This is a genomic window from Hyphomonas sp. NPDC076881, from assembly GCF_050269995.1.
Taxonomy (GTDB): domain Bacteria; phylum Pseudomonadota; class Alphaproteobacteria; order Caulobacterales; family Hyphomonadaceae; genus Hyphomonas.
This window is the reverse complement of sequence record NZ_JBNNJJ010000003.1, coordinates 55,001-109,807: the sequence shown is the minus strand read 5'-3', so window position 1 is coordinate 109,807 and position 54,807 is coordinate 55,001. Positions and strand designations below refer to the sequence as shown.

The 54,807-nt window shown below is 63.5% G+C and carries 57 protein-coding genes, 1 other RNA gene and 2 pseudogenes (1 of these 60 running past the window's edge); 23 read left to right on the top strand and 37 right to left on the bottom strand.

Annotation, left to right across the window (positions count from 1 at the left end):
* Positions 1-60 precede the first annotated feature (60 nt).
* Positions 61-684, top strand: coding sequence for a 5-formyltetrahydrofolate cyclo-ligase (locus ACQKI2_RS04225; protein ID WP_035598578.1), 624 nt, complete (start codon positions 61-63; stop codon positions 682-684).
* Positions 685-772: 88 nt separating this feature from the next.
* Positions 773-1,780: a family 16 glycosylhydrolase gene (locus ACQKI2_RS04220; RefSeq protein WP_427378461.1), complete on the top strand. Its 1,008-nt coding sequence runs from the start codon at positions 773-775 to the stop codon at positions 1,778-1,780.
* Here ACQKI2_RS04220 and ACQKI2_RS04215 read toward each other — a convergent pair.
* Positions 1,770-2,099 carry a DUF1476 domain-containing protein gene (locus ACQKI2_RS04215; protein WP_427378460.1) on the bottom strand — a complete coding sequence of 110 codons (330 nt, stop codon included), beginning with the start codon at positions 2,097-2,099 and terminating at the stop codon, positions 1,770-1,772. The genes ACQKI2_RS04220 and ACQKI2_RS04215 overlap by 11 nt on opposite strands.
* Positions 2,100-2,281: 182 nt before the next feature.
* On the opposite strand from ACQKI2_RS04215, the gene purC reads away from it, so the two are divergent.
* From purC to ACQKI2_RS04190, 5 genes are all read left to right on the top strand, one after another.
* Positions 2,282-3,061: a phosphoribosylaminoimidazolesuccinocarboxamide synthase gene (gene purC, locus ACQKI2_RS04210; protein WP_035598583.1), complete on the top strand. Its 780-nt coding sequence runs from the start codon at positions 2,282-2,284 to the stop codon at positions 3,059-3,061.
* Positions 3,061-3,303: a phosphoribosylformylglycinamidine synthase subunit PurS gene (gene purS / locus ACQKI2_RS04205; RefSeq protein ID WP_035598585.1), complete on the top strand. Its 243-nt coding sequence runs from the start codon at positions 3,061-3,063 to the stop codon at positions 3,301-3,303. Before purC ends, purS begins: the two co-directional genes overlap by 1 nt.
* A gap of 149 nt (positions 3,304-3,452) precedes the next feature.
* A complete protein-coding gene (locus tag ACQKI2_RS04200; protein WP_427378459.1) occupies positions 3,453-4,142 on the top strand; it encodes a TetR/AcrR family transcriptional regulator in 690 nt (229 codons plus the stop codon).
* A 24-nt stretch (positions 4,143-4,166) separates the two neighbouring features.
* Positions 4,167-4,973: a lysophospholipid acyltransferase family protein gene (locus tag ACQKI2_RS04195; RefSeq protein WP_035598587.1), complete on the top strand. Its 807-nt coding sequence runs from the start codon at positions 4,167-4,169 to the stop codon at positions 4,971-4,973.
* 99 nt (positions 4,974-5,072) lie between these two features.
* Positions 5,073-5,387 carry a DMT family transporter gene (locus tag ACQKI2_RS04190; RefSeq protein ID WP_427378458.1) on the top strand — a complete coding sequence of 105 codons (315 nt, stop codon included), beginning with the start codon at positions 5,073-5,075 and terminating at the stop codon, positions 5,385-5,387.
* A gap of 15 nt (positions 5,388-5,402) precedes the next feature.
* On the opposite strand, the gene ACQKI2_RS04185 is transcribed toward ACQKI2_RS04190, so the two are convergent.
* From ACQKI2_RS04185 to ACQKI2_RS04140, 10 genes are all read right to left on the bottom strand, one after another.
* On the bottom strand, positions 5,403-5,897 hold the full coding sequence (locus tag ACQKI2_RS04185; protein WP_427378457.1) for a DNA-deoxyinosine glycosylase: 495 nt from the start codon (positions 5,895-5,897) through the stop codon (positions 5,403-5,405).
* A gap of 16 nt (positions 5,898-5,913) precedes the next feature.
* A complete protein-coding gene (locus tag ACQKI2_RS04180) occupies positions 5,914-6,273 on the bottom strand; it encodes a HesB/IscA family protein (RefSeq protein WP_427378456.1) in 360 nt (119 codons plus the stop codon).
* Positions 6,274-6,308: 35 nt separating this feature from the next.
* Positions 6,309-6,692, bottom strand: a complete 384-nt coding sequence (locus ACQKI2_RS04175) for an SUF system Fe-S cluster assembly protein (protein ID WP_114105104.1) — start codon at positions 6,690-6,692, stop codon at positions 6,309-6,311.
* Positions 6,693-6,700: 8 nt separating this feature from the next.
* Positions 6,701-7,924: a cysteine desulfurase gene (locus tag ACQKI2_RS04170; RefSeq protein WP_427378455.1), complete on the bottom strand. Its 1,224-nt coding sequence runs from the start codon at positions 7,922-7,924 to the stop codon at positions 6,701-6,703.
* Positions 7,925-8,098: 174 nt separating this feature from the next.
* On the bottom strand, positions 8,099-9,322 hold the full coding sequence (locus ACQKI2_RS04165) for a SufD family Fe-S cluster assembly protein (RefSeq protein WP_427378454.1): 1,224 nt from the start codon (positions 9,320-9,322) through the stop codon (positions 8,099-8,101).
* Positions 9,319-10,080: a Fe-S cluster assembly ATPase SufC gene (gene sufC / locus ACQKI2_RS04160; protein WP_427378453.1), complete on the bottom strand. Its 762-nt coding sequence runs from the start codon at positions 10,078-10,080 to the stop codon at positions 9,319-9,321. Before sufC ends, ACQKI2_RS04165 begins: the two co-directional genes overlap by 4 nt.
* A 233-nt stretch (positions 10,081-10,313) precedes the next feature.
* Complete coding sequence (locus ACQKI2_RS04155; protein WP_427378452.1) at positions 10,314-11,027, bottom strand: hypothetical protein; 714 nt, start codon at positions 11,025-11,027, stop codon at positions 10,314-10,316.
* A gap of 65 nt (positions 11,028-11,092) precedes the next feature.
* Positions 11,093-11,809 carry a hypothetical protein gene (locus ACQKI2_RS04150; protein WP_427378451.1) on the bottom strand — a complete coding sequence of 239 codons (717 nt, stop codon included), beginning with the start codon at positions 11,807-11,809 and terminating at the stop codon, positions 11,093-11,095.
* A 52-nt stretch (positions 11,810-11,861) separates the two neighbouring features.
* Positions 11,862-13,424 carry a Fe-S cluster assembly protein SufB gene (gene sufB, locus ACQKI2_RS04145; RefSeq protein WP_427378450.1) on the bottom strand — a complete coding sequence of 521 codons (1,563 nt, stop codon included), beginning with the start codon at positions 13,422-13,424 and terminating at the stop codon, positions 11,862-11,864.
* A gap of 169 nt (positions 13,425-13,593) precedes the next feature.
* On the bottom strand, positions 13,594-14,742 hold the full coding sequence (locus ACQKI2_RS04140) for a cysteine desulfurase family protein (RefSeq protein ID WP_427378449.1): 1,149 nt from the start codon (positions 14,740-14,742) through the stop codon (positions 13,594-13,596).
* Positions 14,743-14,856: 114 nt separating this feature from the next.
* Here ACQKI2_RS04140 and ACQKI2_RS04135 point away from each other — a divergent pair, with 114 nt between their 5' ends.
* From ACQKI2_RS04135 to ACQKI2_RS04115, 5 genes are all read left to right on the top strand, one after another.
* Positions 14,857-15,576, top strand: a complete 720-nt coding sequence (locus tag ACQKI2_RS04135; protein WP_427378448.1) for an alpha/beta hydrolase — start codon at positions 14,857-14,859, stop codon at positions 15,574-15,576.
* A 63-nt stretch (positions 15,577-15,639) separates the two neighbouring features.
* Positions 15,640-16,122, top strand: coding sequence for an N-acetyltransferase family protein (locus ACQKI2_RS04130; RefSeq protein ID WP_427378447.1), 483 nt, complete (start codon positions 15,640-15,642; stop codon positions 16,120-16,122).
* 70 nt (positions 16,123-16,192) lie between these two features.
* A complete protein-coding gene (locus ACQKI2_RS04125; RefSeq protein ID WP_427378446.1) occupies positions 16,193-17,605 on the top strand; it encodes an FAD-binding oxidoreductase in 1,413 nt (470 codons plus the stop codon).
* 95 nt (positions 17,606-17,700) lie between these two features.
* Positions 17,701-19,068, top strand: a complete 1,368-nt coding sequence (locus tag ACQKI2_RS04120; protein ID WP_427378445.1) for an endonuclease/exonuclease/phosphatase family protein — start codon at positions 17,701-17,703, stop codon at positions 19,066-19,068.
* A 66-nt stretch (positions 19,069-19,134) separates the two neighbouring features.
* Positions 19,135-19,470, top strand: a complete 336-nt coding sequence (locus ACQKI2_RS04115) for a hypothetical protein (protein ID WP_427378444.1) — start codon at positions 19,135-19,137, stop codon at positions 19,468-19,470.
* Here ACQKI2_RS04115 and ACQKI2_RS04110 read toward each other — a convergent pair.
* From ACQKI2_RS04110 to mutL, 3 genes are read right to left on the bottom strand one after another with little or no spacing between them, the layout of a single operon-like run.
* Positions 19,453-20,151, bottom strand: a complete 699-nt coding sequence (locus ACQKI2_RS04110) for a hypothetical protein (RefSeq protein ID WP_427378443.1) — start codon at positions 20,149-20,151, stop codon at positions 19,453-19,455. The two genes, ACQKI2_RS04115 and ACQKI2_RS04110, sit on opposite strands and share 18 nt — an antisense overlap.
* A gap of 10 nt (positions 20,152-20,161) precedes the next feature.
* Positions 20,162-20,830, bottom strand: coding sequence for an HAD family hydrolase (locus ACQKI2_RS04105; protein ID WP_427378442.1), 669 nt, complete (start codon positions 20,828-20,830; stop codon positions 20,162-20,164).
* A gap of 7 nt (positions 20,831-20,837) precedes the next feature.
* Positions 20,838-22,742: a DNA mismatch repair endonuclease MutL gene (gene mutL / locus ACQKI2_RS04100; protein ID WP_427378441.1), complete on the bottom strand. Its 1,905-nt coding sequence runs from the start codon at positions 22,740-22,742 to the stop codon at positions 20,838-20,840.
* A 197-nt stretch (positions 22,743-22,939) separates the two neighbouring features.
* Here mutL and ACQKI2_RS04095 point away from each other — a divergent pair, with 197 nt between their 5' ends.
* On the top strand, positions 22,940-23,482 hold the full coding sequence (locus tag ACQKI2_RS04095; RefSeq protein WP_427378440.1) for a c-type cytochrome: 543 nt from the start codon (positions 22,940-22,942) through the stop codon (positions 23,480-23,482).
* Positions 23,483-23,492: 10 nt separating this feature from the next.
* Here the strand turns inward: ACQKI2_RS04095 and ACQKI2_RS04090 are convergent, their stop codons facing one another.
* The 4 genes from ACQKI2_RS04090 to ACQKI2_RS04075 all read right to left on the bottom strand — a co-directional run bounded on the left by ACQKI2_RS04090 (position 23,493) and on the right by ACQKI2_RS04075 (position 26,816).
* The gene (locus tag ACQKI2_RS04090; protein WP_427378439.1) at positions 23,493-24,197 is read right to left on the bottom strand and encodes a hypothetical protein; all 705 of its coding nucleotides are present in this window, start codon (positions 24,195-24,197) and stop codon (positions 23,493-23,495) included.
* Between the two features lie 84 nt (positions 24,198-24,281).
* Positions 24,282-24,791 carry a DUF1543 domain-containing protein gene (locus tag ACQKI2_RS04085; protein ID WP_427378438.1) on the bottom strand — a complete coding sequence of 170 codons (510 nt, stop codon included), beginning with the start codon at positions 24,789-24,791 and terminating at the stop codon, positions 24,282-24,284.
* Between the two features lie 201 nt (positions 24,792-24,992).
* Positions 24,993-25,472, bottom strand: coding sequence for a winged helix DNA-binding protein (locus ACQKI2_RS04080; RefSeq protein ID WP_035598854.1), 480 nt, complete (start codon positions 25,470-25,472; stop codon positions 24,993-24,995).
* A gap of 279 nt (positions 25,473-25,751) precedes the next feature.
* Positions 25,752-26,816: an enoyl-CoA hydratase/isomerase family protein gene (locus ACQKI2_RS04075; RefSeq protein ID WP_427378437.1), complete on the bottom strand. Its 1,065-nt coding sequence runs from the start codon at positions 26,814-26,816 to the stop codon at positions 25,752-25,754.
* Positions 26,817-26,928: 112 nt separating this feature from the next.
* Here ACQKI2_RS04075 and ACQKI2_RS04070 point away from each other — a divergent pair, with 112 nt between their 5' ends.
* Entirely contained in the window at positions 26,929-27,255 is a 327-nt protein-coding gene (locus ACQKI2_RS04070) for a PilZ domain-containing protein (protein ID WP_427378436.1), read from the top strand.
* Positions 27,256-27,265: 10 nt separating this feature from the next.
* Here ACQKI2_RS04070 and ACQKI2_RS04065 read toward each other — a convergent pair whose 3' ends face one another.
* The 4 genes from ACQKI2_RS04065 to ACQKI2_RS04050 form a co-directional block, all read right to left on the bottom strand.
* Positions 27,266-28,105, bottom strand: coding sequence for a TauD/TfdA dioxygenase family protein (locus tag ACQKI2_RS04065; protein WP_427378435.1), 840 nt, complete (start codon positions 28,103-28,105; stop codon positions 27,266-27,268).
* A gap of 125 nt (positions 28,106-28,230) precedes the next feature.
* A complete protein-coding gene (locus ACQKI2_RS04060) occupies positions 28,231-28,620 on the bottom strand; it encodes a globin domain-containing protein (RefSeq protein WP_427378434.1) in 390 nt (129 codons plus the stop codon).
* A gap of 70 nt (positions 28,621-28,690) precedes the next feature.
* Positions 28,691-29,656, bottom strand: coding sequence for a glycerophosphodiester phosphodiesterase family protein (locus ACQKI2_RS04055; RefSeq protein WP_427378659.1), 966 nt, complete (start codon positions 29,654-29,656; stop codon positions 28,691-28,693).
* 307 nt (positions 29,657-29,963) lie between these two features.
* Complete coding sequence (locus ACQKI2_RS04050; RefSeq protein WP_427378433.1) at positions 29,964-31,103, bottom strand: isobutyryl-CoA dehydrogenase; 1,140 nt, start codon at positions 31,101-31,103, stop codon at positions 29,964-29,966.
* A gap of 59 nt (positions 31,104-31,162) precedes the next feature.
* Between ACQKI2_RS04050 and ACQKI2_RS04045 the strand changes: the two genes are divergently transcribed.
* Positions 31,163-31,708, top strand: coding sequence for a GNAT family N-acetyltransferase (locus ACQKI2_RS04045; protein WP_427378432.1), 546 nt, complete (start codon positions 31,163-31,165; stop codon positions 31,706-31,708).
* A 29-nt stretch (positions 31,709-31,737) separates the two neighbouring features.
* A complete protein-coding gene (gene hemB, locus ACQKI2_RS04040; RefSeq protein WP_427378431.1) occupies positions 31,738-32,736 on the top strand; it encodes a porphobilinogen synthase in 999 nt (332 codons plus the stop codon).
* A gap of 72 nt (positions 32,737-32,808) precedes the next feature.
* On the opposite strand, the gene parC is transcribed toward hemB, so the two are convergent.
* Entirely contained in the window at positions 32,809-35,043 is a 2,235-nt protein-coding gene (gene parC / locus ACQKI2_RS04035; RefSeq protein WP_427378430.1) for a DNA topoisomerase IV subunit A, read from the bottom strand.
* Between the two features lie 133 nt (positions 35,044-35,176).
* Here parC and ACQKI2_RS04030 point away from each other — a divergent pair, with 133 nt between their 5' ends.
* Positions 35,177-35,860 (top strand): extensin family protein, encoded by a 684-nt coding sequence (locus tag ACQKI2_RS04030; protein WP_427378429.1) that lies wholly within the window; start codon positions 35,177-35,179, stop codon positions 35,858-35,860.
* A gap of 67 nt (positions 35,861-35,927) precedes the next feature.
* Here the strand turns inward: ACQKI2_RS04030 and ACQKI2_RS04025 are convergent, their stop codons facing one another.
* The 9 genes from ACQKI2_RS04025 to rpoZ form a co-directional block, all read right to left on the bottom strand.
* Positions 35,928-36,116: a hypothetical protein gene (locus tag ACQKI2_RS04025; protein ID WP_114105080.1), complete on the bottom strand. Its 189-nt coding sequence runs from the start codon at positions 36,114-36,116 to the stop codon at positions 35,928-35,930.
* 82 nt (positions 36,117-36,198) lie between these two features.
* Positions 36,199-36,930 carry a DNA repair protein RecO gene (gene recO, locus ACQKI2_RS04020; protein WP_427378428.1) on the bottom strand — a complete coding sequence of 244 codons (732 nt, stop codon included), beginning with the start codon at positions 36,928-36,930 and terminating at the stop codon, positions 36,199-36,201.
* A 150-nt stretch (positions 36,931-37,080) separates the two neighbouring features.
* Positions 37,081-38,028 carry a GTPase Era gene (era, locus tag ACQKI2_RS04015; protein WP_427378427.1) on the bottom strand — a complete coding sequence of 316 codons (948 nt, stop codon included), beginning with the start codon at positions 38,026-38,028 and terminating at the stop codon, positions 37,081-37,083.
* Positions 38,025-38,780 carry a ribonuclease III gene (rnc, locus tag ACQKI2_RS04010; RefSeq protein WP_427378426.1) on the bottom strand — a complete coding sequence of 252 codons (756 nt, stop codon included), beginning with the start codon at positions 38,778-38,780 and terminating at the stop codon, positions 38,025-38,027. The genes era and rnc overlap by 4 nt, the downstream gene beginning before the upstream one ends.
* On the bottom strand, positions 38,777-39,190 hold the full coding sequence (gene acpS / locus ACQKI2_RS04005) for a holo-ACP synthase (protein WP_427378425.1): 414 nt from the start codon (positions 39,188-39,190) through the stop codon (positions 38,777-38,779). The genes rnc and acpS overlap by 4 nt, the downstream gene beginning before the upstream one ends.
* Positions 39,187-39,930 (bottom strand): pyridoxine 5'-phosphate synthase, encoded by a 744-nt coding sequence (locus ACQKI2_RS04000; protein ID WP_427378424.1) that lies wholly within the window; start codon positions 39,928-39,930, stop codon positions 39,187-39,189. Before ACQKI2_RS04000 ends, acpS begins: the two co-directional genes overlap by 4 nt.
* The gene (gene pyrE / locus ACQKI2_RS03995; protein WP_291050988.1) at positions 39,930-40,511 is read right to left on the bottom strand and encodes an orotate phosphoribosyltransferase; all 582 of its coding nucleotides are present in this window, start codon (positions 40,509-40,511) and stop codon (positions 39,930-39,932) included. The genes ACQKI2_RS04000 and pyrE overlap by 1 nt, the downstream gene beginning before the upstream one ends.
* Positions 40,501-42,768, bottom strand: coding sequence for a RelA/SpoT family protein (locus ACQKI2_RS03990; protein WP_427378423.1), 2,268 nt, complete (start codon positions 42,766-42,768; stop codon positions 40,501-40,503). Before ACQKI2_RS03990 ends, pyrE begins: the two co-directional genes overlap by 11 nt.
* Positions 42,769-42,776: 8 nt before the next feature.
* The gene (gene rpoZ / locus ACQKI2_RS03985) at positions 42,777-43,127 is read right to left on the bottom strand and encodes a DNA-directed RNA polymerase subunit omega (RefSeq protein ID WP_427378422.1); all 351 of its coding nucleotides are present in this window, start codon (positions 43,125-43,127) and stop codon (positions 42,777-42,779) included.
* A 155-nt stretch (positions 43,128-43,282) separates the two neighbouring features.
* Between rpoZ and ACQKI2_RS03980 the strand changes: the two genes are divergently transcribed.
* Positions 43,283-43,852 (top strand): NYN domain-containing protein, encoded by a 570-nt coding sequence (locus tag ACQKI2_RS03980; protein WP_427378421.1) that lies wholly within the window; start codon positions 43,283-43,285, stop codon positions 43,850-43,852.
* A 48-nt stretch (positions 43,853-43,900) separates the two neighbouring features.
* Here ACQKI2_RS03980 and ACQKI2_RS03975 read toward each other — a convergent pair whose 3' ends face one another.
* Positions 43,901-45,616 (bottom strand): phosphatidylglycerol lysyltransferase domain-containing protein, encoded by a 1,716-nt coding sequence (locus tag ACQKI2_RS03975; protein ID WP_427378420.1) that lies wholly within the window; start codon positions 45,614-45,616, stop codon positions 43,901-43,903.
* 109 nt (positions 45,617-45,725) lie between these two features.
* On the opposite strand from ACQKI2_RS03975, the gene ACQKI2_RS03970 reads away from it, so the two are divergent.
* Positions 45,726-46,175 (top strand): DUF2267 domain-containing protein, encoded by a 450-nt coding sequence (locus ACQKI2_RS03970; protein ID WP_427378419.1) that lies wholly within the window; start codon positions 45,726-45,728, stop codon positions 46,173-46,175.
* Positions 46,176-46,317: 142 nt separating this feature from the next.
* Here ACQKI2_RS03970 and ACQKI2_RS03965 read toward each other — a convergent pair whose 3' ends face one another.
* Complete coding sequence (locus tag ACQKI2_RS03965) at positions 46,318-47,175, bottom strand: lipid A-modifier LpxR family protein (protein WP_427378418.1); 858 nt, start codon at positions 47,173-47,175, stop codon at positions 46,318-46,320.
* A gap of 344 nt (positions 47,176-47,519) precedes the next feature.
* Positions 47,520-49,388, bottom strand: a complete 1,869-nt coding sequence (locus tag ACQKI2_RS03960; protein ID WP_427378417.1) for a ribonucleoside-diphosphate reductase subunit alpha — start codon at positions 49,386-49,388, stop codon at positions 47,520-47,522.
* Positions 49,389-49,632: 244 nt separating this feature from the next.
* Here ACQKI2_RS03960 and ACQKI2_RS03955 point away from each other — a divergent pair.
* From ACQKI2_RS03955 to ACQKI2_RS03945, 3 genes and pseudogenes are all read left to right on the top strand, one after another.
* Positions 49,633-50,829 (top strand): annotated as a pseudogene (locus ACQKI2_RS03955) (acyltransferase family protein).
* A 33-nt stretch (positions 50,830-50,862) separates the two neighbouring features.
* Complete coding sequence (locus ACQKI2_RS03950) at positions 50,863-51,246, top strand: hypothetical protein (RefSeq protein WP_427378416.1); 384 nt, start codon at positions 50,863-50,865, stop codon at positions 51,244-51,246.
* Positions 51,231-51,644: pseudogene (locus ACQKI2_RS03945) on the top strand (hypothetical protein); the annotation flags it as partial. The gene ACQKI2_RS03950 and the pseudogene ACQKI2_RS03945, both read left to right, overlap by 16 nt.
* 191 nt (positions 51,645-51,835) lie before the next feature.
* On the opposite strand, the gene ffs reads toward ACQKI2_RS03945, so the two are convergent.
* An RNA gene (gene ffs, locus ACQKI2_RS03940) (signal recognition particle sRNA small type) lies at positions 51,836-51,928 on the bottom strand.
* Between the two features lie 115 nt (positions 51,929-52,043).
* On the opposite strand from ffs, the gene ACQKI2_RS03935 reads away from it, so the two are divergent.
* Positions 52,044-54,131, top strand: a complete 2,088-nt coding sequence (locus tag ACQKI2_RS03935) for a prolyl oligopeptidase family serine peptidase (protein WP_427378415.1) — start codon at positions 52,044-52,046, stop codon at positions 54,129-54,131.
* 78 nt (positions 54,132-54,209) lie between these two features.
* Here ACQKI2_RS03935 and ACQKI2_RS03930 read toward each other — a convergent pair whose 3' ends face one another.
* Positions 54,210-54,807, bottom strand: partial view of an acetolactate synthase large subunit gene (locus ACQKI2_RS03930; RefSeq protein ID WP_427378658.1) — the 3' end only. Its footprint extends 950 nt past the window's final position; only the last 598 of its 1,548 coding nucleotides appear in the window; its start codon lies off the right edge, out of view — the gene reads right to left on this strand; it ends in the stop codon at positions 54,210-54,212.

Here is a 54,807-nt window from a genome sequence, read left to right as displayed (position 1 = left end):
CGTGGTTCTTGTGCGCTATTGCCCTTTCTGCTGCGCCCATCGAGCACTAGGAGGGCTTTCATGAGTATTGAAGCCGACAAGACCGCCCTGCGCCACCGGATGCGCACCATCCGCGCCGAAGCCGCTGCGCGCGATCCGGATGCGGCTGAAAAGCTGGCCGATATTTTTCCGATGAAATTGCTGGAGCGGTATGGCCCCGTGGTCTCCGGCTATGTCGCGATCAATGAAGAGCTCGATCCCTTCCCGCTGATGGAAAGGCTCGCCCGCGCCGGCGCAGAGCTGTGCCTGCCCCGCATGGAGGAAACCGGCATCAGCTGGCGGCTCTGGTCGCCGGGTGAGCCGCTGGACCGGCGCCCTTTCGGCCTGTCGGAGCCCCCGGCAGATGCACCGGAAGTCACCCCCACCCTCGTTCTGACGCCCCTGCTGGCCTATGACACGATGGGAAACCGCCTCGGCTATGGCCGGGGCCATTATGATGGGGCCCTGGAAAAGCTGCGCGCCAAGGGCCGGGCCTTTGCCTGCGCGGTGGCCTATGCCGCCCAGCAGATCGACAAGGTGCCCGCCGAGCCGCATGATCAGCCTCTCGACTGGGCCATCACGCCGATCGGGTCAGTTCCCCTGTTCATGATGCGAAACCGCAGCGCCCTGACGGCCCCGGCCAATGGCGGCGAAGACGCCTCCTGATACTCCCGGAGTGGGCGAAGGGGGTTTGCTTAACAAATAGTTGGCGCATAACTTGCTCTTCACGAAGGGTTAACCTTCGGAGGCAGTCATGGCCCACATCGGCAACGCTCAGTCCGCAATCTGGACCCGGTTTTCCAGAAGCATTGATCTGGTCGTGGTGGCGTGCATGGCGATTGTTGCGGCCACCGGCGCGATTGCGCTGTCGCCCCCGGCGCCCGTCACAGAACAGACTGTAATGGTTGCAGAAATTTCTGCGCTCCCTGCCCCGAAAGCCGCTTCCGTCCGCCAGCGCGCCGCGCAGCTTCAGCCTCAATTCTTCCCCTGGAAGGGTCCGGAAACCTATACGCCGGTGCTGCCTGAAGCGCCCAAATCCGTGATCCCGAACCGCCAGCAGGACGCTTTCCTGACGCGCATGCGCGGCCAGACACCGTTCCGCGCGTCCACTCATGACAACCACGCGACCCATTATGGCGGCAACTGGCGCGAGGATAACGTCACCGAGACTTCCAGCGGCACGCTGCTCTCGATCCACCGCGTAAAGGGCGAGAGCATGCCCTACACGATCGCCGAGCTGCAGAGCCCCGGAAAATACGGCTATGGCCGCTATGAAGTGATCATGCGCCCGGCCCGCGGCTCAGGCACCGTCTCGGCCTTCTTCACCTTCACCGGCCCATACTTTGGTGATCCCCATGACGAAGTGGACATCGAATTCCTCGGCCAGGACACGACCAAGGTTCACTTCAACTATTTCCGGAAGGGCAAACGCGGCGCCTTCGAGGGCTTTGACCTGCCCTTCGACGCGGCGGACGCAGATCGCCTCTATGCCTTCGAATGGACCCCGGACGGGATTACCTGGTTCATCGAGGGACAGCCGATCTACACCACCCCCACCGGAGACACTGGCCTTCCGGCCGCCCCCGGCAAGATCATGATGAGCGCCTGGGTGGGCAAGCCCTTCATCGAGGGCTGGACCGGAAAGCCGGCCTTCACCTCCGGAACCGGCGCCCACTATAGCTGCGTGTCATTTGTGCCGATGGGTGGCACGGGCCCCAGCTGCGGCGACAATTACACGCCGCCGGTGGTTCTTAGCCCTTGATATCGTTGATGATCTGCTCGCGCGCGACGGGCAGAAGACGGGCCATTTCCTCGCGGATTTGGACATCCGTGCGGACAATGCCAGCCTTTTCGAGGTCGCCGCGCACCTTGCGCACGACATCATCATCGCCGGCCTCTTCCAGATCCGCGATCACAACCGATTTGGCATAAGCCTCAGCATCCGCGTCCTTCAGGCCCAGCAGATCAGCGGTCCAGAGGCCCAGCAGCTTGTTGCGGCGGGCGTTGATCTTGAACTGCGTTTCCTGATCCAGGGCGTAACGGGCTTCCTCTGCGCGTTCACGATCATCGAATGTGCTCATGGAGGTGGCCCTTTCACATCTGCCGGTGTCTATCGGCGCTGATATAGGGTGGATGCTCAGGTGTTCGCAATAATTGTTTCTGTCGCGGGTTTGGCGTAACAGTCCGCGCTTCAGGGGAGCGGGGTGAATGATTCCCGTTGGCAACGCTATCCCCGCAGAACGCGCAGGAAAGGCCGGTTGAGATGAACAAGCGCCGCGTCATCTACGAAGGAAAAGCAAAAATCCTCTATGAGGGCCCCGAACCGGGCACGCTGATCCAGTATTTCAAGGACGACACAACTGCGTTCGACGCGACCAAGAAGGCCGTGCTGGATGGCAAGGGGGTTCTGAACAATCGCATCAGCGAGTTCGTGATGACCCATCTGACCAGCGTTGGCGTACCCAACCACTTCATCCGCCGCCTCAACATGCGTGAGCAGCTGGTGCGGAAGGTGGATATCATTCCGCTGGAAGTGGTCGTGCGCAACATCGCCGCAGGCTCGCTCTCCACGCGCCTGGGCATTCCGGAGGGCCAGTCCCTGCCCCGCCCGCTGGTCGAGTTCTACTTCAAGAACGACGCCCTGCATGATCCGATGGTTTCCGAGGAACACATCGCCGCCTTCGGCTGGGCCACCGCCCAGGAGTATGACGACATCATCGCCCTCGCCCTGCGCGTGAACGATTTCATGTCCGGCCTCTTCGCGGGCGCCGGCATCCGGCTTGTCGATTTCAAGATCGAATTCGGCCGCTGGTTCGAAAACGATCACGACATGCCGCGCATCCTGCTGGCCGACGAGATCAGCCCGGACAGCTGCCGCCTGTGGGACGCCAAGACCGGCGAGAAGATGGACAAGGACCGTTTCCGCCGGGACATGGGCGGCGTGACCGAGGCCTATGCCGAAGTCGCACGCCGTCTCGGCATCATCCGGGAATCAGGCGAAGAGACCGACAACGTCATCCACTTCACCGGGGGCAGCAAATAATGAAAGCGGTCGTACACGTATCCCTCAAATCCGGCGTGCTGGACCCTCAGGGCAAGGCCGTAGCCGATACCCTGGCCCGGATGGGCTATAAGGAAGTCGGCGGCGCGCGCGTTGGCAAGGTCATCGAGCTGGATCTGACGGGCCAGACGGACAAGTCGGCAGCCGAAGCCCGCGTCAAGGAAATGTGCGAGAAGCTGCTGGCGAACACCGTGATCGAAAGCTATCGCATCGAACTGGTCTGATCCTTGCCGGCAGAATGTTTCAGGGGGCCTTCCGGCCCCCTTTTTCGTTCCGGCATCCGCCTGAAATCATTTAGTAAGCGATTGATCACTTGCAATCTTTGCAGACCTGTGTAATACACGGGGCACGAAGATCAAAGGAGCTGCCGCCCATGGCCCGCAAAGCCACCCCCGCTGCCCCGTCGGGCAAACCGTCAAGGCGCGCCCCTGCCAAGGACGCGCGCACCAAAACAACTGCCAAACCGGTCGTCACGAAAACGGACGCTGCCGGCCGGCGCCCCCGCGTGCGCGATGCCCGGCCGAAAATTGAGCGCGCGGCGCTTGAACTGTTCGTGAATGTCGGCGTCGATGCTGCCACCACGCGGGAGATTGCCGAAAGCGCCCAGGTTTCGGAAGGCGCCCTCTACCGCCACTATAAAGGCAAGGACGAACTTGCCCTCGCCCTGTTCATGGAAACCCACAACCGCCTTTCGGTCATGCTGGCCGAAGCCCTGGGCGGGGCCGGCACTCTGGATGAAAAGGTGCATGCTGCCGTTGCAGCCTATTGCGCCCTGGCTGATGAAGATTTCCTGCTCTTCTCCTTCCACCTCGTCTCGCTGCACAAATACCTGCCCTATGACCGGCGGCGCGAAGATGATCCGGTATCCGTCACGGAACAGATCATTTCCGGCCTGATGGATGCCGGCGCGATTCCGAAGGGGGATCCTGCCCTGAAGGCCGCCATGGCGCTGGGCGTGGTGATGCAGGCGGGTCAGAACAAGATCTACAACCGCCTGCCCGGCCCGCTTTCCCGGCATGCGCCCGCCCTGGCACGCGCCGTTCTTGCCGTTCTGAAGTCCTGATCGTTCCCCCTACGGAGCATTTCCATGCGTGGCACTCTCTTCCAGCTGGCCTATTGGGTTCTCTCGATTGGCTATGTGCTTGTCTCGCTGCCCTTCCTTGCATGGCCTGGCCATGGCCCGGTGCGCGCCATCATCCGCAGCTATACGCGGGCCATGAATTTCGCTCTGCGCCACATCGCCGGCATCCGCAAGGAAGTCCGCGGCCGTGAGCGCCTGCCCGAAGGCGCCTTCGTGATCGGCGCCAAGCATCAGAGCTGGGGCGACGGCTTCCTGATCTATCCGGAAATCAAGGATCTGGCTTTCGTCACCGGCGATCATCTTGAACGCTTCCCGCTGGTCGGCGGCATCCTCAAGAAGCTCGGCGCCATCGTCATCGACACGTGCGGCGGCGGCGAGAAGAAAGCGTCTTCGCTGGCCAATGGCATGCACAAGGCCAAGGCCGATGGCCGCCGTGTGCTGATCTATCCGGAAGGCCACCTGGCCCCGGTTGGCTATCATTTCCGCTACAAATCCGGCGTCTGGCACATGGCTGAGGCGATGGGTGTGCCCGTCGTGCCGGTGGCCACCAATATCGGTGTGTTCTGGCAGCAGCAGGAAAGCCCGCGCCGCCAGGGCACTGCCGTCATCGAATTTCTCGAGCCGATCCCGCCCGGCCTGCCCCGGGACGAGTTCATCGCCCGGCTGACCGAAGCGGTTGAAACACGCACGGCCGAATTGGTGGCTGAAGCCACGGGCGAGCCCGCCGCCCGCGCCCGCCTCATTCCGGACCCGCCCAATGGCTTTGAAGCTGCCCCGACCCTGGAAGACCTTGCCGCCTACAAGAAGGCTTGAGCCTCGCTCCAGAATGACTATCTAGGCAACACAGGCAGGAGGACGGCCTCCCCCATATCGGGAACGCTTCGGGACGGCCCGTTTCTGCGGGAGCTTCCCATGCCTTGGGGCCTTCTTGTCGTCGCCGGTCTACTGGAAATCGTCTGGGCCGCCGCGATGAAACAATCGGCTGGTTTCACCCGGCCCATCCCCACCCTCATCATGATCGCGGCCATGCCGGCCAGCTTTGCGCTGCTGGCAATGGCGATGAAATCCCTGCCGCTGGGTACGGCGTATATGGTCTGGACCGGCATCGGCGCGGCGGGTGCGTTCATCTTCGGCGTCATCTGGCTCGGCGAAGCGGCCACCCCGATGCGCCTCCTCGCGGCCGCCATGATCGCGAGCGGCATCGTGCTGATGAAGCTGGCCAGCTGAGGCGCGGGGATATCCCTAAAGATTGCCCAGAAGGCCCGCTCGCCAGAGCGCCAACTTGTCCTCGAATTGGCGCGCGGCATGGGCGGGGCTGGTTGAAGGCAGTATCACGGTCTCTGCGCCCGGCGGCATATGGGCCGCCGCATATTTCCGGAAACTTGTGGCGGCCTTGCCGCCATTGAGGCCGATCCGGCGAATATGCGGATGGGCGGCAAAGAAAGCGCCAAAATCATTGGGCACCTCCTGGCGGATGTCTGCGTCGAGGCTGCCCTGCCGCAGGCATAGCTGCAATACGTCCCAGACCGCCACCTTCTGTTGGTAGAGGCGCTGGGCACGGACGGGATAGGCAAGCTGGGGGCCGGCGCCGAAAAGATGGCCCATGATCGGCCAGAAGGCGTTGCGGGCATGGGCATAATATTGCCCCGCTTCCAGTGAGGCGATGCCGGGCATACTGCCGAGAATCAGGAGTTCAGCGTCTGGCGCCGAAAGAGGGGGAAATCCGCGAACCTGCATCAGCCCGCCGGACGGATTACTCCGCCGCGGCCGGCACGATGGTCACGCTCTCGCCACAGCCGCAGGCATCGGTCTGGTTGGGATTGCGGAACACGAATTTCTCGTGAAGCAGCGTGGTTTCATAATCGACTTCGCTGCCCAGCAGGAACAGCACCGCCTTGGCATCAATCAGGATCGTGACACCATTATCCTCAACCACCTCGTCCAGCGGCTGAGGCGCCTCGGCATAGTCCATCACATATTCCATGCCCGCGCAGCCGCCATTCTTGACGCCGACACGCAGGAAACCCAGGCCGCGCTCGGCCATGATTTCCTTCACGCGCGCAGCAGCAGCAGCACTGAGGCGGACGGGTTGGGGGCGGGGTCTGCGGGCCATGGTCTATAGATAGGGACGCGCGCCCCCTCCTTCAATCAAAGCATATTGAGCGCGAGGCGGGCCTCATCCGACATTCGGGAAGGGTCCCAGGGCGGATCGAAAGTCAGGGAGACTTCGACAGCCTCGATTCCCTCAACGCTCTTTGCGGCGTTTTCGACCCATCCGGGCATCTCGCCCGCCACGGGGCAGCCGGGCGCGGTTAGTGTCATTTCGATGTCCACCTTGCGGTCGTCATCGATGTCCACCTTGTAGATCAGGCCCAGCTCATAGATGTCGACTGGGATTTCCGGGTCGAAAACAGTCTTGAACGCAGCGATCAGCTCATCGGTCAGCCGGTCGAGTTCCTCCTGCGGAATCGCAGAGACAGCCGCAGGATCGCGGACACCGAGCAGGTCTTGGGAGGTCATATCATCGGCCATATACGTATTTATACCAGCATTTTGCGCGCTTTGGCGAGCGCTTCACCCAGCGCGTCCACTTCAACCTCGGTATTATATAGGGCAAAGCTGGCCCGGGCCGTAGCCGGAACGCCTAAATGCTGCATTAAGGGCTGCGCACAATGGTGGCCGGCGCGGATCGCGACGCCATAGCGGTCGAGGATCTGGGCAAGGTCGTGCGGGTGGGCGCCCTCCAGGCTGAAGGCCAGCACAGCGCCCTTGCCGGGGGCCTCGCCATGGATGCGGATGCCGTTGACCTGGCGCAGAATACCCGCCGCGCGTTCATAGAGGGCGTGTTCATGGGCGGCGATCTCCGCCTTGTCGAACTGCGCGAGCCAGCGCAGGGCCGCGCCAAAACCGATGGCTTCCAGGATCGGCGGCGTGCCCGCCTCGAACTTGTGCGGCGCGGTATTGTAGGTGATCCGGTCCAGCTCGACGATCTCGATCATCTCGCCGCCGCCCTGATAGGGCCGGGCGCGGTCCAGCGCAGCGGACGTCCCATAAAGGGCGCCGATACCCGTCGGGCCATAAATCTTGTGGCCGGTGATGACATACCAGTCACACCCGATGGCCTGCACATCGACGGGCAGGTGAACCGCCGCCTGGCTGCCATCGATCAGGATTTCGGCGCCAGCGGCATGGGCAAGCTGCGTGATCGCGGCCACATCCGTCACCGTGCCGAGCACATTGCTCATCTGGGTGATAGCCACCATCTTCGTCTTCGGGCCAATGGCATCCGCCATCGCGTCCATATCAAGCGAGCCATCTTCCTTGAGGCCGACCCAGCGCAGCACCGCGCCATGACGCTCGCGCAGGAAATGCCAGGGCACGATATTGGAATGATGCTCCATGATGGAGAGCACGATTTCGTCGCCCGGCTGAATGCGCGCGGCAAGCGCGGAGGCAACAAGGTTGATGCCTTCGGTGGAGCCCTTGGTGAAGATCACGTTGTCTGTAGACGGCGCATTCAGGAAAGCGCGAACGGTTTCCCGCGCAGCCTCGAAGGCTTCGGTCGTCTCATTTGCCAGTGTGTGCAGGCCGCGGTGCACATTGGCATAGGCCGTGCGCATCTGGCCGGCGAGCGCATCAATCACGGCGTTCGGCTTCTGCGCGCTGGCCGCGTTATCCAGATAGACCAGCGGGTGGCCATTCACCTCACGCGAGAGGATCGGAAATTCAGCGCGGATGGCGGGGATGTCGAGCTTGCGGGACATTTTATTCTCCACACGCAGCGCCCAGAGCCCCCTCGCCCTCTCTGAGGGAGAGGGGGTTGGGGGTGAGGGTGGCGGCGACGCGGTAAAATGGCAGGGGCAGGGCTGGGGCTGCCCCCTCACCCCTGCCCCTCTCCCCCTGAGGAAGAGAGGGGTTCAAGGATGCATACTGATGTTTCATATCGCCAGCCATTGGCTTGCCTCTGCCCGCAACGCCTCTGCGTGATCGCCGGCATCTTCCAGCGCTTCGGCAATGAAAGCTTCAGTCAGCAGCGCGCGGGCCTTCTCCAGAGGAATGCCGCGCTGGCGCAGATAGAACAGTTGGTTCTGGTCCAGCGCGCCGGAGGTATTTCCGTGCGCACACTGAACATCATCCGCCAGGATTTCCAGTTCCGGCTTGGCGAACACTTCCGCGCCGTCTTCCAGCAGCAGTGCATTGTGCTGCATCGAGGCGTCGGTCTGCTGGCCGGCATTGCGAGGCACATGGAACTTGCCCTGGAACACGCCGCGCCCGCCATCCAGCACCGCGCCCTTGGTCACCTGCCTTGTCACGCAGGCACGCGCGCCATGGCGCACATGGCTGGTGAGATCGATGTGATAGCCGTCGCCCGCCAGATAGGCCGCGTTCAGCGTGGCGTGAGAGCCCGTTTCCTGGTGCACAAGGCGGGTTTCAATCCGCGCCACCTTGGCGCCAAAGGCGAGCACAGTCTGTTTCGTTTCAGCGTCCGCATCCTGATGGATCATCGCTGTAATCGCCTGCGCTTCGCCCTTCCCGCCGCGTTGATAGACAACGCGGGAGAGCTTTGCGCCTTCCTGCAGGGTGTATTCGACCAGCGCCGTGGAGAAGGCCGCGCCGCCCAGATGGCTTTCGGAAACCTCAAGCCGCGCGCCGGGGCGCAACAGAAACACCACACGCGCCGCATTGATGGCGCCGGGGCCGGAGAACACCATGTGCAGCCGCACCGGCGCCTCGTCCGTGACTTCGGCAAGCAGGGTTGCCGGCGCGTTCTTCGCTCCGGAGAGTGCAGCGGCCAGCGCGCCGAGGGGCGCGTCTTCGGCGCCGCTCATCGCCTGAGCCTCATCCTTCGCCAGAAGGCGCAGGCCGGGTGGCAGAGTGGCGGGCGCGGTATAGCCCTGCGGGGTAAATTTCAGCGTGGCCACACCGTCCGCAGCGAGAGGATCTGCTGCGGGGGGTGTGGCGGGTGCGTCCAGCGCGCCGACACCGGCCTTGAAGTCGCTCCAGCGCCAGTCTTCGATACGGCGATGCGGCAGGCCGGTCTGCGCGAAGGCTTCAAACAGGCGTTCGCGGCGCGGGTCTGCCTTCAGGGCGCCATAGCGCGCGACCAGTTCGAGTTCCGCAACCGTCGGATTACGGATCATATCTTTCAGGGCGGCGCTCACACGGCCTCCGCCAGCACGCCGTCATAGCCTTCTTCTTCAAGGCGCAGGGCGAGTTCCGGGCCGCCGGTCTTGATGATGCGGCCTTTGGCGAGAACGTGCACCTTGTCCGGTTTGATATGGTCGAGCAGGCGCTGATAGTGGGTGATGACCAGCATGCCGCGCTCCGGCGCGCGCAGGGCGTTGACGCCCTCGGCCACGGTGCGCAGGGCGTCGATATCGAGGCCGGAATCGGTCTCGTCCAGCACCATGAAGCGCGGCTCCAGCATCAGCATCTGATAGATTTCCAGACGCTTCTTCTCGCCGCCGGAGAAGCCGACATTCACCGGACGCTTCAGCATATCCGCGTCAAGGTTCAGCATCTTGGCCACGTCACGGGACTTCTTGAGATAATCGGGCGCCGAGATTTCCGCCTCGCCGCGCGCCTTGCGCTGGGCGTTCATCGCGGTGCGCACGAAGGTCATCACCGGCACGCCGGGGATCTCCACCGGATACTGGAAGGAGAGAAAAAGACCGGCTGCCGCGCGCGCTTCCGGCTCCATGGCCAGGATGTCCTGCCCGTCCAGCGTGGCGGCTCCGCCGGTAACTTCATAGCCGTCCCGGCCGGTCAGCACATAGGACAGGGTAGACTTGCCCGCCCCGTTCGGCCCCATGATGGCATGAACTTCGCCCGCAGGCACTTCCAGCGACAGACCATTGATGATGGTCTTGGCCGCTTCGCCTTCGCCAACTGTGGCGCTCAGATTCTGGATCTTCAACATGGCGGGGATTTAGGGCGCCCTGCGATGATTTGAAAGCGCAAAGCGCGGAAAAGCCGCTGCCGCTGCCCTAACCGATGACAGCAGCCAGGAGCGGGGCGGCGAAAATGGCCAGCGCCAGCAGCACATAGCCGCCAATTTCTTTGAGAAGTCCTGACATGGATGATGTTCCCTTAAGGGACCCCACCGGCCCCCAACGGGCTTCCATCAGCAAGAATTGTGCCCGATTGGCGCGCTCAGCGGGCCGCGCAGAAGCGGCCAGGCTCCAGGCCCGGCGCAAGCCGGAGGATGTCGCAACGCCCCCCGCGCCGGGGCGGCTGGCTGCCTTCGGCCCGGACCAAAGCGAGTTCCTGAAGCGCGGCGCCGGTCACGCGGTAGTAGGCGGTTTCCCAGTCTGACGCGCCCGTGCGGCTGGCCGCAGCGATCATGCCGCCGGCTGTCCAGGCGATCTCGGCGCCGGCCACCTGCCCGGCATGGGCGAAATCGCCGTTCTCCTGCTGTATCCACAGGGCATAGCTGACGTTTACCGCGTTTGTGGACCGGGGGATAATGAGGTCCGCGCGGCGATCGCCGTTCACGTCCAGCACCTGCGGATAGACGTAAAGCCCGTGGATGACTTCGGAAAAATCGGCGATGGGGCGGCCCTGGTGATCCATGACCGAAATGCTCAGAAAGCCCGAAGGACCGATCATTTCCCAATCCAGAGGGTCGGTTTTAAGGATCAGGTGAAGGCCTTTCGCCCCGCTGAGGCGGCAATCGGGGAGCCGCTCTGCGCGGCCGCCGGTCAGGGTTTCCGCTGCGGCACAATCCGGCAGCAGCGACACAGCCGCCAGCCGGGCGCGGCGCTCGGCCGTTTCTTCGGGCGAAATGTCCGGATTTGTGGCGCAGGCAGCCGTCAGCATCAGGGCGGTGAGGCCCAGACCAGCAGCGATTTTAACCAGGTTTGTCATGCCAGAGTCCCTGCGAGCCGGCGGTTTCCTGCCGCCCGCCCAGCAAGTTCCGTGCCTGCCCGGCTTTAGTCGGAGGGCGCTTCAGCAGCTGGCTGGCAGAAGGGTGCGATATCCACCCCGTCCGCCGAGCGGATGACTTCGCATGCGGGCTGATCGGAAGCAGGCTCGCCCTCCTCAAATTCAGCGCGGGTGACGACAACGGCAATCTCCTTCAGCGCGCCATTCTCGACCGAGTAATAGCCGGTTTCCCATTCGGCCGCAGAGGAGCGCCCGGAAGCGGCGATCAGGCCGTCGCTGCCCAGCGTAATGTCAAAGCCCCCAAGCTCGCCTGCCCGGCTGAACAGGCCATCGGCGCTCTGAACCCAGAGGGCATAGCTGGTGTTCACCATGCCGGAGAATTGCGGCAGCATCAGATCCGCTGCGCCGTCGCCGGTCAGGTCTTCCAGATAGGGGTAGTTGTAAAAGCCCGTTGCGGGTTCCTCGATCACCTGAAGGGAGGCTCCATCGGCACCGGTGATTTCGGCGCGCAGGAGGCCCTCGCCGTCGGTCATGTCTGTGGAACTGATGACGGCATTCCTGCCCTCGCCCAGTTCCAGCCGGCAACCGGTAAGCATCGGCAGCTGGCCGCCGCTGGCGGTTTCAGCTTCCGCGCAGGTTGGCAGGCTGGCGGGCGCAGCGGCAACCTCTTCGGCAGCGGCAGGCGCTTCAGCCGGCGTCTCGGTTTTCGGCGTGCAGGCGATCAGCGCGGCGAGCGGCAAAGCCGCGAGCAGTTGCAATTTCATGGGTCTCTCCTCCGGCACTGATCCTATCGCGCGCCGGGGGGAAAAACGCAATCTAGCCGACGCTGCCCTCAAGGCTGACTTCCAGAAGTTTCTGCGCCTCGACGGCAAACTCCATTGGCAGTTCCTGCAGCACTTCGCGGACGAAGCCGTTGACGAGCAGGGCAACGGCCTGCTCCTCGCCAATGCCGCGCTGGCGGACATAGAAAAGCTGGTCTTCGGAAAGCTTGGTCGTCGTCGCCTCATGCTCGAGCTGCGCGTCGGCGCGGCGGTTTTCGATATAGGGCACGGTATGGGCCCCGCACCGGTCACCGATCAGCAGGCTGTCGCACTGGGTGAAATTGCGCGCACCTTCAGCCTTCTTGTGGATGGAAACAAGGCCGCGATAGGTGTTGTCAGACTTGCCGGCAGAGATGCCCTTGGAGATGATCCGGCTTTTCGTGCGCTTGCCCAGATGGATCATCTTGGTGCCAGTGTCGGCCTGCTGGCGGCCATTGGTAACGGCAATGGAATAGAACTCGCCCACGGAGTCGTCGCCCCGCAGCACGCAGGAAGGATATTTCCAGGTGACGGCAGAGCCTGTTTCCACCTGCGTCCAGGAAATCTTGGAGCGCGCGCCGCGGCAATCGCCGCGCTTGGTGACGAAGTTGTAGATGCCGCCCTTGCCGTCCTCATCGCCCGGCCACCAGTTCTGGACGGTGGAGTATTTGATTTCGGCGTCATCAAGCGCGACGAGTTCGACCACGGCGGCGTGGAGCTGGTTCTCGTCCCGCATCGGCGCGGTGCAGCCTTCCAGATAGGAAACGTACGCCGCCTCATCCGCAATAATCAGTGTACGCTCGAACTGCCCGGTATTCTCCGCATTCATGCGGAAATAGGTGGAGAGCTCCATCGGGCAGCGCACGCCCTTGGGAATGTAAACGAACGACCCATCGGAGAAGACGGCCGAATTGAGCGTCGCATAGAAATTGTCGGAGGCCGGCACGACAGAGCCGAGATATTTCTTCACCAGTTCCGGATGTTCCTGCACGGCTTCGGAGATCGACATGAAGATCACGCCGGCTTTCTTCAGCTCCTCGCGGAAAGTAGTGGCCACAGACACGGAATCGAACACCGCATCGACGGCAACCTTGGGCCGCTCGCGCGCCGTCGCGGCCGTTTCCGCTGCGCCTTCGACGCCGAGCAGCACTTCGGCCTCGCGCAGAGGGATGCCGAGCTTCTCATAGGTCTCGAGAATCTCTTTGGGAACTTCGTCCAGCGACTTGTATTTCGCGCCGGCCTTGGGCGCCGCGTAGTAATAATAGGCCTGGAAGTCGATCTTGGGATAATGGACGCGGGCCCAAGCGGGCTCTTCCATCGTCAGCCAGCGGCGATAGGCCTCCAGGCGCCATTCCAGCAGCCATTCGGGCTCGCCCTTCTTGGCGGAGATGAAGCGGACGGTATCCTCGGAAAGACCCTTCGGGGCCATGTCCATTTCAATGTCCGTCACGAAACCGGCAGAATAATTCTCCGACTCCAGACGCTTTGCCGCCTCGACCGTCTTCGCATCAATGCCTTCCTTCACCTTCACCTCGGCGCCCTCGTCATCATGCTCTTCAATTCCGCCGCAGCATTCCATCAGAGTCCACTTTTCCCACGCTTTACATGAAGATATCGCAAAATGCCGACGCCGATCCCGGCCAGACAACCACCTAGCACCCAGGCAAGGTTGGGCCCGCCGATGAGCGCCACGCCCCCGCCAATAATGCAGAAGAGAAGGCATTCACTGAAAAGTTGGTTCCACTTTATCAAGTGACGGTGTCCTTCAACACAGTTCGTTTGGCCGCTTCGAGCCACGCATTCGAGACGCGGTCGAAATCTTCCGGTTGGCTGTTCCAGCCAAAGCTGGTGCGGATGGCCGATTCCGCAAGGGCGTCATCTGCGCCCATCGCCATAAGCACAAGCGATCTTTTCACCTTGCCCGACGAGCAGGCAGAGCCTGCCGAAACACAAACTCCTGCCAGATCAAGGGCCATGACCTGGGTTTCAGCCCGAAAGCCAGCGCGGGCGAAGCAGGAAACGCCGGCGAGGCGCGGGCTGCCTTCGCCGATCACGGTGACACCGCCTTCGGCCTTCAGGCGCGCTTCCATCGCGTCACGATGGAGCCCAAGCGCCGCATAGCGCGGCAAATCCTGGACACTTTTGGACACAGCCGCCCCAAAACCGGCAATCCCGGCGACATTCTCGGTGCCTGAGCGCAGGCCGCGCTCCTGCCCGCCGCCATACTGAACGGCTTTCAGCGGCGCGCCCGCCCGGTGCCAAAGTGCGCCCACCCCCTGCGGCCCGCCAATCTTGTGGGCCGAAAGGGCAAGGTAATCCACGCCCAGCAGGGCCACATTGACGGGCACCTTACCCAGCGCCTGGACCGCATCACACACTGTCAGCCCGCCCGCTGCACGCATCAGGGCAGCGGCCTCCTGAACGGGTTGGAGGATACCGGTTTCGTTATTGGCCAGCATCAGGACGAGGATAGGCGTGCCCTTCAGGCCCTTGTCCCAGGCGGAGAGGCGCGTGCGCAGGTCTTCCAGGTCCACCTGGCCTGACGGGAGAACATAGGCCGTCTCCACCGGCACGCCGGCATGAGCGGCGGCCTTGGTCGCGGCGTCATGCTCGATGGCCGAGACGATCAGGGTGGCGGCCCCGTCCAGCGCGGCAACCGCGCCCTGGATGGCGAGCGCGAGGGATTCGGTGCCCCCGCTGGTAAACACGATGTCTTCAGCCCGGCTGCCGATGGCAGCGCCGGCCACGGCGCGGGCCTTCTCCACCACGGCGCGCGCTGCCCGCCCGGCCTTGTGGACGGAGGAGGGGTTTGTGGCGCCCAGATCAAGCACAGCCAGCATGGCTGCGCGGGCCTCTGGCCGCAGGGGGGCGGTGGCGTTGTAATCGGCGTAGATCATGGTTCCTTTTATATAGTCTTTTCCGGGTAATCCCGCACCCTGCAGAAAAATTTGCATTTTGGCAGCGACTTGGCCTATCTACGCGCCCTTCTGTGGAAATAAGCCGAGGTTGCGATGGCCGAGATCATCATTCCGGGGCCCCAGGGCCGAATTGAAGCGCGCTATACCGAGCCGCCATATCCGGGCGCGCCCATCGCCCTGATCCTGCACCCCCACCCGAAAGCGGGCGGAACGATGCAGGACCCGATCACGATCATGCTCTACCAGCTGTTCGAGAAGCATGGCTTCGGCGTGCTGCGCTACAATTCCCGCGGCGTCGGCCGCAGCCAGGGCGCCTATGACCAGGGCATCGGGGAGCTGGAAGACGCCGCCTATGTGCTCGACTATCTGGAGAACCTGTCAGAATCGCCGCGCTTTGTCTGGTGCGCAGGCTATTCCTTCGGCGCGTGGATCACGCTGCAGCTGCTGATGCGCCGCCCGGAGATTGACGGCTTCCTCGCCATCTCGCCGCCGGCCAACCATTACGACCTCTCTTTCCTCGCGCCTTGCCCGGCCTCCGGCCTGATCGTGGCGGGTGACAAGGATTCCATTGCGTCTCCCGAAGACGTGGAACGCGCGCTGACGAAAGTGCGTGTACAGAAGGGCCAGAAGGTGGACCGCGCCAAGGTGTCCGGCGCCAACCACTTCTATCAAGACCGCCGTGACGAGCTGATCGCCGTTTGCGAGGAATACCTGCTGCGCCGCCTGGCCGAAGCCGAACAGGAACTGCGCAACGAAGCCGAAGAAGACCCCGGCGCGGATGTCGTCGTCGAAGACGAAGACTTCGAGGATTGATCCTGACCGCAAAGGCCCGCCCCCAAGGCGGGCCTTTTTGGATCTGACATGAGGTTTCAAAACATGCACCGCATCCGTTTTGCGCAGGCGGCTGATACGCCTGTGATCCTGGGGTTCATCCGCGCGCTGGCCGTGTATGAGAAGTTGGAGGCTGATTGTGTGGCTACGGAGGAAAGCCTGCGGGCGAGCCTGTTCGGGCCGCGCCCCTATGCCGAAGTGCTGCTGATCGAGGAAGACGGGAAGCCGCATGGCTTTGCCCTGTTCTTCCACAACTACTCCACTTTCCTGGCCAAGCCCGGTATCTATCTGGAAGACCTGTTCGTAAACCCCGCCGCGCGCGGCAAGGGCTATGGCAAGGCACTGCTGGCAAAGCTGGCGGAGATTGCCATGGCGCGCGGCTGCGGGCGGCTGGAATGGTCCGTGCTGGACTGGAACCAGCCATCGATCGACTTCTATCTCGCGCTCGGCGCGCGGCCGATGGATGAGTGGACGGTTTACCGGGTAGATGGCGCCGCGCTGGGCGCGCTGGCGGCGCAGGCGGGGTAAGCGGACATCCACGGCCGGATACGGAACCCTCCGAGATGACAGGGGCGCGCGAGACGCGCTAGAATGAGCCATGACCCAGACCTTGCCACCTGTATTTCTCACCGCTGTCAAAGACCTGCTCGGCCCCAGGGGCTGGACGCAGGAGCCAGAAAAGCTCGATGCTGCCGCAACGCCCTGGCGGGGCACCTATCAGGGCGAAACGCCGCTGATCGTGCGGCCTGCCTCCACCGCCGAGGCCGCCGCGCTGGTGAAGCTCTGCGCGCAGCATGGCGTGGCGATGACGCCCCAGGGGGGCAATACCGGCCTGATCGATGGCGGCACGCCGCATGGCGAAGTCTGTGTGTCGATGACGCGGATGACCGCCCTGCGCGAGACCGACCCGTTCAACAATTCCCTGACCATCGAGGCCGGCGCAACGCTGGTTTCCGCGCAGGCAGCGGCCGATGCGGCGGGCCGGCTGTTTCCGCTCTCGCTCGGTTCGGAGGGCACTGCGACGATTGGCGGCCTCATCTCCACCAATGCCGGGGGCGTGGCGGTGCTGCGCTATGGCATGATGCGCGACCTGATCCTGGGGCTGGAAGTGGTGCTGCCCTCCGGCGAGGTGTGGGACGGGCTTTCCGGCCTGCGCAAGAACAATACCGGCTATGATCTCAAACATCTTTTCGCGGGCGCCGAAGGCACGCTGGGGCTGATCACGGCGGCAACGCTGAAGCTTTTCCCAAAGGTGCAACGGGCAAGCGCCTGGGTGATCTGTGCGTCTGCGGAAGATGTGGTGAAGCTGCTGGCCCTGGTGCGCGGGCGGGTGGGGGATTCGGTAACAAGTTTCGAGATCATCCCCGGCAATGCGGTGGATATGGTGGTCGCCGATATCCCCACCGCGCGGGATCCCATGCCCTCGAACGCGCCCTGGCGGGTGCTGATGGATATTTCGCAGACCGATGGGGCCTATGCCCGCAGCCTGCTGGAAAGCGCGCTGGAGGCGGCGATGGAAGACGGCCTGATCCAGGACGCCGTGATTGCGGAAAGCGAAACCCATGCGAAAAGCTTCTGGCATATCCGCGAGACAATCCCGCTGTCCAAGCGCGCCTACGGGGCCGCGCTGAACCAGGACATTTCCGTGCCGGTGAGCCGCATTCCGGTGTTCATCGAGGCATGCAACGCGGCCGTGCGCGATGTTCTGCCCACGGCAGATTTCGTCATCTTCGGGCATGTGGGCGACGGGAATTTGCACTATTCGGTGGTCGAGGCCCTGGACACGGCCAGCCCGCAGCTGAAAGCAAAGGAAGCGGCCATCACGCGGGTGATATATGATACGGTGATGGCCCATGGCGGCTCCATCTCGGCCGAGCATGGCGTGGGACGCCTGAAACGGGACGAGTTGGCCCGCCTGCGCCCGCCCGCGGCCACAGACGCCATGCGCGCGATCAAGCGGGCGCTGGACCCGCAAGGCATCATGAACCCTGGCCGCGTTGTGACTGTGTAAACCCCTGCCCCGCCCGGCGAATCGGCGGCATATTAACCCCTCGTTAACCACGGCCTCCGCAAAGCAGGCCAGCCGCAGAACGCGATGGGGACATTATGGTCTGGTATACCGACCTTCGGAATCGCAAGCTTTTCTCAGACGCCGAGAGCGACTGGACCTCGCGCCGCCTGCTGGAGCTGCGTGCGCAACTCGCCTCGCCGCCTCCGCGCGGCGTGCCCCGGCGCACCAAGGATGCCAGCCTCGTCATCGGCACCTGGAACATCCGCGATTTCGACAATAACAAATTCCGCCACGGCCCCCGGCGCCGCGAGAGCCTGCACTACATTGCCGAAGTGCTCTCCTCGTTCGATGTCTGCGCGCTGCAGGAAGTGAACGAGGATCTCGGCCCGCTGAAGGATGTGATCCGCCTGATGGGGCCGGGCTGGGACTTCATTGCGACGGATGTGACGACCGGCGCCAGCGGCAATCGTGAACGCATGTGCTTCGTGTTTGATGCCCGCAAGGTCCGCTTCCGGAATATCGTTGGCGAGATCGTGCTGCCCAAACATGCCCTCTTGCCCGGCGAGCAACAGTTTGCGCGCACGCCGTTCATGGTGAGCTTTCAGGCGGGATGGTTCAAATTTTCGCTGTGTACGGTGCATATCTATTTCGGGGAAACCGCGAAGGGGAGCGATGGCTATGCCCGGCGCGTATCGGAGATCGACTACATCGCCCGCGAAATGGCCAGCCGGGCTGACCGGGAGAACGAGAATTACATTCTGCTGGGCGACTTCAACATCAAGAACCCGGTTGATGAAACGATGGGCGCGCTGACCAAGGCAGGCTTCCAATTGCCGCCCGAGCAGTACCCGTCAAACCTTCTGGGAACCCATTATTATGACCAGATCGCCTTCCGCACGCAGAAGGATGAGCTGACCTTCCTGTCGTCCGGGGTGTTCGACTGGAGTCAGACCGTGTTCCGGCCGGATCATTACGAACACTACGCGCCCATTCTGCCCACGCGCCACCGCGACCTCAAGCCCGATGGCAGTCCGCGCGACGCCGGCAAGGACAAGGACTATTACGCCAAACGCTGGCTGACCTGGCAGATGTCCGATCACCTGCCGCTCTGGGTAGAGTTGGCGATCGATTTCTCCGATGCCCACCTGCTGAATAATCTGCAGGCGGAGTTTGAGGGTGGGGACGTGCCCGCGCAGGTGGAGTTTACAGAGGACGAGGCGCCCCTGGAGAGCCCGCCCAAACCCGCCGAGCCTGCCCGCCCGCTGAAGAAGAAGCGCAAACCCCCGAAGGTAGCCCCGCCCGAAAAGCAGGGCACGCTGGCGCCGGCGCCGAAGATGACCTTCGCGGAAGGGTGGCGCATCTTCTGGTGGGTGGCCAGTGGCGGGGCCGACCGGGCCCGCAAGGCGAAGGAAGAGGAAAAGAAAGCCGCCAAACCGCGTAAGGCGAAAAAGAAATCCGGCTGAGACCGGCTTGCGCGCCGCCGGGGCGCAGATAAGGATGCGGCAGGTTTTCCGGGGGAGACGCCTGCCATGAAATTCGCCGCCACATCTGCATTGCTGGCTTTTGCCGCGAGCTTTTCAGCCTGCGCGGCGCCGCCGGATCCCCCGATGGTGGGCGGGCCGTGCAGCTATGAGACCAAGGTGATCGGCGCGGCCGTTACCGCCGTTGACGGCGCCGAGATTGACCTTGTCGATGAGGACGGCGTGACTTTCTACCAGCGGGCCGAGGCGTTCCGGGAGACCGTGGAAGTGGGGCAATACTATCTTTTCGAAAAACGCTACATCGTTCAGGGAACCTGCACGCCCTATAGCTTCCTGCTGATCGGCCCGCCGCCAAAGGCCGCCGTTCTAGAAAGCGGCGAGTAAGCTTTCGGCAGCGGCCCAGAGCGGCTCGGTCGCCTTGATCATCACAGGATGGTGGACTGACCTTCCTCTACCGGACACGGACGTTCCGGTGACAGCAAAGGCGATTTCAACCTCCAGATCGGGCGCGTGGAAGGCACCGGAATATGATCCGTAAGCTTCGCCCTGATGGCCGATGAGCTTCACGCCAAGGACCGGCGAGGTGTCTGCCTCATAGGTCTGGACGCCCGGAAAGTCCGGGGTCTGCCCCGCCGCCCGGGCGAGGCTGGCAAGGCCCCGCAAGCTGGCGCCGGTGCATTCCCCAGCCTCTGTCTGTACCTGCCACAAGCCCTCATCTTCGCGGGTATAGAGCGTGGCGGCAGCGCCGCGCGCTGCGAAGCGGGGATCGAAGGGCACGGCGGCAAGCGGCGAGAGCGCAGGGGCGCAGAAGGCGGTTTCCGGCGTGAAGGGCGCGCGGTCTGCTTCCCCGGCGGCGCCCTGGGCGAGGCCTTCTGCATGGGCAAAGACAACCTCGCCGCGATGGCACACGACAAGACCGGCGGCGGGCACCATGGCCGAATAGACCAGATCCTCGATGCGGCGGCGCGCAGAGGCGGCCGGAACACGCAGAGCATCGGCGCGGTGGGCGCAGGCAGCAAGGGCAAAGCCGGACAGGCCGGTGAGGACGGAGCGGCGCGTGAACATGCCAGCGAAGCTAGCGCGCGCTCAGGGCGCTGGCAATTTCGCGGTGGGAGCTGAAAACACCGTGGGCGCCTGCCTCGGCGAGGCGCTGGGCAAGCCCCGCATCGGCATGGCCCCCGCCGGTAAACCCCCAGGCAGTCATGCCCGCGGCGCGGGCGGCCTTGATGCCGTTGATACTGTCTTCAATGACGAGACAGGCTTCGGGCGCGGCGTTCAGCTTGTCCGCCGTAAGCAGGAAGAGATCCGGCGCGGGCTTGCCGTGCGTGACGAGATCGGAGGAATAGATATGCGGCACAAAAAGATCATGCAGGCCGGCGATCTGCAGTTTACGGACGAGCTTGTCAGCCTCCGATGAGGACGCGACCGCAAGGGCCCCGCCGAAAGCTTCGGTGACGCTGGCGACGCCTTCGATAGCCGTCAGCTCCGTCTCGTACCGCTTCCAGTTATTGGCCTGCAACGCCGGGCCAAAGCCTTCAGGCAGCGCAAGGCCAAGCGCCTCGGCGTCCGAGGCAAGCGCGGCGTAGAAGTCCCGGTTGTGCAGGCCGACAAAGCGGGACACGAAAGCCTGGAAGTCATAGTCGAGGCCCCAGCCGGCAAGCAGTTCCCGCTCGGCCTGAATGGCGATGGCTTCAGAATCGACCAGAACCCCATCGCAATCAAATATCAGGGCACTGAAATTCATCGCGGGGTTACCCTCTGCGGCCAAAGAGGCGTTCAATGTCTGCCAGCTTCAGCTCGACATAGGTGGGGCGGCCGTGATTGCATTGGCCCGAATGGGGCGTCGCTTCCATCTGGCGGAGGAGCGCGTTCATTTCGTCCCCGTTCAGACGGCGCCCGGCGCGGATGGAGGAACGGCAGGCCATGTTGCCCATCACCTCCTCGAAACGCTCCGACAGGGTGAGCCCGGCTTCATATTCGGCAAAATCATCGGCGAGATCGCGGATCAGCCCGGCCGCGTCCATTTCCCCGAAGAGGGCGGGGGTGGCGCGCACAGCGATGGCGCCGGGGCCGAAAGATTCGATTTCGAGGCCGAGGGCCGCAAGCTCCTCGGCGCGGGCACACACGCGGTGGGCCTCGTCTTCGGAAAGCTCGACAATATCCGGGATCAGCAGCGCCTGGCGGCGCACGCCGCCTTCCGCCATCTGGCGTTTCATCGCCTCATAGACGAGCCGCTCATGGGCGGCGTGCTGATCGACGATGACAATACCGTCCGCCGTCTGAGCAATGATATAGGTTTCATGAACCTGCGCGCGGGCCGCGCCAAGGGGGTATTCGGCAAGCGTGCCGGGGGCGGGCATGGGCCCGGCCTCGACCCGGGCCATGGGCGCAGCCTCCGGCGCGCCCGGCTCCGGCACATAGCCGCGCGGGGTGTACTCTTCTTCCGCCGCGTCTTCCTCCACATGGCGCGGGGCGTAAGCCTGCGGCGGCATGGCGGGGCGCTGCACATAGCCGCCGCTCTGGGGCGCCTGCCACAGGAAGCCCGCTTGCGGCGCCGGCTCGGCACGCACCTTGCCGAGGGTGTATCCCGCCACTGTGGTGGAGGCGCGGTGACCGGCGGCGGCGAGGGCATGGCGCAAGGCAGACACCATCAGACCGCGCACACCGCCCGCATCGCGGAAGCGCACTTCAGTCTTCGCCGGGTGGACGTTCACATCCACGCCTTCCGGATCAAGGTCCACAAACAGGGCAACCATCGGATGGCGGTCCCGCGCCAGGAAATCCTGATAGGCAGCGCGGACCACGCCCGTCAGCATACGGTCTTTCACCGGGCGGCCATTAACGAACAGGAACTGCAGCTGGGCATTGCCGCGATTGAGCGTGGGCAGGCCGGCAAAGCCTGACAGGCGCACGCCTTCGCGCGTGGCATCGACCGCGACGGCATTCTCCGAAAACTCCCGCCCCATGATGGCGCCGAGACGTTTCAGGCGGCCGGCATCGCCGGGGCCTTCGGCGGCGTAGCGGAAGAGGCTGCGGCCATTGCTTTCCAGGCTGAAAGCCACTTCCGTATTGGCCATGGCGAGGCGTTTGACCGCATCGGTGACGGCCATCGCTTCGGCGCGTTCACCGCGCATGAATTTGAGGCGGGCAGGCGTGGCGTGGAAGAGATCATTCACATCAATGCGTGTGCCGGTGGCGCTGCGGCCTGTATAGGCGGCGGGACGCGGGCCATCGAGCCGCCCGGCCTCGGAGAAGATTTCAGCGGCCTCTTCCCCGGCCGCGCGCGAGACAATGCGCATCCGGCTGACCGAGGCGATGGAGGGCAGCGCCTCGCCCCGGAAGCCCATGGTGTAGATATTGAGAAGATCAACGCGCCCGTCAGTATCCGGCACGAGTTTCGAGGTGGCGTGCCGCTCCAGCGCGATCAGCAGGTCTTCGGCGGAGAGGCCGCAGCCATCATCCTCGATCGTGATGCGCTTCAGGCCGCCTTCCTCGATGGCGATGGCAACGTTGCGCGCGCCCGCATCGAGCGCGTTTTCCACAAGCTCCTTCACGGCTGCGGCGGGGCGCTCCACCACCTCACCGGCAGCGATGCGGTTGACCACATCTGCGGGCAGCTTGCGGATCGTGGGGCGGGGAGGAGCAGAATCAGCCATGGGCCCGAAAGACTAGCCGATCGGAAGCGGGCTGTCCTGCGCTTCGCTGCGCCCCGGCCCAGGCTGGCGGCCAGCGCCTTGTTTCGGCAGGCTTTGAGAATTTTCGCCGCTGCGGCAGGCTGTCTGTTGAGTTTGAGCGGCTGCGGCGCGAAGATGCCTCCGGATATATCCAGGCCGTTACAAGGTATTGAAAACCCATGCGCTTTTCTCCTGCTGCCCCGCTCGCCCTGATCGCTGCGCTCGCCCTTGCGGCGTGTGGCGGCTCTGACCCCGCGCCTGCCAAGCCGGCAGAACCGGCCGCGAGCGCGCCGGCCGCCGCGCCGGTGGCTGCCCCGGCAACCCCCGCCGCCGCCCCTGGCGAGCCCAGCCCGGAATTTGCAAACCTGCCGGCTCCTTACAACACGGCCAACTATGCCGTGGGCGCCCGCACCTGGAAGCTCTGCCAATCCTGCCACCTGACCGCAGAAGGGGCGGGGCACCTGGTTGGCCCCAACCTTCACGGCGTCTTCGGCCGCCACGTTGCCGGCGCCGAGGGCTTTGCCTATTCGCCCGCGCTGCAGGCCGAAGACTTTATCTGGACGCCCGAGCAGCTGGACCACTGGCTTGAAAACCCGCGTACCTTTGTTCCCGGCAACCGGATGAGCTTTTCCGGCGTGCGCCGCGAAGCCGACCGGCTGGGCGTGATTGCCTATCTGATGGTCGAGACGGGCTATCAGGGCGAAGCCGCCCCGGCAGAGTAAGCCCGGCGGGTTACCGCCGCGCGACGATGGCGATCAGGACGGCGTTTTCATTGAAGGCGCCGCCGATCTCCTCGCGATAGCCAAGGGACACGTCCACACGGCCGAAATGGATGCCGAGCTGGGTTTCGGTTTTGACCGAGCGGCCGGTGATCTCGCCTTCCTCGAACCAGAGCTGCTGGCCGATGAACACCCGGTCCGTCAGATCCTGGCCGTAGCCGGTTTCAATGCGTGTACGGGTGCAGCGATCCCCCTGCGAGAGAATGGCGGCATCGGCGAACACATGCAGCGCCTGCTCGCGGTAATAGCCTGACCAGCCACCGCCAAGACGGGCTTCAAGGCCCGTCCCTTCGCAGAAGAAGAGGCTGTTGTCATAGCTGCCATTGAGAGAGGCGCCGTGGACAGCGCCCAGCTCCGCGCCGGCGGTCCACCCCTTATAGCTGCCGAGCGTGCGGCGGGCTGTGAGCCGCCAGGTATCCTGATCGAACGCCCGCGCTTCGGGATAGGTAACCGCTTCATTCTTCAGGGTGAGCGTGGTTTTCGAAGTGACGCCATATTCGCCATAGAAATCGGCGCGCCAGCCTTCGGCGCCATTGAGGCTGTCGCGGGCGCCGAGGGCGCGGGCATACCAGCCGCCTTCCTCGCGCACCCAGGGGGCCGCATCGGCGGTGCCGGCCGCGCTGGCGCCGGCAAGAATGATGGAAGCGATCCCCCGCATGACCACCACCCTAAGGAGAAAATTCCACAGGGTGAAGCCTTGTTTTAACAGAGGATCACAAAATTACCGCCGGCCCCGGTACGATCAGAGCTTGATATAGTCCGAGACAATGCGGGCAGGCCTCTCGCCCGTGGCTGGATGGTCAAGGCGCAGGTGCCAGCCTTCGCTGTCCAGCAGGCCACTCACATCGATCACATCGTCGATACAGACGAAATTGTCCTTGTGGCGGCCGGTCCATTCCGGAGAGAGGGCGCGGGCGCGGCTCCAGACTTCGGCCTTGTCCGCGCCGGCAAGGAAGAGATAGTTGTGCTGCTCGCCGAAAAGGCCGGGCGTATAGCCGCCAAGATTGACAAACCACAGGCGGCGGGCAGGCGGGGCGCCCGCCTTGCCGGGCGCAAGATCGACCTGCCAGCCATCCACCTCTGTCAATTCCGCATAGCCATCGATGTGCAGGGACCCGGGCGTTCCCCACCAGGCGGCCTGCAGGGCCGGGACGGTGCCCTCAAGCGTTTCGCCCACCACAAAGCGCAGGTCGTGGACCTCGATACTGGCACGGGGATGATCGCCCCCGACAAAGACGGCAAAGAGTTTCATGAAGGTCGCCTCTGATCCTGACGCCAGATTAGAGGCTGGGGCCTTTGGAGCAAGCCCCCCTATCGCTCCCCTTCTCGCCCCCTGCCGGGCTTGGCGCAGGGCAAATCCGCCGGGGATAGTTGATCCGCTCACAAACAAGTAAACCCCGGAGCGCTTTGTCCGCGCTCCGGGGTTTTCCCGTCTTCTTCCCCCCGAAAGAACTTAGAGACGATAACGGATCTGGTCGGACCAGAAGCGCTCGAGACGCGAAATGGTCTTGTTGAGCTGCGAGAGGTCGTCAGCGCGGACGCTGGCGGTGGGCTCAAGCGCCGTTGCCTGCTTTTCGAACAGCTTTTCCACACGTGCACGGACTTTCTTGCCACGGTCGGTGAGGCGCAGGGTAACCGTGCGCTTGTCATCTTCCGAACGTGTCTGGACGAGATAGCCGCCCTCCTGAAGCTTCTTCACATTGTACGAAAGGCTGGTGCCAGCAAAGGCGCCACGAGCGCGAAGCACCGAAGCTGGAGCTTCCCCTTCGCCAATCTCGTAGAGAAGCAGAGCCTGAACGCCGGTCAGCGAACGTTCGCCGGCGCGTTCCAGATCATCCTTCACCACATCGTGCAGACGGCGATGCGCCTGCTCAAGAAGGGACAGCGACTTAAGGAAAGATTCGCCGATTGTGCCTGTTGCAGTGTCCTGCATGTCGATCATCATCATATTCACCACCACTCAACTTTTACTCAACTTTTGTTGTAGTTTGATCAGATTTACAGGATCAGACCTAATAAATTGATAAGCACAACGCGGTTTCAAATGATGCTGGTAAAAAAATCAGAGCATTCATTAACCGTTACTGCCCCGTAACGTGTTTTCCGGCCAAAATCCGTTTCATTCTGAAACACAAGACATGAAAAGACCGCCGCGGAAGTATCCGGGCGGTCTTTATCTTGAAGAAACGCTGAATAGCTGTTGCCGCTGCTTCTAGTCTTCGAAACTCAACTCATTCTCGCCCAGCGGCTCAAAGTATCGCGCCACATCTGCCTCGCTGACATCTTCCAGCCGCTCGGGCGACCAGACGGGGGCATTGTCCTTGTCGATGATGACGGCCCGCACGCCTTCCTGGAAGTCATGGCTCTGAACCTTGCGCCAGCCGATGCGGAACTCCATGCGCATATTGTCTTCAAAGGTTTCGCAGCGCGCGCCTTCGCGCAACTGGCGCAGGGCAACCTTCACCGTCTCGGGAGACTTCGCGCGGATGGTGGCCGCCTCGCCCTTTGCCCAGTCACCGGGATCAGCTTCCAGCGCGGCAACGATGGCCTCGGCGCTCTGCCCGGCAAAACAGCGGTGGATTGTATCGCGATGCGCGCCATAGGACGGCGCCGGGAGGGCATGCGTCAGACCACGGAGAATCTCGTCCAGCAGGGCGCTGGCATCCATCGAGAAGTCCGCCACTTCAAGCTGCTTGCCCAGGGCCGGCACAAGCTCTGACGGAAGATAATGGGTCGCCACCCCGGCGGCGGCCACATCAGCGCCCTTCAGGCGCGCGCCCGTCAGCGCGAGCCAGGTGCCAAGCTCGCCTTCCAGCCGCGGCAGGAACCAGCCGCCGCCCACATCGGGAAAGAGGCCAATGCCGGTTTCGGGCATGGCGAACAACGTGCGCTCAGTGGCCACACGGTGAGACCCATGCACGGACAGCCCCACGCCGCCGCCCATCGTAACGCCATCGAGAAGGGAGATGACGGGCTTGGGAAAGGCTTTGAGCGCCGCGTTCATGCGATATTCGGTGCGGAAGAAATCCCGCGCTTCGGCCGCGTCGCCGGCGCCGCTTGTCGCAAGCATCCGGATGTCCCCGCCCGCGCAGAACCCCCGCGTGCCTTCCTGATGGTCGATCCATATGATGTGAATGGAAGGGTCATCTCTCCAGGTGGCCAGCGCCTTGAGAATGGCCGCGCACATCGGCGTGTTGAGCGCATGAAGCGCGGCCGGGCGCGTCAGCGTGATACGGCCAATCCCGCCAGCGGCTCTGATGTCTACGTCTGCGCTCAATGAGGCCTCCCCGATCATGAAGTCCGGATGACCGGAATCTGTTCAATTAAATCAATGGCTTTGGATAGGGCTTTACTTGGATATGTCATTATAAAGATATGCCATTTCCCTGATGGCTCAACATTCTACCCATGACCGCCCGGCCATCCCCATGACCCAACAGCGCTCTCAAATCAACCATCAGCCCTTCCTGCAATATAACAGGCGGGGCCAGCGGATACGTGTCGAAGGCAAGGCCTATGTGCGCCTCGGCCTGTTCAAGCGCGTGGAATGCGAGCTGCGGGACATCTCTCCCGGCGGCGCGCGCATCTGCGTGCCCGAGGGGGTGGAGCTGCCCGAGCAGTTCGTGATGACCCTGCCCCAGTTCAAATATCCGCGCACCTGCATGAAACGCTGGTCGAGCGGGCGCGATGTAGGCGTCGAATTCCGGATCGACTGAGCGGCCGGCGCTAGTTCAGCGTGCAGCCTTCGATGGTGATCCGGTGCATCAGGCGCCGCTCTCCATGATAGTCATTCATTGCCCAATGCCATGTCGAGCGGTTGTCCCAGAACGCAACCGAGCCCTCGCGCCATTTGAAGCGGTGGGCATGATCGGGCTTCATCGCATGGGCATAGAGGCGCATGAGGAGGGCGTTTGACGCCTCATCCTCATAGCCCTCGATGCGGGTGGTGAAGGCAGGGTTCACATAGAGCGCCTTCTTGCCGCTGAGCGGATGGGTGATGACGATGGGATGGGTTACATCCTGCAATGCGTCCGCCGCTGAAGTATTGCCGATGCGCCCGCCGGTATCTTCATTGGCCTTGTAGAAATTGTTCTCTGCCGAACCGAAGATATGCTTGGCCGAATGCACCGCGCGCAGGCCGGCGATCTCCTCCTTCGTGGCGTCGTCCAGCGTGTCGTAAGCGGTATACATGGAGGCAAACCAGGTATCGCCGCCCGCATCGGGCAGCTGCCGCGCGACGAGCACAGAGCCCATCGCCGGCTCGGCATCATAGGAATGATCCGTATGCCAACCGCCTCCGATATTGGTTTTCTGCTCCTTTTCCTTCAGCACGAGGGCAATTTCCGGATAGCGCTCATGCGCCAGGAAGAAGCGGTTGATGTTGATCGGGCCAAAGCGGCGGGCAAAGGCGATATGATCGTCTTCGCAGAGTGCCTGATCGCGGAAGAAGATGACGCCGTGATCAGCATAGGCCTGCCGGATGGCGGCAAAGTCGGCATCTGAAAGCTGGCGGATATCGACACCGGTAATCTCTGCGCCGGCGCCCTCAAGCGATGTGATCTGCATGGTTCCTCCCTGCCCGCTCTCTGGAGTCTGGCGGGCTGCTGAACGCAGACTAACCCCAGCGGACGGGAATTGGCAATTGCCCTGCCTAAATCCTCGCTATACGCCCGCTGGTCTGCCGCTGAGCATCAGGCGACGGCGGCAATCTCGCTCAGAAGATCAGCCCAGGCGGCCTCCTCCTCTGCCGTCCAATCGGGCAACAGAAGATCCCGGAACACATCGCGGATGCTGGCGAACATCACATCAAACTCCGCCCCCTCCACGCCATAGCCGCCATGGGAGAAGCGGGCCGCCGAAAGGATGACGCGCTGAGAACCCGATCCTTCCACCAGGCCCAGGATCGCCTCGAAACAAGTTTCCAGCATCGAGCCGCGCACGCCGCCATCGGTGTCCATGTCAAACAGAGGTTTGAAGTCCGGCCGCAACTCGAAAAGGCGCGCATAAACCAGCGGCGCAGGGTCGGCGCACGCCTCGGCGGCCCGCTCGAAGGTGGCGTGGATGATCTCTGCATTTGGCATCTGCGCCCTCCCGGTTTTTTATCGCCGTGACAGAACCCAGCCTACCGGACATCCCCAATAGGGGGCCACCCTAATTGACGTCACCGAGGGATTCGATCCGGTCGGTCCAGACATAGCCGCCGAAGCCTTTGGGAACCTTGCGCAACTGGGCGGGTGTGTCGATGCCGGGCGCGCCGTCATTGCCTGTCCCACCCGGCGTTCCGAACAGGATCACCTCACTGCCGGCCGCGCTCATCCGGGCCTCGAAGGCGCGCGGCCACCCCCAAAGCAGCGGGGCATAGTCGACGGGCATCAGCACGAGTGTGTTCTTGCAGCTATCGGGCACAAACCCTGACCACCCCATCAACAGATAGTCTATCGGGCAATCTTTCGCGCTGCCCTTGGTGAAATGTTTCATGTCCGGAACGCGCTCAACCAATGCTTCCACCGGAATGGGCCCGCCATAGACGCCCCAGACCTGCGCGCGCCAGCGCGGGTTTGCTTCCAGTATCTCTGCCAGCACCCGGCCTTCCACAGCGCGGCGGCTTTTGAAGTTGATGAGGAACTTGCCTTCCGGAAAGGCGTCGAACACTTCGGGAAGCGACTTGATCATGCCCACCCCCTTGCCGCGCAGGGGAAAGGTCTCTCCGCCATCGGCAGTGTAGCCATAGCCGGCGTCCAGCGTGCGGATGAGGCTCATCGGCGTCTTGTTGGTCTGGCCTTCCGCCTCCGTGCGGCAGTCAAGCGTCCAGTCATGGAACACAGCGAATTCCCCGTCCGGCGTGAGATGCACGTCGATCTCGATGACCTCAGCCCCTGCCTCGAAAGCCGCCTGCATGGAGGGCAGCGTGTTCTCGATAAAGTCGTGCGTAGGCGGATAGATGCGGATGGCGGTGCAGGTGTCGCGCTCCAGATCGACGCGGTGGTAGGTCTGGTGAACCCCGCGATGGGAAATGAAGCGGGGCGGGCCATCGCTGGCAGGCGGGGTAAAGACGCTGGTATTGCGCAGCCCGAGGGCGGCGATGACAACCAGAAGGCCAATCAGGATTTTCTTCAGCATACGTGCGCCCCTTGCGTTTTGGTGAGCGCCGGTTTCGCGGGGGAACAGGGCGGGATAAGGGCAGGTTTGGGATTGTTTCCAGCCCAATTCCGGGCGCCGGCCTGACACCGGGTGAGGGCCGGGGACGGGATAGAACGCCGCGTTATTAAATCTTTCTGATCGGCGACCCGCCCACCCCTGACTGCTGCACCCTCACCTCCCATTGCGCCATCTCAGGGAACAGTGAGGTTGGATGCAACTCGCCCCTCTCCCTCTGGGAGAGGAGGGGCCCGCGCCCGAAGGGCGTGGGAGGTGAGGGAGCGCCCTAACCCTTCAACATATCCCGCGAAATAATCACCCGCATCACCTCATTCGTTCCCTCCAGGATCTGATGCACCCTCAGATCACGGACGATACGTTCAACATGATAGTCGGCGAGATAGCCATAGCCGCCATGGATCTGCAGGGCGTCGTTGGCGACCTTGAAGGCGGTGTCGGTGACAAAGCGTTTGGCCATGGCGCACCAGCGGGTGGCGTCCGGCGTCTTGCCGTCGAGGCGCGCGGCCGCCTCATACAGCATCAGGCGGGCCGCCTGCAGCTCGGTTTCCATGTCGGCGAGTTTGAACTGAGTGTTCTGGAAATCGGCGATGGCCTTTCCGAACTGCTCGCGCTCCTTGGCATAGGCGACTGCCTTGTCGAGGGCGAGCTGCGCGCCGCCCAGCGCGCAGGCCGCAATGTTGAGGCGCCCGCCATCCAGCCCTGCCATGGCGAAGCGGAAGCCGTGGCCCTCCTGCCCGATGCGATTGGCCGCCGGCACACGCACGCCATCGAGGATAACCTGCCGCGTCGGCTGGGATTTCCACCCCATCTTGCGCTCATTCGCGCCAAACGACAGCCCCGGCGCATCCTTCTCGATGATGAAGGCGGAAACGCCCTTGGCGCCATCGTCAGAGGTGCGCGCCATGAGGACGTAAACATCCGACGTGCCCGCACCGGAGATGAACTGCTTCGTGCCGGTGATGACGTAATCGTCGCCGTCTTTCACGGCCTTGGTCTTCAGGCTGGCCGCGTCGGAGCCGGCGCCCGGCTCGGTGAGGCAGTAAGAGGCGATCAGCTCCATCGAGGTAAGGCGCGGCAGCCAGGCAGCGCGCTGCTCCTGTGACCCAAAGGTGTCGATCATCCAGCTCGCCATATTATGGATGGAGATGAAGGCCGCGGTGGACACATCGCCATAGGAAAGCTGCTCGAAGATCAGCGCCGCGTCCGTCCGCGTCAGGCCGGAGCCGCCCACATCTTCCTTCACATAGATGCCCGCAAAGCCGAGTTCTGCAGCAGATTTGATCACATCGACGGGGAAATGGCTGTCCCGGTCCCAGGCTTCGGAATGGGGGGCAAGCTGGTCAGCGGCGAATTTGGCCGCCATATCGCGGATCATCTGCTGTTCGTCTGTGAAGATGAGGCTCATTGGCGTGGCCCTCCGATTGGCTTAAGTCTTTGGCCCGCTTGTCCTGTGAGCCCTGATATATGTCAATCCGACGCCCTCCTGCCGGGTATGAAACCGCCGGCGCCGCGCCTGAGGAGATCCCAGCCCTGATCGCGATCGATCTGGCGGCGGGGAAAATCTTCGAAGGCACCGGCCTGCTGCCCGAGGCGCAGCTGGGCGACCATGTGCCCGCCAAAGTGCTGCGCGAGGCCATGCAGACCGGGCACCTCCACACCGTGCGCGACCGCAAGGGAAATCTCGCCGGCTTTGCGCTGACCTCTGTGCGCGAGGGGTGGCTCTATCTCGACCAGATCAGCGTGGACCCCGCCTATGGCCGCCAGGGCATCGGCAGCGCCCTGATCGGGCGGGTGATGCTGGAAGCCAAGGACCGGGGCCTGAAGCGCGTGACCCTCTCCACCTTCCGCGATCCGCCCTGGAACGGGCCGTTCTACCGCAAGAACGGCTTCCGGGAGCTGCCCCGGAAGAAGATGGAAAAATGGATGATCGAGATTGAATCGATCCAGGATGATAACGGCCTCAATGTGCGCGACCGGTGTTTCATGGCGCGGCGATTGGGCTGGTTGTGAGGGCGCCGCATTCGGCGCTAGGAGGAAGTATGACCCCGTTTCCCCAAGCCTTTCCCGGCACCCGTATGCGCCGCCTGCGCCAGGCCCCCTGGGCGCGCAGCCTTGTGGCAGAAAATGTCCTCACCCCGGCAGATCTGGTCTGGGCGGTGTTCGTACATGATGGCGAAGGCCGCGTGCCCGTCAGCTCCCTGCCCGGCGTGGACCGCCTCAGCGTCGCCGAAGCCGCCCTCACCGCCAAGCGCGCCAAGGCGCTCGGCATTCCGGCCATCGCGCTTTTCCCCTATATCGGCCCGGAGGGAAAGGATGCAGACGGCAGCGGCGCGCTTTCCCCTGACGGCCTCGTGCCCCGCGCCCTGAAGGCCATGAAGGATGCCGCGCCGGAAGTCGGCCTCATCACCGATGTGGCACTTGATGCGTATACCTCGCATGGCCATGACGGCCTGCTGGATGAAGACGGCACCATTCCCAATGACGCGACGGTGGAGCGGCTGGTGGAACAGGCGCTGGTGCATGTCGGCGCAGGCGCCGATGTTGTGGCCCCGTCCGACATGATGGACGGCCGCATCGGCGCCATCCGCTATGCTTTCGAGGAAGAAGGCTTCTCCAACGCCATGATCCTCGCCTATGCCGCCAAATATGCCAGCGGCTTCTATGGCCCTTACCGCGAAGCCATCGGCTCGGCCGCCGCCCTCAAGGGCGACAAGAAAACCTATCAGCAGGATCCCGCAAACTCGGATGAAGCGCTGCGCGAAGTGGCCCTCGACCTTGCCGAGGGCGCAGACATGGTGATGGTGAAGCCCGGTCTTCCGTATCTGGACATTGTGCAGCGCGTCTCGTCCACCTTCGGTGTGCCGACGCTCGCCTATCAGGTGTCGGGCGAATATGCGCAGATCATGGCCGCCGCCCAGAATGGCTGGATCGACGGCGACCGCGTGATGATGGAAAGCCTGATGTGCTTCAAACGCGCGGGCGCGGCGGGCATCATCACATATTTTGCAGAACGCGCCGCCGAGAAGCTCGGCGGATAGGCCAGAGCCACCGCCTCACGTCTCGTCCCAATCCTATTTCAAACCATCAGCAGGCTGAGGGGGCGCCCCGCCTCAGCCGCTGAAGGTGCCCGTCCTCGGGAAGCCCTTGGGCACAACCTTGCCCGCTTGCGCGCGCTGGCCTTTCCACTCTTTCCATTCCTCGAACGCGCGGTGGCGGCCACCGGTAACGACGATCAGTCCGTCGCGCTTGTCGAAGGTGATGAGGTCGGCCAGTTCTGCCCCGCCGCTATAGGATTGCAGCTTGTTGCCCTTGCCGCGCGGCATTTCGGGCAGATCCTTCAGCGGGAAGATCAGCATCTTCCGGTTGGTGCCAACCACCGCGATCATGTCGCCCAGCACAGGCACGCAGACATTGAGATGCCCGCCGCCGGTGTTGACAATCTGCTTGCCGGCCTTGCGGTTTGACTCAAGCTCCGCCTCCGGAACAACGAAGCCATAGCCGGTGGACGAGGCCATCACGCGCTTACGCTCGGGCTCAAACTTGAACATGTTCACGATGGCGACATTATCTTCCAGCTCGATGGAGAGGCGGATCGGCTCGCCATGGCCGCGCCCGCCCGGCAGCTTGTCTGCCGCCAGCATGAAGGCGCGCCCATCCGAGGACATGAAGACGAGCTTGTCGGTACTCATCACCTCTTCCATGAAGCCGGGGCCATCGCCTTCCTTGAACTTGATCGATTCCGGATCAAGCCCATGCCCTTTCATACCGCGAATCCAGCCCTGCGCGGAAAGCACCACGGTGACCGGCTCCTTCGGGCGCGTAGCTTCAAGCGCAGCGGCAAGGTCCACCGTGGGGGCATCTTCAAAGGTCGCGCGGCGGCGGCCAAGGTCCGTTGACGGATCGAACTCATCGCGCGCGGCTTTCAGTTCTTTCGACACGCGCGTCCATTGGCGGCGTTCAGAGCCGAGCAGTTTCACCAGCTCATCGCGCTCCTCGGTGAGCTTTGTATGCTCGCCCTGAATTTCCATTTCCTCCAGCTTGCGCAGCGCGCGCAGGCGGAGATTGAGGATGGCTTCGGCCTGAATGTCGGAAATCTTGAACCGCTGCATCAGGACGGGCTTGGGCTCGTCCTCCGTACGGATGATGCGGATCACTTCGTCGATATTGAGATAGGCTTTCAGGAAGCCTTCCAGGATGTGCAGGCGCTTCTCGATCTTGTCGAGACGGAACTCGGCCCGGCGCACCACCACTTCGCGGCGATGGTCGAGATAAGCCTGCAACACATCGCGCAGGCCCATCACCTGGGGCGCGCCCTTGTGCAGCACGTTCATGTTCATGCTGAAGCGTGTTTCCAGATCGCAGGTCTTGAACAGGCTTTCCATCAGCACGTCCGGCTCAACCGTCTTGGCGCGCGGCACAAGGACGAGGCGCACATCCTCCGCGGACTCGTCGCGCACATCTTCCAGCAGAGGTACCTTCTTCGCCTCGAGCAGCTCCGAAAGCTTCTCCAGCAGCTTTGACTTCTGCACCTGATACGGAATTTGGGTGACGATGATCTGATAGGTGCCCCGGCCGGTATCCTCGACATGCCAGCGGGCACGCATGCGGAAAGCGCCCCGGCCGGTCTCGTAAGCCTCCAGCATCGAGGCGCGATCCTCAACGATCACCCCGCCGGTCGGAAAGTCCGGCCCCTGAACGAATTGCATCAGCTCTTCGGTAGTCGCCTTGGGCTTGTCGATCAGGAAACGCGCCGCATCGATCACCTCGGCAACATTGTGCGGCGGAATGGAGGTGGCCATGCCCACGGCGATGCCCGTGGCGCCATTGGCCAGAAGGTTCGGGAAGCCGGCGGGAAGCACGACCGGCTCCTCATCATTCTCGGCATAGTTGGGGCGGAAATCGACCGCGTTCTCGTCGAGGCCCTCCATCAGCAGCTCGGCGCCGCGCGTCATCCGCGCTTCGGTGTAACGATAGGCAGCCGCGCTGTCGCCGTCGATATTGCCGAAATTGCCCTGCCCATCGACCAGCGGATAACGGACGTTGAAATCCTGGGCGAGGCGGACCAGCGTGTCATAGATCGAGCTGTCGCCATGGGGGTGGTAGTTACCCATCACATCGCCAACGATCTTGGCGCATTTGCGATAGCCGCCTTCCGGATCCAGCCGCAGGACGCGCATGCCATAAAGGATGCGGCGCTGAACGGGCTTGAGGCCATCGCGCACATCGGGCAGCGCGCGGGACGTGATCGTGGAGAGCGCATAGGCGAGATAGCGCTTGGAGAGCGCCTCGCTCATCGGCTCATTGATGATCCGGTCCTCTGGGGGCTCGGTGGTGCGTTTGGACATTCTGGCCTCTTTGCAGGTCTCGCCACATTCTGGTGCGGGTTTGCGGGTCAGGATGCCCCGACTCGCTGGAAACAGCGCAGGTTAACAGAAACCTGCGTTTGGTTAAGGAACATCAAAGGCCACTGCTGCAGATATGCGTGGAATCAGCATTCTTCTGACATATGCCTTCCTGATTGGCGCCATAGTCGTGATCCTCGCCCGCACATTGCCGGCGCGGCACAATCCCTTGGCGCCGATTGACCTGTCGGTGCGCCCGGGGCTGGCCATTTCCGCTCAACTGACCCGTTTGAAGGGTGACCGGGAAGCCTGTTTCGTGGCGCTCGACAACGCTGGCGTGCTGTATACGCCGCTGGAGGACGAGCCTCGCGGGGAAAAATGCGGCCTGTTTGACGCCCTGACGCTGGACCGGACGCTGACGCCCTATTCCGCCACGCTGCAGATGACCTGCGCCCAGACGGCAGCGGCCTATATGTGGGAGCGGCATGTGGTGCGCCCGGCGGCTGTGGAAATCTTCGATTCGCCGGTCGCCCGGATCGAGACCTATGGCAGCTTTTCCTGCCGCACCATTGCCGGCAGCCGGCGCCTTTCCCAGCATGCCTTCGGCAATGCGCTGGATGTCTCCGGCTTTCGCCTGGAGGATGGGCGGCTGATCGATGTGGAGGCGCACTGGGACAAAGGCGGCAAGGAAGCCAGGTTCCTCCGCCGCGTGCACGAGGGCGCGTGCGGGCTGTTCTCGGTGACGCTGGGGCCGGAATACAACGCCGCCCATGCCGATCATTTCCACATGGATATGGGGCCAGGCCGCGTTTGCCGGTGAGACAGCAAAAAGCCGGAAAGCGATGCTCCCCGGCCTTCTTTGAGCGCAGGCTCTGCCTTGGCTCTGCTCAGTTTACCTTGCAGCGATAGCCCTCGCGGCTCACCTCGGCGACATTGCCTGCCCCGCCGCAGACGCGGACGGCGATGTCTGTATTCTCCTGAACCTTGGTGGAAGCCGCCGAATTGTCGGAGACGGAGATGCAGCCCGTGAGGGCAAGGGTGAGCGCAGCGCTCGCGGCGATCAGGATCGGTTTCATGTCATCAGCCTTTTTGTTGATAACTATCAACTCCCCGCCCGGACGTTTGGCGAAGGCGAATGAATGATCCGTGAATGGAGGGTCAAGCCTGCGGGGCAATGCGCCTGAGCAGCCGCTCCCGCTCTGCCGGAAGGCCCCGGTGGACGGACGCAAAGAGCCGCCCTTCGATGAAATGCCCCGTCAGGCGCAGGCCGGCGGCGATGTCTCCGGGGAAGATGTCGGCGCGGCTGTCGATCAGGAAGGCAGGCAGCGCGAACAGCCGATCGACATATTGCTCGGCTTCTGACCCCCGCACGGCGCGGCCAGTGCGCGGGGAAACATGGGTGAGGCCGTCATTGGCGCCGCTGACGGCGCATTCATCAAGGTCGAGCCCGAAGCCGAGCGCGGAAAGCAGGCCGAGTTCCCAGCGTACATAGAGCGCGGGCCAGACGTCCGGATGGGCGAGCTCGTCCAGCAGCAGCGTGGTGGCCTCATAGAGGCTGGAGCCGGCCGCATCCCCCTCATTAAGGCCCGCGCGCAAGAGCGCCGTGATCGAAGCGAGCGCCGCCAGCGCGGCGGGGTCATCCAGCAGGCGCGAGGCGCGGTCCCGGCTCGCCTCGGCCACATCGAAACGGCCCAGCTGATCGTCCAGCCGCCCGCTCCAGCTCAGCGCCACCGTGTTGCCCGCTTCAAACTGGGCCCGCTTGCGGCGGGAAGCACCGCCATAAACGAGGCCCGAACGGCGGCCCCTTTCACGGGTCAGCACATCCAGGATGAGACCGCCTTCCCCGAAGCGGCGCCCGCCCAAAACTATTCCGTCATCGGACCAGTTCATGAAACACCTGAAGCCCCCTCTCCCTGCCGGGAGAGGGGGTTGGGGGTGAGGGGTTGAAACCGTTCGGCACAGCGCAGATCCGCAAGGGGATCCCCCCTCCGCCCTTCGGGCACCTCCCCCGCAGGCGGGGGAGGATGAAGGCCGCGTGCCTCAGACATCAAACTCCAGGCCGATCCCCTGATAGCGCTCACGCTTTTCCTGCCAGCGCTCATCCACCTTCACGAAGAGAAAGAGATGCACCGGGCGCTCCAGCATCTGCGTCAGCTCCAGCCGTGCCTGGCGGCCGATTTCCTTGATCAGGCTGCCGCCCTTGCCCAGCACCATCGCCTTGTGCCCTTCCCGGCCCACGATGATGACCTGCTGCACACGGACGGAACCATCCGCGCGCTCTTCCCAGGCTTCGGTGTCGACCATCAGCTGGTAGGGCAGCTCCTGGTGCAGGCGCAGCATCAGCTTTTCGCGGGTCACTTCCGCCGCCAGAAGGCGCATGGGCAGGTCGGCCACCTGGTCTGGCGGGTAAAGCGCCGGGCCTTCAGGCATCCGCGCCGCTATGGCCGCTTCCAGCTTGTCCACGCCGTCGCCCTTCTCGGCGGAGATCATGAAGATCTCATCATAGACACCCGCCTCATTCAGCGCCGCCATGACGGGCAGCACCTGATCATGCGGGAACAGATCAATCTTGTTGAGCGCAAGGAAGGCGCGCTTGCCCGCCTCCTTGAGTTGCTCGATCACGCGGCGGTCATCCTCGATCGAATGGCGCTGGGCGGCGCTTGGCCGGCCCGTCTGCTCGGCAACCCAGGCAGAGGCATCGACGAGGTGGACGATGCAATCGGCCTCCTCCGCCCCGCCCCAGGCGGCCTTGACCATCGCCCGGTCCAGCCGGCGCTTGGCGGCGAAAATGCCGGGCGTGTCGACAATCACGATCTGGGTGTCTCCCACCTGCGCCACGCCGCGCACAGGGAACCGCGTCGTCTGCACCTTATGCGTGACGATGGCGACCTTGGCCCCGACAAGGCGGTTGGTGAGGGTGGATTTGCCGGCGTTCGGCGCGCCGATGACGGCGCAAAACCCGGCGCGGCGGATATCTGTTTCGCTCATTCTGTTCCTGTCAGTGTTCGGAGCATCAAGGCAGCAGCATGACGCTCCGCCTCGCGCTTGGAAGAGCCGGTAGCGGCAGCCTTGCCCATGGCAAGGCGAACTTCAACTTCATAGACCGGGGCGTGATCGGGGCCAGACCGGCCGGTAACCACATAATCCGGCAACGGATGGCCCTGCCCCTGCGCCCATTCCTGAAGAAGGGTCTTGGGGTCCTTGGTTTCAGCCGGCGCATTTTCAAACTGCGGCGCCCAGGCCCGCTCGATGAACTTGCGGGCCGCGCCCAGGCCGCCCTCCTGATAGATCGCCGCGATGATCGCCTCGCAGGCGTCGCCCAGCGTCGATTCCCGTTCCTGCCCGCCGGCCGCCGCTTCGCTCTCGGACATCAGAATGAAGCGTTGCAGCCCCAGATGCCGCATCGCCTCGGCGCACGCGCCCTTCTTGACCAGCCGGTTAAGACGCGGCGCCAGATCGCCTTCACTGTCAGACTGGCGGCGGTCGATCAGGCGTTCGGCAATGATGAGGTTCAGCACCCGGTCGCCCAGAAACTCCAGGCGCTGATTGGAAAGCTTGACCGTATCCCCCGACGGCGCAACGGCGCTCGGATGGGTCAGTGCACGCTCAAGGCTCGCCGCATCCTTGAAGCGGAAGCCGATAATGTCCTGCGCTTCCTTCAGCGCTTCGAGCGCCAATGACGGCCTGATCGCCTTGACGGCGGCGCGCTGGCGCGTGCGCTTCGGGCGGGCGGGCTTCATCGCACATCTGCCATGGCAATGGCCTCGATGATCACCTGCGCTTCGGCCCAGGGATGATCGTCCGTAAGCGTCAGATGCACCAGGGCGCGATGGCCCGGCGGGGTCAGCTTTGCCAGGCGCGCAGCGGCCCCGCCCGTCAGCTCGAAGCCCGGCTTGCCCGAAGGCAGGTTGATAACGCCCATATGCTGCCAGTGGACGCCCGCGCGCGGAACGCCCGTGCCCAGCGCCTTGGCCATCGCCTCCTTGGCGGCAAAACGTTTGGCATAGGTCTCCGCCACGCGGCGGCGGCCGCGCGCCTTGGCAATCTCATAGGGCGTGAATACGCGCTGCTCGAACCGCTCGCCGAAACGGTCCAGCGAGCGCTGGATGCGCTCGATATTGCAGAGATCGTTCCCGATACCGATGATCATCCGCGCGCCTCGTCCATACGGCGGCGCATTTCGCGGATCGCCGCGTGAAGGCCGATGAAGATGGCTTCCCCGATCAGGAAATGGCCGATATTCAGCTCGGCAATTTCCGGAATGGCCGCAACGGGGCCGACATTTTCGAAAGTCAGGCCATGGCCGGCATGCGGCTCGATGCCCCGGCGGCGCGCATCGGCGGCGGCTAGCTTCAGCCGTTCCAGCTCAGGCGCAGCGGCCTCTGCCCCCCCCTCGATCCAAAGCTCCGCATAGCGGCCCGTATGCAGCTCCACCACCGGCGCGCCCAGCACTTCGGCCACAGCAATCTGCACGGGGTCAGGCTCGATGAACAGAGAAACGCGCGCGCCAGAATCATTCAGACGGCTGACAATCGGCGCAATCTGATTGTGCAGACCGGCCACATTGAGGCCGCCTTCGGTGGTGCGCTCCTCGCGCCGCTCCGGCACGATGCAGGCCGCATGCGGACGGAATCGGATGGCGATTTCCGTCATCTCTTCGGTGGCCGCCATCTCCAGATTGATCGGCAGATGCGTGGCCGCGCGGATCGCGTCGAGGTCGCCGTCGCGGATGTGGCGGCGGTCTTCGCGCAGGTGGATAGTGATGCCGTCTGCCCCGGCGGCGGCGGCAATCTCTGCCGCGCGCATGGGATCAGGATGGGCGCCCCCGCGCGCATTGCGGATGGTCGCCACATGGTCGATATTGACCCCGAGGCGGAGGCGGCCGCTCATCAGGCAAGGCCCCGCGAGCCGGGCTTGATCGCTTCCAGCTTCTGAAGCTCCGGAGGCAGATCATCGGGCGCGTAATCCGGGAAGTTCACCTGCGCCAGCGAGATCAGCTTGCAGCCGACATCGGCGCGCCCGCCCGAACGGTCGATGATGCACGCCCCGCCCACCACTTCGCCCGGCAGCTTGGCCAGCGCTTCCACCGTCTCGCGGAAGGAAAGCCCGGTCGTCACGATGTCTTCGGCAATCAGCACGCGCTCGCCTGCGGCAATCGAAAAGCCGCGGCGGAACTGAAGCTGCCCGTCCACACGCTCGGCAAAGATGGCGCGGGCGCCCAGATGACGCGCCAGCTCATAGCCCGGAATGATACCGCCGACGGCAGGGCCAGCCACCACATCGATCTTGCCGAAGCTCGCGGTGAGTTTCTCCGCCAGCGCCTTGCAAAGCTTTTCGGATAGATCGGGCCGGGAGAAGACAAGCGCCTTCTGCAGAAAAACAGGGCTGCGCCGCCCGGAGGAGAGGATGAAATGCCCCTCCAGCAATGCGCCCGCCTCCTTGAATATGGCGAGCACGTCTTCACTGGTCATGTTGTCCCTCCTGGTCGCGTATGGCTCGGTCCACCACGGCCAACGACCGCAGTGCCGCAAGGATTTGCGTCATACGCTTCAGGTCTTCAACCTCAATATCCATCACCAGCTCAATGAAATCCGGATGCCGCGATGCCGTCGAGATTCCGATGATGTTGCCGTTCGATTCGGCCACCGCCGCGCAGAGCTTGGCCAGCACGCCGCGCTGGTTGGAGGCGTTGATGCGGATGCGGGTAACGGCGACGGCATCGGTGCGCGCCAGTTCGGTCCATTTCAGGTCGTGCCACAGCTCCGGCCGGTCATCATATTCGGCAAGGCGCGGGCAGCTCGACACATGCACCATCAGGCCCTTGTCGGGCACCTGCACGCCGATAATCCGGTCACCCGGCAACGGGTGGCAGCAGGTGGAGAGATGCAGCGTGACGCCCGGCGTCAGCGTGCGCCCCTCAACGAACAGCGGAACATGGTCGCTGTCGATCGGCGTCTTGGCGGTGTCGTCGGTGCGTTCAGGCTGGTAGCCGGGAAAGACGAGCTTGATGACCGCAGAGGTCTTGAAGCGTCCGCGGCCCACGGCCTCGCGCATGTCATCGACGCTCTTGAAGCCGGATTTCTGCGCCACATCCAGCAGCATCACGTCCACCGGGTCGGCGCCCGCGCGGCGCAGGGCCTGGTTGATCAGCCCCTCGCCCAGCCGCCGGAATTCGGCAACCTCACGCTCCCGCTCCAGGCGCCGGAGGGCGGATTTGGCGCGGCCGGTATGGGTGAGCATTTCCCAGCCGCGGATCGGCTCAGCCGTCTTACCACGGATGATGTCCACCACATCGCCATTCTTGAGCGGGCGGCGGAGGGATTTCTCCTCGCCATTGATGCGCGCGCCGATAGTCGTGTCGCCCACGGCCGAGTGAACGGCATAGGCAAAGTCGAGCGGCATGGCCCCGGCGGGCAGGATGATCAGCTTGCCCTTGGGCGTGAAGGTGAAGACGTGCTCGCGGTACATCTCCAGCTTGGCATGCTCGAGGAATTCCCCCGGCTCGGCCCCATCACGCACGAGTTCTGCAAAGGCTTTGAGGTTGGCTTCGGGATCAAGGCCGGCGGCGCGGGCCGAATCCAGGTCAAAGCCATAGGAACGGTTCTTGTAGCCCCAGTGAGCGGCCACACCATATTCGGCGGTGAGGTCCATCGTCTCGGTACGGACCTGCAGCTCCACCCGGCGGTTGCCGGAGGCGCGCACGGTGGTATGGAGGCTCGCATATCCGTTTGGTTTGGGCACGGAGATAAAGTCCCGGAAGCGTTCGGGAATACAGGCCCAATGCGTGTGCAACACGCCGAGCACGCGGTAGCAATCAGCCACATCCGGCACGATGATGCGGAAGGCGAAAAGATCGGCCACATCGCGGAAGGAAATCGATTTGCGCTCCAGCTTGCGCCACAGCGAATAGGGCTGCTTGCGGCGGCCCCTCAGGCGGTAGCGCAGGCCTGCCTCATTCAGGATGCGCGTGAGATCAGCGCGGATCCGTCCGAGGTCGTCCTTATTTTCGCGCTCGAGTTCTTCCAGCCGGTAGATGATGGCACGGCGGGCTTCGGGGTTGAGTTCCTTGAACGCCAGGTCGTCCATCCGGGCGGCCATGTCGTAAAGGCCGATGCGCCGGGCGAGCGGGGCATAGATGTCCATGGTTTCGCGCGCGGTCCGCTGCCGGCTTTCCGGCTTCTTGCGGAAGTGCAGCGTCTCCATATTGTGCATCCGGTCCGCCAGCTTGACCAGCAGTACACGGAGGTCACTCGTCATCGCCAGGATGAACTTCTGGAAGTTCTCCGCCTGCGCGGCTTCCTTGGAGGTGAATTCCAGCTTGTCGAGCTTGGTAACCCCATCGACCAGCTCGGCCACCTGCGGGCCGAAGCGCACCTCGATGTCGCCAATGTCGATCTCGGTATCCTCGACCACATCATGCAGCAGGCCGGCCACGATGGTAACTTCGTCGAGCTTCACATCCGCCAGCAGGCTCGCCACCTGAACCGGGTGAGAATAATAGGCCTCGCCAGAATCGCGGGACTGCTCGCCATGATGCTTCTTGGCGAAATCATAGGCCAGGCCCAGAAGCTCGGATTTGACGCGCGGGTGATAGGCGCGGACCTTGGCGATCAGCTCTTCCCGCGAGAGAACCGGCGGCAGGCCAGACGCAATATCGCTGGCAGGAGCCGGTGTGCCAGCCCCCGTGCCAGCCCCTTTTTCCGGTCCGGAAAGGGCGCTGCCGTCCATTGGTGCTCCTAGAGCCGGTCGTCGCGCCCGGATTCGAGTTCAGCCTGATAGGCGCGCAGAACATCTTCTTCGGTGGCGGCCGGGGCTGCCTGAAGGGCCTGGCGATCAGCTTCACGCTCGTTCTCTTCGCCCGGACGGATGTCCTGCAGGTTGGAGATCAGAGCTTCCTTGACGACTTTCAGGTCCACCGAGGTCTCGGCGATTTCCCGCAGGGATACGACCGGATCCTTGTCATTGTCCCGGTCGATCGTCAGCGGTGATCCTTCGCGGATCATGCGGGCGCGATGCGCTGCGAGCAGAACCAGCTCGAAGCGGTTGGGAACCTTCTGGATGCAGTCTTCTACGGTAACGCGGGCCATACGGGGAAATACTCCTGAAGAACCGCCCTTTATATGCGCTGCAGCACGCCACGGCAACCCGTCCTTGCAGAGTCTGCAAGGGACCGGTATTCCGGACGTAAACGCGCCTGGGCATGAATTTGGCCCTTCCCTATTAGAAGAAGAGGATAAAGCCAATGGCTTTTTACAAGGATGAGCGGCTGGCCTTGTTCATTGATGGAGCCAATCTTTATTCGGCGGCCAGATCGGTCGGGCTGGAAATTGATTTCCGCAAGCTTCTCAAGGAGTTCCAGTCTCGCGGGCGGCTGGTGCGGGCAAGCTATTACACGGCCCTGGTGGAGAATGACGACTATAGCCCGATCCGCCCCCTGGTGGACTGGCTGGCCTATAACGGCTTCAACGTCGTGAAGAAACCTGCCCGGGAATTCGTGGACCGTGAGGGCCGCAAACGGGTGCGCGGAAACATGGATGTGGAGCTGGCCGTCGATATGCTGGAAGCGGCCGCCTACTGCGATCATATCGTGCTTTTCAGCGGGAATGGCGACTTCCGGCGGCTGGTGGAAGCGGTGAAAAGCAAGGGCGTTCGGGTGTCGATCGTATCGACCATGAATGCAACCCCACCGATGATTTCAGACGATCTGCGCCGCGAGGCAGATACCTTCATCGAACTGACCGATCTGGGCGATCTGGTGGCCCGGCCTCGCCGCGACACAAGCGACGCCCCGCCCCTCGATCACGACGACTGACCCCCGGCAGGACGGATCAGACGGCAGCCATATCCGGACACTTCCGAATCATCTGGCCGACGATCCGGGCAGAATCAGCCCCAGCAGCCCGCCCGAAGTGAGCAAGGCGACCGCCATCAGCGCAAAGGGCAGCGACACCCTGGGCGGGGCGGCGATGAAGAGAGGCTGCCAGTCCGGCGCAAATTTCGACTTGTAAGCCCGCAGGCCCCGGAAGCCGTAAAGGCTCTCACCCCGGTCATAGGCGATCTGGCCAACATTGGTGAGCGCGGGCGAATAGCGCCCCGGCCGCAGGCCCGAGAGCGGCGCCATGCCAAGATCGAAAACCTCCACCCCTTGCGTCTTGGCCCAGAGCGTCACCTCCAGGAACAGGAAATCCATCACGCCATTGGGCGCGTCCGGGCCATGGCGCATCAGGTCCACCGCGATCTCCCGGCCGCCCGGCGCTGGCCAGAGCGAGGCGAAGGCCACCGGCGGCCCGCCCCCTCCTTCCTGCCGCACGATGGCAATGGGGAAGCGGGCCAGGTAGGCCTCGTCATAGCGGCCGAGCGAGAAAGCCTTCTCGGTGCCCGAATGCGCCTTCAGCCAGGCGTCCGAGATCTGGCGCAGCGCTTCCCAGGGGACCGGGCCACCCGGCATGATGACCTCCACCCGCCAGCCATCGCGCAGCGCCCGGTTGCGCGCCTGGCGCAGCCGCGCGCGGGAAGAGCCCTCCAGGCTGAACCCCGGCACATCGATGCAGGCCGCCTCCCCGATCTTGCGGATGGTGTACCCCAGATCGACCAGCGCAGGCAGCAGATCGCCGCTGGCGCCGTAGATGACCGGAGACTTGCCCGCATGATCGGCCGCTTCATGGAAGGCGATCAGGGCTTCTGCGTGTTCCTCTGCCGGGCCCACCGGATTGCCCATGGCGATCCAGAGGCCCCCGCGCCGGCCATACATGACGAAGCTTTTGCCCGAAGGCGTGAACACGAAGGACTTGTCGCCCACAAACATCAGATTGGCATCGGGATGGCCTTCGCGCGCGGCGGCAAAGATGGCCTCTGCCCTGGCAAGGTCTGCGGCCGTGTGGCCGGCAGCCTTCTGGCTCTGCCGCACACCGATGATCTGCCAGGCGGCCACGATGCAGCCAAGCATCACGGCGCCCGCCAGCGCGCGCATGGAGCGCGGCGCATCGGAATCGCGCAGGAAGGTCCACCAGAGGTCATCCTGATAAGGAACATTCTCATAGGCCGCCAGCAGACCCCAGATGGCAAGGCCGGTAACCGCGAAGATGGCAATCAGGCTGGGCAGCGAAAGCAGCCCGTCCGACATATGGCCCCGGCGATAGAAGGAGCGGCGCAGCGGCATCAGCGCCCCCGCGATCAGCGCCAGCGCAAGGGCTTCTTCCCAATGCAGCGCCTTCAGCAGGGAGAAAGCCGCGCCTGCCAGCAGCACAAGGATCGCCGCCCACCAGGCCGTATCAATCCGCCGCCAGAGGCCCGCCGCCAGGAACAGAAGCAGCATCCCCAGCAGCGAGGCAACGAAATGAGACACCTCCACCAGAGGCAGGGGCAGCACGGCGAGCAGATCGCCCATCCGCCCCGCCAGGTTTGGCTGGGAGGCCGAGAGCAGCAACAGCACACCAGCCGCAAAACAGATAATGGCCGCCGCCGGCGGCACAGCGGCATCCACAAACACCCGCCAGCCAAACTCCCCGCTGCGCGTGGTGGCGGGGGGCTCGCTTGACTGCTTTTCGGGGGTCTCTGCCAGTTCTTTCTCAGCCATTGCCCAGCCTGCCCTGCTTACTGAAAAGGAATCCCTGAGCTGTTGGCTTGCCACGAATTGCGGCGAGCGACCACATGGGCAGCGCGGCGGAGGGATATATCAGTTAGGCATGCCAATGCCGTGGACCTACCGACATGCCAGCGCCGAATGGCAACGCTTCCTTGAAGTCGCCAGAGAGGAAATGGATCTCGTCAGCAACAATTCCGCCTACACCGCCATTGAAGGCGTGCTGCTGGCCTTCCGACGGCGCCTGACTGTGGACCAGGCGCTGCGATTTGCCGATGCCCTGCCCAGTGTTGTGCGCGCCATCTTCCTCTACCGCTGGCATCCGGAAGCCCCATCGCCCTGGGGCAACCGCGAGGCGCAGACTGCCGAGGCAAAAGCCCTGCGGCCGCATCACAATCTGACGCCTGACAACTGCATTGAGGCAACAGCAATCGCCCTGCGCGCGGTGGTGAGGTCCGATGAGATAGACCCGGTTCTCTCTGCCATTGGCACAGAAGCCGAAGCCTTCTGGCGCGTCACGCCAGAACGGCTGCGCCCGGTTGATTTTCCCTGAGCGTGCAAAACCCTGGCGCGGGAAAGCTGACTCATACGGCAAAAACGCCAGGCACGGGATACCATATTTTTCAGTATACTGATTGCCTAACGGTCCGAAGCCTCAAGGCGATCTGCCTTGTTGGTGCTGGCGGCAGCCCTGCTCAGCGGCGCATCGTGAAGGTGATGCCCGCGAAATCCTCGGTATCCTTGAGGCTGCGGTTGCGGTCGTCAAACTTCATCTCGCGGCGGATATAGCTGAAGGACAACTCGCCCCCTGCCCGCTGGATCGACACGCCGGCCTGCAGATCCCCCACAGTGACCTGATCGGTGACCTGCACATCGAAGACATCCGACAGCGACGGCGTGGAGTCCGAATTATCCCAGACGAGCGCTTCGCCGTCCGCCCCGACGAAGAGATACCAGCCTTCCGGCTGTCCATTATTGTTCGTCAGGTTCAGGCCCTGACCGAAGCGCACTTCACCGCCGAAACGCTGGCTGGTGAGATCGCCCTCATCGCGGATGGCAACGCGCGGGGCAAGGCCAACGTCAAAGGCGAGGCCGGTGCGCGAGGCAGGCGCGGCGATAGAGAGGCCGAGCGACATATCCTGCACCATCTCCACCGGGCGGCCCGCGCGGCGCGTCGCCAGATCGGCGGCAACGCGCGACAGGGCCGAACTGCCGGTCCAGGCAAGGTTGGAATCAACCACCGACAGGCTGGAGGTGCCCGAGCCGGTAAGGCTGAAGGCGGGCTGCGGACCGGACAGGGCAACCACGCTGACCGGGGCATCCGCGCTGGTCAGCGGCGTGATGACGGTGGTGGTCGCCGAAGCGGCCAGCGCCGCAGAGGCTTCTTCGGAAGGCGTGTTCATCGGGCCTGCGCCGATCCGGCCCGGAACGGCCAGCATCATACCCAGCGAGGGTTCGGTCGCAGCTTCTGCGTAGGCATGCCCGGCCACATCGCCGGAGACACAGCCCTGGCAGGCCAAAGATGCAAGACTGGTTGCAAATGCAATCATCATCGCTCGAACGCCTCTCAAGGTAGAACCTCGCCACTGCTTCTGTAACGAAGTTCGCCCCTATGAGTTCCAATATCATGAAGAGAAATCGATCCCAACACAGATTTCGGCCAGAATTGATTAACAGATTGCCCGCCCATCCCTTTCTGCAGAAATCGCTACAGGTTCCGGATTTAAAAAAAAATTTTGACATTCCTGCCCCCACGGCAGGGCGCAGATTTGCATTAACACGTTGAGAAAATAGGCAAAACCAAGGCGGCGCCGGGGTTTACCTCCCCCAATGAGGAAGGGCGTCTGCCGTTAACGGCAAACGCCCCTTGATGGAAATCAATTAACTGAGGCCGCCCTTACTGGCAGGCGAGGCACTCGTCATAATCGGTGCTCTCGACTTCCAGCTTCTCGCCCTCGATCTTTTCCGATCCGGCGAAGGCAGCGCGCTGCACCGATTTGGAGCGGCAATAGTAAAGCGATTTCAGGCCGCGCTCCCATGCCGTCCAGTGCAGCATGTGCAGATCCCATTTGTTGATGTCGCCCGGCAGGAAGAGGTTGAGCGACTGGGACTGGCAGATGAAGGGCGTGCGGTCGGCCGCCAGCTCGATGATCCAGCGCTGGTCGAGTTCAAAGGCGGTCTTGTAGATGTCCTTCTCGTCCTGCGTCAGGCAATCGAGATGCTGCACCGAGCCCTCATGCTCGAGGATCGAGGTCCACACCTCATCGGTGTCGAGATCCTTCGACTGCAGGAGTTCCTGCAGCTGCTTGTTCTTCACCGTGAAGGAGCCCGAGAGGGTCTTGTGGGTGTAGACATTGGCCGGGATCGGCTCGATGCCGGCCGAGGTGCCGCCGCAGATGATCGAGATCGACGCGGTGGGCGCAACGGCGAGCTTGTTGGAGAAGCGCGCCATCATGCCGACATCGCGGGCGTCCTCGCAGGGGCCACGCTCCTTGGCGAGCTTCACCGAAGCTGCGTCCGCGCCCTGGCGGATATGCTTGAAGATCTTGAGGTTCAGCGCCTTGGCGGTCGCGCTTTCCAGCGAGACGTTCATCGCCTGCAGGAAGGAGTGGAAGCCCATCACGCCGAGGCCAACCGAGCGCTCGCGCTTGGCGGAGTAGACCGCGCGGGCCATTTCCGGCGGGGCGCGCTGGATGAAGTCTTCCAGCACATTGTCGAGGAAGCGGAAGATGTCTTCCAGGAACATCGGCTCTTTCGACCATTCCAGGAACGTCTCGGCATTGACCGAGGAAAGGCAGCACACCGCCGTGCGATCCTGGCCGCGATGGTCAATGCCGGTCGGCAGGGTGATTTCCGAGCAGAGGTTCGACTGGGTAACCTTCAGGCCAAGGCGCTTCTGGTGGGCCGGCATGGCATTGTTCACGGTGTCGGTGAACAGGAGGTAGGGCTCGCCGGTCTGCATCCGCAGCTCGAGGATCTTCTGCCACAGCTTGCGGGCGTTGACGTATTTCAGCACTTCGCCGGATTTGGGCGAGATCAGGCCGAACTCTTCATCATTGCGCACCGCTTCCATGAAGGCGTCGGTGATGTTGAGGCCATGGTGCAGGTTCAGGGACTTGCGGTTGAAGTCTCCGGACGCTTTGCGGATTTCGAGGAATTCCTCGATTTCCGGGTGATGGATGTCGAGATAGCAGGCGGCCGAGCCACGGCGCAGAGAGCCCTGGCTGATCGCGAGGGTCAGCGAATCCATCACGCGGATGAAAGGGATGATGCCCGAGGTCTGCCCGTTCTGGCCAACCTTCTCCCCGATGGAGCGCACATTGCCCCAATAGGTGCCGATGCCGCCGCCATTGGACGCCAGCCAGACATTCTCCGTCCAGGTCTCGACGATATTGTCGAGCGAATCGCCCACCTGGTTGAGGAAGCAGGAAATCGGCAGGCCGCGATCGGCGCCGCCATTCGACAGCACCGGGGTCGCCGGCATGAACCAGAGCTTGGAGATATAGTCATAGATGCGCTGGGCATGGGCGGCATCGTCGGCAAAGGCCGTGGCAACGCGCGCGAACATGTCCTGATAGGTCTCGCCCGGCAGCAGGTAGCGGTCATCGAGCGTCTTCTTGCCGAAATCGGTCAGCAGAGAATCGCGGGACGGATCAGTCACGACCTGGTTGACCGGCACGAGCGCCACTTTCGCGCCCGCACCCGCCTTCGGCTTGCCCTTGCGAGCGGCTTCAGCGGCGACGGATTTAGCGTTGGTTGCCGACATGGCGACCCTCCTCGATGTTCCTGCAGATATAGGGATATCGCGGGAGTTAAACCAGATGTGGTCTCACCCCTTTGCCCCGACACAAGATATAGTGTCCGAAGGTTAATTTCGGGTCAACGCCCCAATTCGCAATTCCGTCAAGAAGGCGTGGAAAACCGGTGAACAAACTCTTAACGCGCGCCGGATCGTCCAGTGTTTTCAGGCGTTTCGGGCCCGTCTGAGACCCTCCCGAATTCTCTCAGCCATGCTCCCCCCGGCCGTCCGGGATGGCATGGCTATTGCACTTTTTACCAGATGGCCGCCAGTAACAACAGGCCCGGTTCGTGTGGGGACACCTCGAATGAAGCTCAATAACTTGCAAGTGCTGCGGGCCATTGCCGCCTATATGGTGCTGCTCGTGCATATCGAGGACATCGAGGCCAAGCGGGGAATCGGCCACATTCTCGGCCCATGGACCGATATCGGCGACTGGGGCGTCGATCTTTTCTTCGTCCTGTCCGGCTTCGTCATGGTGCTGGTGTCCCACAATACGCTGGGGGGCCTCAAGGATGCCGGCAAATTTCTCTGGTCGCGCGCCACGTGAATCTATCCTTTGTGGTGGCTCTGCCTGTCGGCGCTGGTGCCGATCTGGCTGTTCCGCCCGGAACTGGTCTATGGCGGCACCCAGCAGGAGATCAGCCTGCTCAAGGATTACCTGCTGATTCCCAAAACCGAGAGCCCGCTGCTCCAGACCGGCTGGACGCTGATTCACGAGATGTATTTCTACATCTTCTTCGCGGTGCTGCTGATGATGCCGCTGGGCGAGCGCCGCCGTCTGCCGCTCCTGATTCTCTGGGGCACGGTGGCCGTCGGCCTCGGCCTGATTCTCAACCCCTCGCGCGGCGAAGAGCCGATCCTGCGGATTGTGACGCATCCTATGGTGTTCGAATTCCTGGCAGGGGCGGTGGCCGCCTTCCTCTGGCGGTCGACAAAAGGCGCACTGGGCGTGCCGGCCCTGGCAGCGGGCGTCGCAGCCCTGATCATCGGCATGACCCTCTATGTGAACGGCGCGCTGGGCGCCGACACCGGCGGCTTCATGACCCATGACCGCGCCCGGGTCATTCTCTTCCTGCCAAGCGCGGCGCTGCTGACCTATGGCGCGGCCTCCATCGAACTGCGCCAGAACTGGAAATTGACCGGCCTGCCCGTGCGGCTCGGGGACTGGTCCTACTCGCTCTATCTGACGCACATGCTGTCGGCCAACTTCTTCGGCCTGGTCTGGGGCCGGGTTGCCATGCCCGGCCTGCTGGACAATGCGATTGCCCTGCCCCTCATCCTGCTGGGCTGCACGCTTGTCGCCTGGGCGAGCTTCAGCCTGTTTGAACAGCCAGTGACCGGCCAGTCAAAGAAACTCGGCCAAAGGATATTCGGTCAATTGCGCCCCGCCGCCGCTCAGGTGTAGCCTCAGCGCACTTTACCTGCCTGGGACGCACACATGAAATATCTGATCGCCGCTCTTGCGGGCCTTGCCGTTGCAATGCCCGCCCTCGCCCAGTTTACCGACGTTCACACCACGCAGCAGGCGCGGGCCCACAATGCCTGCCCCGCGCTGGTGGCCCGGCATGAAGCGGCCATCGCCGCAGGCGCGGGGAGCGGTTACTATGCCGAAGACTGTGCCTGCATCGCCGATTCCATCACCTGGGAAGGCTGGGACGAAGTATATGAAGAGCCCACCGGCGAATTCATGTCGGAAGCCGACGCCATACTGGTGGCCGACACGCTGTCTTCTGCCCCGACCATCGATGACGCCATGACGCTCATCTATGAGTCGATCTCCCTGCCGGGCAGCGCCGTGCTCTCCAATTGCTTCGCCAAATAGCCCCCGCGCTGGCCTGCCTGCTGGTTGCGGGCGCCGCGAGCGCCGAGATCCTTCCCTCAGCCCTGCCCCCGGTCCAGGCGGGCGACCTCCTGTTCAAGGGGGCAGGCACCGGCACAGGCACCCAGATCGCGGCCATCTGGTCGCAGGGCGATAAACGCTGGGGCCATGTCGGCATCGCGGTGGCCAATCCCGATGGCAGCCTCTCGGTGATCCATGCCGATACCGGCGCGCCCCGGCAGACGGGCAAGGTCGTCCGCGTCAGCCTTGCCGGCTATCTCTCCGATGTCAGCGAGCTTGGCCTCTACCAGATCGATCTCACCGGCCCGGCGCGCGCCGCCTATCTCGCCTATGCCGAAGCCGCCGTGGGGCGCCCCTTCGACCGGTCCTTTTCGCTGGAGACCGATACGAGCCTCTACTGCACCGAACTGGTCTGGCGGGCGATGTCCGAGGCGCTGGGCGAAGACGCCCTGCCGGCCAAGAGCACGCGGCTGGGCGCAGTCTATATATCCGTGTCGGATCTGGCCGAGCATCCCCTGCTGAAGGAAACCGCCGTGGTGCGGGCGGTGGCGGCAGAGGAAGGGGGAAAGGGTGGAGACAGGCAAACGACCCGAGCGGAAACTCGTTAGGGCTGCTCGGTTCCCCGCCTGACCCGATTGGCGAGCGGCTCGTCCGCCGCCTGCCTCCGAGGGCTATATGCGTTCGGCGCCGCCGAATCGCAAGCCCGGATTGCCGCAGCGCTATCCTCCATGCTTTCAGCATGTTACGCCCTCTGCACACGACTGAAGGAGGGGTTTCCGATGAAATTGCGCATACTGGCCGCAGCCAGCCTGTCGCTTCTGCTGGCGGTCACGCCGGCAATTGCCGACACAAAGAAAGACAAGACGCCGTCCAAGCGCTTCACGGCAGAGCGCGTGTTCGACATGGAATACGCCACCGATCCGCAGATTTCGCCGGACGGGAAAACCATTGTCTATGTCCGCCGCGCGATGGACCGGTTGACCGACCGCGACATTGGCCAGCTCTGGAGCATCGACACGGCCACTGGCAACCACCGCCCGCTGATCGTCAGCCCCGAAGGCGCCTCCAGCCCCCGCTGGTCGCCCGATGGCTCACGCCTGGTCTATTCCGCCAGCAATGGCGGCAAGCCGGAAATGCGCGTCTACTATCCCGATACCGGCCGCAGCCATCCGCTGGCCCAGTTCCTGCAGGCCCCCTCGCAAGCGGTCTGGTCGCCGGACGGCAAGTTCATCGCCTTCTCGATGTTCGTACCCGGAGAAACGCCGAGCTTTGCCAAGTCCCCGGCAACGCCCGAAGGCGGCAAATGGAGCGATCCGGTCAAGGTGTTTGATCGCCTGCAGTTCCGCTTTGATGGGAGCGGCTATCTCGAATACGGCACCACGCAGATCTTCGTCCTCCCGGTGGATGGCGGCACGCCGCGCCAGGTAAGCTTTGAGGAAACAGACCTGGGCGGACCGGAATGGCTGGACAACACCACCCTGCTGGTGTCCGGAAACCTGGCCGAAGACCACGAGCTCGATCCCATCGAGAGCGAGATCTACGCCATCAGCCTCAGCGATCTTTCCATCCGTCCTCTGACAAACCGGGACGGGCCGGATTACGCCCCCGTTGTTTCGCCGGACGGCAAGACGATCGCCTATCGCGGCTATGACGACAAGGTGCTGTCCTATCAGCAGGATAATCTCTATCTGATGAATGCCGATGGCAGCGGCGCGCGCGAGATCGCTGCAGACTTTCCCGGCAGCGTGGACCAGACCGTGTGGGCGCCCGATGGCAAGAGCCTGCTGGTATTGTCCGAAGATCATGGTGTGCTGAGCCTCTTCCGCATCACCACCGGCGGGGCCGTGACCCGGCTCGTCACCGATATCGGCGGCACCTCCCTTGGCCGCCCCTATGCCTCGGGCAGCTTCTCCGTCAGCGGAGGGAAAAACCCGCTGATCGCCTATACCGCCGGCTTTGCTGAGCGCCCGTCCGAGATTGCCTCCGCCGGCATCGACGGCAAGGGCGCCAAGGTGCTCACCGCGCTGAACGACGACATCCTCCCCTATCTGGAAATGGCGCGCGTCGAAGAGATCAAGGTGCCCTCCAGCCATGACGGGCTGGAGATCGAAGCCTGGGTGGCCCTGCCGCCAGACTTCAAGGCCGATGGCAGCTTCCCGATGATCCTGGAAATCCATGGCGGCCCCTACGCGATGTATGGCCCTTATTTCGCCAGCGAGATTCAGCGCTATGCGGCCGAAGGCTATGTCACCGTCTGGTCAAACCCGCGCGGCTCGACCGGCTATGGCGAAGACTTTGCCCTCGCCATCGACCTTGCCTATCCCGGCTATGACTATGACGACCTGATGAGCGTGGTGGATGAACTCATCCGCCGCAACTATGTCAGCAAGGACCGGTTGTTCGTGACCGGAGGATCGGGCGGGGGCATCCTCACCGCCTGGATCGTCACCAAGACCGATCGCTTTGCCGCCGCCGTGTCGGCCAAGCCGGTGATCAACTGGTACACGATGGCGCTGGCCGCAGATATTGCCCAATATGTCCGCCGCCATTGGATACGCGCCGACCCGTGGACCGATCCGGACGCCTTCCTCAAACGCTCGCCGATCAGCTTTGTGAACAAGGTGACGACGCCGACGATGCTGCTGGTGGGCGAGGAAGATTTCCGCACCCCCGCCTGGGAGGCCGAACAGTTCTACACGGGCCTCAAGATGAACGGCGTGGAAACCGCCCTCATCCGCATTCCCGGCGCGCCCCACAACATCACCAGCCGCCCCAGCCGCCTCATCGCCCAGACCGACAATGTGATGGGCTGGTTCGCGAAGTTTGATCCGGCGAAAAAGGCGGAGAAAGATGCGCCGGCTGAATAAGCCGTCCGCCACCTGATCCGTATACAAAAGCCCCCGGAACCCGTTCCGGGGGCTTTTTTGTTCTCGTTATAAAGCAGCTCAGCGCGCCGGCACATGCGCCGCGATGAGGTGCGGCCCCGGCTCGCTGAAGGCGCGCTGGAGGGCGGCGTCGAACTCTTCCGCCGTCGTCGCATTCACCGCCGGCACGCCCTGGGCTTCCGACAGCTTCACCCAGTCGATCTCCGGGCGGCCAAGGCCAAGCAGGTCAGCGGCCACGCGGCCGGGATTGCCCGCGCCGGTGCGCGCCAGCTCGATATTCAGGATACGGTAGGAATGGTTGACGAACACGACATTGACCACGTCCACGCCTTCCCGCGCCATGCTCCACAGCGCCTGATTGGTATACATCCCCGCGCCATCGCCCGTCAGGCAGAGCACCTTGCGGCCCTTCGCGCCGGCCGCCGCGCCCAGCGCCAGCGGCATCCCCTGCCCGATGGCCCCGCCCGTCAGCATCATCCAGTCATGCGGGCGCGCCCGGCCCGTCATCAGGAAAGTCGGCAGCCCGTTGGAAACGCCGTCATCGGAAACAAACGTGCCCTCCGGCATATGGCGGGCAATCGACGCGCCGACCGTGGCCGCGTTCAGCGCGCCGGCGGGCGCGTCGGGAATTTCCAGCGTGGGCGCCGGGGCAGCCTCT

Coding starts and splice junctions, on each gene's coding strand:
- ACQKI2_RS04225 (WP_035598578.1), top strand. CDS start 61: ATGAGTATTGAAGCCGACAAGACCGCCCTGCGCCACCGGATGCGCACC.
- ACQKI2_RS04220 (WP_427378461.1), top strand. CDS start 773: ATGGCCCACATCGGCAACGCTCAGTCCGCAATCTGGACCCGGTTTTCC.
- ACQKI2_RS04215 (WP_427378460.1), bottom strand. CDS start 2,099: ATGAGCACATTCGATGATCGTGAACGCGCAGAGGAAGCCCGTTACGCC.
- purC (WP_035598583.1), top strand. CDS start 2,282: ATGAACAAGCGCCGCGTCATCTACGAAGGAAAAGCAAAAATCCTCTAT.
- purS (WP_035598585.1), top strand. CDS start 3,061: ATGAAAGCGGTCGTACACGTATCCCTCAAATCCGGCGTGCTGGACCCT.
- ACQKI2_RS04200 (WP_427378459.1), top strand. CDS start 3,453: ATGGCCCGCAAAGCCACCCCCGCTGCCCCGTCGGGCAAACCGTCAAGG.
- ACQKI2_RS04195 (WP_035598587.1), top strand. CDS start 4,167: ATGCGTGGCACTCTCTTCCAGCTGGCCTATTGGGTTCTCTCGATTGGC.
- ACQKI2_RS04190 (WP_427378458.1), top strand. CDS start 5,073: ATGCCTTGGGGCCTTCTTGTCGTCGCCGGTCTACTGGAAATCGTCTGG.
- ACQKI2_RS04185 (WP_427378457.1), bottom strand. CDS start 5,897: ATGCAGGTTCGCGGATTTCCCCCTCTTTCGGCGCCAGACGCTGAACTC.
- ACQKI2_RS04180 (WP_427378456.1), bottom strand. CDS start 6,273: ATGGCCCGCAGACCCCGCCCCCAACCCGTCCGCCTCAGTGCTGCTGCT.
- ACQKI2_RS04175 (WP_114105104.1), bottom strand. CDS start 6,692: ATGGCCGATGATATGACCTCCCAAGACCTGCTCGGTGTCCGCGATCCT.
- ACQKI2_RS04170 (WP_427378455.1), bottom strand. CDS start 7,924: ATGTCCCGCAAGCTCGACATCCCCGCCATCCGCGCTGAATTTCCGATC.
- sufC (WP_427378453.1), bottom strand. CDS start 10,080: ATGTTGAAGATCCAGAATCTGAGCGCCACAGTTGGCGAAGGCGAAGCG.
- ACQKI2_RS04155 (WP_427378452.1), bottom strand. CDS start 11,027: ATGACAAACCTGGTTAAAATCGCTGCTGGTCTGGGCCTCACCGCCCTG.
- ACQKI2_RS04150 (WP_427378451.1), bottom strand. CDS start 11,809: ATGAAATTGCAACTGCTCGCGGCTTTGCCGCTCGCCGCGCTGATCGCC.
- sufB (WP_427378450.1), bottom strand. CDS start 13,424: ATGGAATGCTGCGGCGGAATTGAAGAGCATGATGACGAGGGCGCCGAG.
- ACQKI2_RS04140 (WP_427378449.1), bottom strand. CDS start 14,742: ATGATCTACGCCGATTACAACGCCACCGCCCCCCTGCGGCCAGAGGCC.
- ACQKI2_RS04135 (WP_427378448.1), top strand. CDS start 14,857: ATGGCCGAGATCATCATTCCGGGGCCCCAGGGCCGAATTGAAGCGCGC.
- ACQKI2_RS04130 (WP_427378447.1), top strand. CDS start 15,640: ATGCACCGCATCCGTTTTGCGCAGGCGGCTGATACGCCTGTGATCCTG.
- ACQKI2_RS04125 (WP_427378446.1), top strand. CDS start 16,193: ATGACCCAGACCTTGCCACCTGTATTTCTCACCGCTGTCAAAGACCTG.
- ACQKI2_RS04120 (WP_427378445.1), top strand. CDS start 17,701: ATGGTCTGGTATACCGACCTTCGGAATCGCAAGCTTTTCTCAGACGCC.
- ACQKI2_RS04115 (WP_427378444.1), top strand. CDS start 19,135: ATGAAATTCGCCGCCACATCTGCATTGCTGGCTTTTGCCGCGAGCTTT.
- ACQKI2_RS04110 (WP_427378443.1), bottom strand. CDS start 20,151: ATGTTCACGCGCCGCTCCGTCCTCACCGGCCTGTCCGGCTTTGCCCTT.
- ACQKI2_RS04105 (WP_427378442.1), bottom strand. CDS start 20,830: ATGAATTTCAGTGCCCTGATATTTGATTGCGATGGGGTTCTGGTCGAT.
- mutL (WP_427378441.1), bottom strand. CDS start 22,742: ATGGCTGATTCTGCTCCTCCCCGCCCCACGATCCGCAAGCTGCCCGCA.
- ACQKI2_RS04095 (WP_427378440.1), top strand. CDS start 22,940: ATGCGCTTTTCTCCTGCTGCCCCGCTCGCCCTGATCGCTGCGCTCGCC.
- ACQKI2_RS04090 (WP_427378439.1), bottom strand. CDS start 24,197: ATGCGGGGGATCGCTTCCATCATTCTTGCCGGCGCCAGCGCGGCCGGC.
- ACQKI2_RS04085 (WP_427378438.1), bottom strand. CDS start 24,791: ATGAAACTCTTTGCCGTCTTTGTCGGGGGCGATCATCCCCGTGCCAGT.
- ACQKI2_RS04080 (WP_035598854.1), bottom strand. CDS start 25,472: ATGCAGGACACTGCAACAGGCACAATCGGCGAATCTTTCCTTAAGTCG.
- ACQKI2_RS04070 (WP_427378436.1), top strand. CDS start 26,929: ATGGCTCAACATTCTACCCATGACCGCCCGGCCATCCCCATGACCCAA.
- ACQKI2_RS04065 (WP_427378435.1), bottom strand. CDS start 28,105: ATGCAGATCACATCGCTTGAGGGCGCCGGCGCAGAGATTACCGGTGTC.
- ACQKI2_RS04060 (WP_427378434.1), bottom strand. CDS start 28,620: ATGCCAAATGCAGAGATCATCCACGCCACCTTCGAGCGGGCCGCCGAG.
- ACQKI2_RS04050 (WP_427378433.1), bottom strand. CDS start 31,103: ATGAGCCTCATCTTCACAGACGAACAGCAGATGATCCGCGATATGGCG.
- ACQKI2_RS04045 (WP_427378432.1), top strand. CDS start 31,163: ATGTCAATCCGACGCCCTCCTGCCGGGTATGAAACCGCCGGCGCCGCG.
- hemB (WP_427378431.1), top strand. CDS start 31,738: ATGACCCCGTTTCCCCAAGCCTTTCCCGGCACCCGTATGCGCCGCCTG.
- parC (WP_427378430.1), bottom strand. CDS start 35,043: ATGTCCAAACGCACCACCGAGCCCCCAGAGGACCGGATCATCAATGAG.
- ACQKI2_RS04030 (WP_427378429.1), top strand. CDS start 35,177: ATGCGTGGAATCAGCATTCTTCTGACATATGCCTTCCTGATTGGCGCC.
- ACQKI2_RS04025 (WP_114105080.1), bottom strand. CDS start 36,116: ATGAAACCGATCCTGATCGCCGCGAGCGCTGCGCTCACCCTTGCCCTC.
- recO (WP_427378428.1), bottom strand. CDS start 36,930: ATGAACTGGTCCGATGACGGAATAGTTTTGGGCGGGCGCCGCTTCGGG.
- era (WP_427378427.1), bottom strand. CDS start 38,028: ATGAGCGAAACAGATATCCGCCGCGCCGGGTTTTGCGCCGTCATCGGC.
- rnc (WP_427378426.1), bottom strand. CDS start 38,780: ATGAAGCCCGCCCGCCCGAAGCGCACGCGCCAGCGCGCCGCCGTCAAG.
- acpS (WP_427378425.1), bottom strand. CDS start 39,190: ATGATCATCGGTATCGGGAACGATCTCTGCAATATCGAGCGCATCCAG.
- ACQKI2_RS04000 (WP_427378424.1), bottom strand. CDS start 39,930: ATGAGCGGCCGCCTCCGCCTCGGGGTCAATATCGACCATGTGGCGACC.
- pyrE (WP_291050988.1), bottom strand. CDS start 40,511: ATGACCAGTGAAGACGTGCTCGCCATATTCAAGGAGGCGGGCGCATTG.
- ACQKI2_RS03990 (WP_427378423.1), bottom strand. CDS start 42,768: ATGGACGGCAGCGCCCTTTCCGGACCGGAAAAAGGGGCTGGCACGGGG.
- rpoZ (WP_427378422.1), bottom strand. CDS start 43,127: ATGGCCCGCGTTACCGTAGAAGACTGCATCCAGAAGGTTCCCAACCGC.
- ACQKI2_RS03980 (WP_427378421.1), top strand. CDS start 43,283: ATGGCTTTTTACAAGGATGAGCGGCTGGCCTTGTTCATTGATGGAGCC.
- ACQKI2_RS03975 (WP_427378420.1), bottom strand. CDS start 45,616: ATGGCTGAGAAAGAACTGGCAGAGACCCCCGAAAAGCAGTCAAGCGAG.
- ACQKI2_RS03970 (WP_427378419.1), top strand. CDS start 45,726: ATGCCAATGCCGTGGACCTACCGACATGCCAGCGCCGAATGGCAACGC.
- ACQKI2_RS03965 (WP_427378418.1), bottom strand. CDS start 47,175: ATGATGATTGCATTTGCAACCAGTCTTGCATCTTTGGCCTGCCAGGGC.
- ACQKI2_RS03960 (WP_427378417.1), bottom strand. CDS start 49,388: ATGTCGGCAACCAACGCTAAATCCGTCGCCGCTGAAGCCGCTCGCAAG.
- ACQKI2_RS03950 (WP_427378416.1), top strand. CDS start 50,863: ATGAAATATCTGATCGCCGCTCTTGCGGGCCTTGCCGTTGCAATGCCC.
- ACQKI2_RS03935 (WP_427378415.1), top strand. CDS start 52,044: ATGAAATTGCGCATACTGGCCGCAGCCAGCCTGTCGCTTCTGCTGGCG.